Origin of the sequence: Delftia sp. 11MD (assembly GCF_050907895.1) — a bacterium.
Lineage (GTDB): Bacteria > Pseudomonadota > Gammaproteobacteria > Burkholderiales > Burkholderiaceae_C > Comamonas > Comamonas tsuruhatensis.
Genome location: NZ_CP194333.1, coordinates 2565546 through 2623216, shown reverse-complemented (window position 1 = coordinate 2623216; position 57671 = coordinate 2565546). Strand labels below are relative to the sequence as shown.

Genomic DNA, 57671 nt, shown 5'->3' with positions numbered 1-57671 from the left:
CGCGGCAAGGACGATGCCAAAAAACCCGCGTGGCTGCTGATCAAGGAGCATGACGGGCTGGAACGCTCCGCCGGCGAATTCAGCGTGGTCGAGGACATGCCCGACAGCGTGGCCGGCCTTCCCCTGGAACCTGCAGCAGCGGCAACGACAGAAACAGCAACAGCGCCAGCGCCAGCACGAAAGCAGCACGCCGGCACCGCGACCATGCCGCAGGAGATCGCCCCCCAGCTGGCGACCTTGGTGGACCGCCCGCCCACGGAGGCCGGGCAATGGATCTTCGAGAGCAAGTTCGACGGCTACCGCCTGCTGGCCCGCATCGACAGCGGTACCGTGCGGCTTGTCACGCGCAACGGCAAGGACTGGACCGCCAGAATGCCTGCCCTGGCCCGCGCCTTGGCGGCCCTGCCCTTGCAAACAGGCTGGATCGACGGCGAGGTGCTGATGCTGGACAGCGACGACCGCCCCGACTTCCAGGCCCTGCAGAACGCCTTCGACGGCGAGCACACCGACCTGCTGGTCTTCTTCGCCTTCGACCTGCTGTGGCACGACGGCCAGGACCTGCGCCAGCAGCCCGTGGAACAGCGCCGCCAGCGGTTGCAGGAGCTGCTGCACAAGGCGCCGTCGGACCGCGTTCGGTTCAGCCAGGCCTTTGACGCCCCGCCCGCCGATCTGATGGCCGTCGCCTGCCGGCTGGGCCTGGAGGGCGTGATCGGCAAGCGGCGCGGCAGCGCCTACGTCTCGCGGCGCAGCATGGACTGGATCAAGCTCAAGTGCGGCCACCGTCAGGAGTTCGTGATCGCCGGCTATACCGATCCCCAGGGCTCGCGCACCGGCCTGGGGGCCCTGGTCCTCGCCGTGCATGGCGAGGACGGGCAGCTGCACGCGGCCGGCAAGGTCGGCACGGGTTTCAACGCACGCACCCTGGCCGACCTGCGCCAGCGCCTGGACGGCCTGGCCACCGGCACATCCCCGCTGGCAGACACCCGAGGCCTTGGCAGCCAGGTGCACTGGGTGCGCCCCACCCTGCTGGCCGAAGTCTCGTTCGCGCAATGGACCGCGGACGGCCGCATCCGCCACGCCGTATTCCAGGGCCTGCGCACGGACAAGCCTGCGCGCCGCATCGCAAAAGAGGAGCCACAGCACGTGCCATCGACCGCATCTTCACCCCGCACCGCAACCCGCCACAAAGCCGCCCCGCCCCGCATGGCCAAGGCGGCGCGCCTGCCCGCCACGATCGCCATCACCCATGCCGAGCGTGTCATTGACCCCTCCACCGGCATCACCAAGATGGAGCTGGCGCGCTACTACGCCACGGTGGCCCCCTTCATGATCACCCACCTCAAGGCCCGGCCCGTGGCCATGGTGCGCGCGCCGGAGGGCATCGAGGGCGAGCTGTTCTTCCAGAAACACATGGACCAGACGCCGCTGCAGGGCATTGCCGCCCTGGCGCCCGAACTCGATCCCGGCCATGCGCCGCTGATGGAGGTGGCGCGGCGTGAAGGCCTGGTGGCGGCCGCGCAGATGAACACCATCGAATGGCACACCTGGAATGTCCGCCGGGACCGCATCGACCGGCCCGACCGCATGACCTTCGACCTGGACCCCGGCGAGGGCGTGCCCTGGACGCAGGTGCAGGAAGCGGCCACCTTGCTGCATGTGCTGCTGCAGGAGCTGGAGCTGCCGGCCTTCCTCAAGACCAGCGGCGGCAAGGGCCTGCATGTGGTCGTGCCGATCAAGCGGCTGCTGGACTGGGACACGGTCAAGGCCTTCTCCCAGGCCGTGGTCCAGCACCTGGCCAGCACCGTGCCCCAGCGCTTCGTGGCCAAGAGCGGGCCACGCAACCGCGTGGGAAAAATCTTCGTGGACTACCTGCGCAACGGCTTTGGCGCCACCACGGCCTGCGCGTGGACAGCGCGTGCGCGGCCCGGCATGGGCATCTCCGTGCCCGTGGGCTGGAACGAGCTCGACAGGCTCACGGGCGGCGCGCACTGGACCATTCGCTCGGTGGACCAGCGCCTGCGCCTGGGCAACTCGCCCTGGGAGCACTACGGCACGGCGGCCACCAGCCTGGGCCGCGCCATGAAGGCGCTGGGCTTCGAGGCACCGGCCCGCGAAGAGCCGCCAACGAGGAAAGCACAACGATGACCAGGAAAGCCACATCTCCCCGCACGGCCCCGGCCGTCTCCTCGCGCAGCCTGTGGAAGGGGGCCATCAGCTTTGGCCTGGTCCACATCCCGATAGGCCTGTATGCAGCCACGGCCAGCACGGACATCGACTTCGACTGGCTGGACAAGCGCAACATGCAGCCCGTGGGCTACAAGCGCATCAACAAGGTCACAGGCAAGGAGGTGGCCTCGGCCGACATCGTCAAGGGCGTGGAATTCGAAGAAGGCCGCTACGTGGTGCTGAGCGCCGAAGAGATTGCCGCCGCCTTTCCCAAGACCACGCAGACCATAGAGATCGAGGCCTTTGTCGATGCCGACGATATCCCCTTCATCTACCTGGAGCGGCCCTACTACACCGCCCCCCTGCACCGGGGCGGGAAGGTCTACGCACTGCTGCGCGAGGCGCTGCGCAAGAGCAACAAGGTGGGCGTGGCCAAGGTCGTCATCCAGGCCAAGCAGCACCTGGCCATCCTGATCCCCTGCGGCCGGGCGCTGGTGCTGAACCTGCTGCGCTGGGGCGGCGAGATCCGTTCCTTCGAGCAGCTGGACCTGCCGCCGCTGGACGCAAGGGCCGCAGGCATCAAGGCCGCCGAAATGACCATGGCCCTGGCACTGATCAAGGACATGAGCCAGGCCTGGGACGCCGACCAGTTCCGCAACTCCTTCAGCGAGGAAATCCACCAGCTGGTGCAGGCCAAGGCCCATGCGGGCGACGTGCAAAGTGTGCAAAGGCAGCAGGACGCGCCCGCCGCACCCGCCAACGCAGCCGTGCTGGATCTGACCGCCCTGCTCAGGAGCAGCCTGGGCAAGGCAGGCAGCGGGGCCCCCGCCTCCGCGGCCAAGGAAAAAAATACCGGGGCGGTGGCAAAAGCTGCAAAAGCTGCAAAAGCGCCCGCGACCCGGACAACGCCCAAGCCCCGAAAGCCAGCGTCCAAGGCGCCTGCAAAACGTTCAACATCCAAATGAAAGGGACCATTGCCGTTTTGCATAATCTACAAATGGCATTTCATGATAAAAAATACATGCATTTTTGCCGCAAAAATGGATTCCATGATATTCATAGCAAATTCCAATGATTTACCAAAAGTAATCTTCCGAATTTCCTACACGCCGTGGATTTTTCAGGCAGCACAATGAAATTGCAGTGATGACGGCATCGCTGTTTACTTAAGGAGTATGGAAATGACGCAACAGACCAATAACCCTCAAGGCAACACGGCCAGCAACCAGCAAAACGACAAGAACAAGCAGAACCAGCAGCAGCAACAAAACAATCCGGGGCAGCAGCAGCAAAGCAATCCCAATAATCCCAACCATCAGCAACAGCAGAGCAACCCCCAGCGCAACCAGCCGGGTCAGCAGCAAAAGCAGGACAGCCACCAGCAGCGTTGAGCCGCAGGTTGCATGACCTGAAAAAAGGGTCCTCCGGGCCCTTTTTTTATTTTCCCATTGCGGCAACTGAAAAACATACCGTTGCTCCGCTTGAAATATCCGCGTCAAAAGAACATGGCGTTCATTCCCAAGGAGTGCATCATGGCCAAGAAAGCCCCAGCTGAAAAGAAATCCCCATCCCAATGCCCCGTTGGCCACGGCGGAGAACTCCAGCAGCAGGCCGAAGCCTCTCATCCTGTATTGACGACGCAGCAGGGCATACCGGTTGCGGACAACCAGAATTCATTGAAGCAAGGGCCAAAGGGACCCACGCTGCTGGAAGATTTCATATTGCGCGAGAAAATCACGCATTTCGACCATGAGCGCATTCCGGAGCGGATCGTCCATGCACGCGGCACAGGTGTCCACGGTTATTTCCAGCTGACCGATTCACTGGAGCAGTACACCACCGCCAAGGTGCTGACCGAAACCGGCAAGCAGGTGCCGGTCTTCGTGCGCTTTTCCACCGTGGCCGGCGGCGCAGGCTCGGTGGACACCCCGCGCGATGTGCGCGGCTTCGCCATCAAGTTCTATACCGAAGAGGGCAACTGGGATCTGGTCGGCAACAACATTCCGGTGTTCTTCATCCAGGACGCCATGAAATTTCCCGACATGGTCCATGCCGTGAAGATGGAGCCGGACCGGGGCTTTCCACAGGCCGCCACGGCGCACGACACGTTCTGGGACTTCATCTCCCTCATGCCCGAGTCCATGCACATGGTCATGTGGATCATGAGCGACCGCACCATCGCGCGCAGCCTACGCATGATCGAGGGCTTTGGCGTGCATAGTTTCCGGCTGGTCAATGCGCAAGGCAAAAGCACCTTCGTGAAATTTCACTGGCGGCCTGAGCTGGGCATCCAGTCCACGGTCTGGGACGAGGCCCTGAAGCTGCAGGCCGCCGACAACGACTACCACCGCCGCGACCTGTTCGAGGCCATCGAGGCGGGCGACTACCCGGCCTGGGAGCTGTGCGTGCAGCTGTTCTCGCAGGAACAGGCCGACGCCCTGCCCTATGACCATCTGGACCCCACCAAGATCATTCCGGAAGAGGAAATACCGCTGCGCAAGATCGGCCGCTTCGTGCTGGACCGCTGGCCCGACAACTTCTTTGCCGAGACCGAGCAGGTCGCCTTCTGCCCGGCCAACCTGCCCCCGGGCATCGACTTCAGCAACGATCCGCTGTTGCAGGGCCGCCTTTTCTCTTACCTGGACACCCAGCTGTCGCGACTGGGCGGGCCCAACTTCACGCAGCTGCCCATCAACGCGCCCAAATGCCCGTTTGCCCACGACCAGCGCGACGGCCATATGCAGACCCAGGTGCCCAAGGGCCGCGTGGCCTACGAGCCCTCCAGCCTGCAGGCCGACAGTCCGCGCGCCTCGGCGGCGCGCGGCTTCAGGCACTTTGCCCAGGATGACGGGGACGGCGCCAAGGGCCGCATCCGCCCCGAAAGCTTTGCCGACCACTACAGCCAGGCGCGCATGTTCTACGCCAGCCAGAGCGCGGTGGAGCAGGCCCACATCGCCAGCGCCCTGGTGTTCGAGCTGTCCAAGGTGCAGACGCCGCATGTGCGACTGGCCGTGGTGGGCCACCTGCAGGTGATAGACGCCGACCTGGCAAAGCGCGTGGCCGACGGCCTGGGCCTGCCCCAGCTGCCGCCTGCCGCCAAGCCAGCCGTGCCCCCGCAAAAGCTGCCGCCCAGCCCGGCCACGCGCATCATCGACCGCATGAAACCCACACTGCAGGGCCGCTGCGTGGCCATCCTGGTGGATGAAGGCTCCAGCGCCCGGCACATTGCCGCCTTCCACAAGGCCCTGGTGGCGCAAAAGGCCAGCGTGAAGATCATTGCGCCCAAGATCGGCGGCGCCACGCTGGACGACGGCAGCCACCTGCCTGCAGACGGCCAGTTGGCCGGATCGCCCTCGGCGCAGTTCGACGCCGTGGTGTCCATCCTCACGCCGCAGCGCGGCGAAGCCCTGGCCCGGGAAGCGGCCGCGCAGGACTGGTTCCGCGATGCCTTCGGCCACCTCAAGGCCATTGCGGCCTGCAAGGCCACGGGGCACATCCTGCAGACCGCGGGCATCACGCCGGACGAGGGCGTGTTTCCCATCGACACGCCCAAGCCCTTTGTCGAAGGCGCCAAGAAACGCTTCTGGGACCGCGAGCCCACGCTGAGGACGCTGGCCTGAGGCCGCAGGCCACCGGTTTTCGCGAATCATTGCTACCAAATGTCAACGCTTCGGCCCCGTGCAAGGGTCCGGGCATGGCGATTGCTGCAGCGGCTGCATGGCCGCTGCGGCCCGCCACCATCACAGGAGAAACCGTTCCATGATCGCTGCACCACCCACACCGCCTGCCACACCTCCCGTCGCTCCGCCGGTCAATCCGCCGCCGACCGAGCCGCTGGTGCCACCCGTGGGTGATCCTCCGCCGGCTCCGGCGCCTTCACCCTATTCCGATCCCCCCATCGCACCTCCGCCTCCGCCGCCGCAGGGGTTGCACTGACTGCAGACCTCATCCATGTCAACGACCGCATGCCCGGCTGGCGCCGCGTGCGGCGTGGCAAAGGCTTTTCCTATGTGGACCAGGACGGCAGGCCCGTGCGCGACGCCCAGGCGCTGGAGCGCATCCGCAAATTGGCCATTCCACCGGCCTATGTGGATGTATGGATCTGCCCTGACGCCCGGGGCCACCTGCAGGCCACGGGCCGCGATGCCCGCGGGCGCAAGCAATACCGCTATCACCCGCAGTGGCAGGAGCAGCGCAAGCAGGTCAAGTTCGACCGCATGCGCGAGTTCGGCCGGCATCTGCCCGCCATTCGGCGTGCCGTGGCGCGGGACCTCAGGCCGGGGCGGCCGCAGCTCGAAACCGTGGTGGCCACCATCGTCTGGCTGCTGGACTGCACGGCGCTGCGCGTTGGTAATGACGAGTATTCAGAAGCCAATGGATCCTTCGGCCTGACCACGCTCAGGAACCGCCACGCCCAGGTGCGCGCCGGCGAGCTGACGCTGAGCTTCAAGGGCAAGAGCGGCGTCGCCCAGCAGGCCCGCGTGTCCGACCGGGCCGTGGCCCGCGTCGTCAAGCGCTGCCAGGACCTGCCGGGGCAGCGGCTTTTCCAGTTCGTGGACGACGAGGGGAATGTTCACCATGTGCGCTCCGAGCACGTGAACGACTACATCCGCAGGATCTGCAGCAAGGCCGGGGCAGACGAGGCAGACGGACCGGACTTCAGTGCCAAGGACTTCCGTACCTGGCATGCCAGCGTGTACGCGCTGGAGCTGGCCATGGCCGCCGCAGCGTCACCGGCGGGCAGCCGCCATCCAGGCGCGCTCACCTTCACGGACCTCATCGCCGAGGTGGCGCGGCGCCTGGGCAATACCTGTACGGTTTGCCGCAAGTTCTACATCCATCCCCAGGTACTGGCCCTGTGCGAGCAGCCCGGACAATGCCCGCCCGCCGCGACCGCTGCACCCGCACGGCGCACGCGCGGGCTGAGCGCCAAGGAATGCCTGTTCCTGGGCCTGCTGGAGCCCCAGCCCCGGCCCCGCAGGACCCCGCCCCGCCGTGGCCAGGGCGCCAGCCGCCGGCCCGCCTGATCCGCTTGATCCTCTCTTTGCGGCGACGGCGGCGGGGACCGGACCACCCGGCAAGCACTGTGCCTGTGGACTGACACAGATGCATACATCCCAGCCCCTAAACTGCCGGATCATGAATTTTTGTCAAAACAGGCTGCGGCCAGCAGCTCTGGAGGCCATGGAATGAACCACGTGCTGATCGTCGATGACGACGCGGACTCGGCAGCCACCATGCGCGAACTGGTGGGCGTGGACCGCTTTTCGGTCGCCGTGGCCCACACCCTGCGCGATGCGCGCCGCCAGATGGCCATGCAGCCGCCCAGCCTGGTTCTGCTGGACCTGCAGCTGCCCGATGGCAACGGTATGGACCTGTTCGGCGACCGGCAAGTGCCGCAGGACTCGCAGATCGTGCTGGTGACCGGACATGCCAGCCTGGACTCCTCCATCGAAGCCCTGCGCCGAGGCGCCATGGACTATCTGGTCAAGCCCGTGGGCATAGGCCGGCTCGAGGACATTCTTTCGCGCTTTCTCATCCCCACGCCGGGCCTGTCGGGCGCGGACAGCCGCAACGGCGCAGGCCCGGCCTCCGATCAGATCACGGCACAAGACCATTGCGCACCCGCTGGCAGCTACTGCGCGCAGGAAGGACGCTTTGGCCGACTCCTGGGCCAATCGCCTCCCATGCAGCGCCTGTACCAGCAGATGGAGCGCGTGGCGGGCACCTCGGTCACGGTGTTCCTCACGGGGGAGAGCGGCACCGGCAAGGAGGTCGTGGCGCAGACCCTGCACGACTTGAGCCAACGGCGCAGCCGCCCGTTTCTTGCCGTGAACTGCGGCGCCATTTCGCCGCATCTCATCGAAAGCGAGATCTTCGGCCACGAAAAGGGCAGCTTCACGGGCGCCGACCGCCAGCACCAGGGCTTTTTCGAGCGCGCGGCCACGGGCACGCTGTTCCTGGACGAGATCACGGAAATGCCCATGGAGCTGCAGGTCAAGCTGCTGCGCGTGCTGGAGACCGGCCGCTTCATGCGCGTGGGCTCCACCCAGACGCTGCAGACCGATGTGCGCGTGATCGCCGCCACCAACCGCTGCCCCTTCGAGGCCGTGGCCAGCGGCAGGCTGCGCGAGGACCTGCTGTACCGGCTGAACGTCTTTCCCATCGAGCTGCCGCCGCTGCGCGAGCGCCTGTCCGACGTCCCGCTGCTGGCCCAGCACTTGCTGCAGGCCATCTCTCAGCGAGAGGGGCAGACCAAGCAGTTCACGGCGTCGGCCCTGAGGCAGTTGGCGCAGCACAGCTGGCCCGGCAATGTGCGCGAGCTGCGCAATGCCGTGCAGCGTGCCTACGTCATGGAGCCCGGCCCGCAGGTAGGCACCGAATGGCTGCCCCGCCCACCGGTGGCCATTGCCCAGCCCGCCCCCATGCCGGTGTCATTGCACGCATCCGTGCACACATCCGTGCCTGCACAGCTGGCCGCCAACGCCCCGCAATTGCCGCCCACTGCGCAGGCCGCGCCTGTCGCCGTGCATCCGTTCGCCGACCACGGCGCGGCAGGCGACGCCTACGACCTGCCCGATATGGAGCCGGCCACCATACAGCTGCCCATCGGCATGACCATGGCGCAGGCCGAGCGGCTGCTGATCCAGGCCACGCTCAAGCAGTGCAAGTACCAGAAGGAACGCACGGCCGCCGTGCTCGGCATCAGCCTCAAGACGCTGTACAACCGGCTCAAGGACTATGCGGGCGGCAAAAAGGACAGGACGGACCCCGAACCCGGCTGACACGTGCGCAGACGCGCACAGCACCTGCTGCCGTTGCCTTGCGGGCACGCTGCTTGCCACCCTGCAAGCACCTTTGAGCAACCAAGGACAAGCCCATGGACTCCTCTCCTGCCCGCGCCTACGGTGTCTTCAAGCCCGTGGGCCACATGGTGGTCTCTTTTCCCACGGCTGCGCAGGCCGATGACGGCATGGCGGCGCTGCAGGCGCTGAACCTGCCCGAGCAGGACGTACGGCGCTACACCGACCGGGAAATGCTGGCCCAGATCGACCAAGACCTGCGACAGGCCAGCCCCGTGGCCGCCGTGGGCCAGGAACTCAATCTGGTCAAGGCCCACCAGGCCCTGGCCGAGCGCGGCTACCACTGGCTGGTGGTACGGGTGGACAGCGACGAGGCCGCACGCAACGCCGCCGATGCCCTCAAGGCCGCCGGCGCCGAGCGCGCCCAGCTCTACGGCCGCTTCATCATCGAGGAATTGATAGAACACGCCGCCGATCTGCCCCAGGTCAGCGAGTCGCCCGACCGGGGCCTGGACGCCCAGACACCTTCAGGCCGCGAAGCCGAGCGTGCACAAATCCGCCCCGCGCCGGCCCAGGGCAACGGCACCCCGCAACCGGAGCGCTGAGTCGCTTGCGACGGGCAGGCACGCCGATTGCCATTGATATTCAACTGCAACTTTTGTCAAAGGCGATGCCATGGATTTCCTCATCTGGCTGATGGTGGGCGGGCTGATCGGCTGGATCACCAGCATGGTCACGAACACCCAGGCCCAGCAAGGCATTTTGCTCAACGTGGCAATAGGCGCCATCGGCGCCTTGCTGGGCGGCTGGCTGCTGGCGCCGCTGCTGGCGCCCTCGGCCATGGATGCGCAGGCGCAGGTGCCGGCCACATCCATGTCCATCTTCATTTCCATGGCCAGCGCCGTTGCGCTGCTGGCCATCTTCAACCTGTGCAAACCGCGCATGCGCCACTGAGGCGGCCCGGCCACGGGCCATTGACTTGCAGGAAAGGAGCCTCCATGAGCAAAGATCCCTTCCAGACCAGAAGTACCGCTGGCAGCGCCGACCTCTCCCGCCAGGGCAGCGCCGTGTGCAAGAACCCGCTGCACTCCATTGCCACGGCGCTGGCGGCGGGGCTGCTGATCGCGCGCCTCGCACGCTGACCGGGCTCGGCCCTCCTCTCTTTTTCGACTTTCCTGCTTGCTGACTGCGCGCCCCGGCGCGCAGTCCTGTTTCCAGGGCCGCGAATGCCAGCTCAGTCCAGGCTTTGCGCAAGACAATCCTGCGCCGCCATGGGCACGCGCGGCAGCACCAGAGAGACGGCCAGGCCGCCGCTGTCTCCATCGCCGTCGCCTCCCCCGCTGCCGCCCTCGGCCCACGCCACGCCACCGCCAGCCAGGCATAGCCGGCGCGCCAGGGCCAGGCCGCAGGAGGCATCTGCATCGGCGTCGCTCAACCGCACGCCGGGGCGGGATTCCTGCGGCCGCTGCGGCGCCTCGGCGCTGGCTGCGGCCACTACGCCCGCTACGCCCGCTTCGCCCGGACCCACCCCCTCCGGCCTCGGCTCGGTGTCCTGCCAGTGGGCCACGGCCTCGATGCGGATCTCCACCTGCTCGCCCTTGGCGGCCGATGCCGCAAGATGTCCGCCCACGGGATGTGCCGCCATGCGCACGCGTGCGCCATCGGGCAAGGCCTCGCGCACGGACAGGAAAATGCTGATCAGCGCCAGCTCCAGCTCGTCAGGGTCCACATACACGCCCAGGCGCGCGGCCGGCTGGCCCGGCGGGCTGGCCTCGGCGGGCTCAGCCACCTCCAGCGCCACGCGCTTTCCCAGCACCACGGCCAGCGTGCCCCGCACCCCCGGCAACCAGCGGTACAGATCCACCACCAGCGCATGCGTGCTGTGGCGCGGCCCGAAGCGCAGCAGCTGCTGCGTCAACCGGCTGGCCGTGTCCACCGAACGCAGCATGGCCTGTGCAGGCAGGCGCAGGTTCGGGTCCTCCGAACGACGCTCAATCAGATAGGCGCTGTTGCTCAGAACGCCGAGCTGGTTGTTGAACTCATGGGAGAAGCGGCCTGCCAGCCGGCCGACCACCTGCAGGCGCTCGTTCTGGATATGGGCCTCGCCGGCTTCGTTGTCCCGCTCCCCCGGTGCGCCGCCGGCCTGGCTGCGCCGGGCCGGCCTCATCGGGTCCGCCCTGCCACGCAGGGCCAGCCCCGCCAGGCCCAGGCCGGCCAGCGCAAACAACACGATCGCCGCCCAGATCACGCCCCTCAGGAGCGGGGAACACGCCGGATCCAGCGCGGAACAGGGAACCCAGCTCACCCAGGTCCAGCCCTGGGCCGTCCTGCTGAAGAAAACGCGCAGGGTGCCGCCCTGCGCATCGGGCACATCCAGCCAGCCGTGCGCCAGGCTGGAAGCCAGGCGCTCGCTGAAATCAGCGGGCAAGGCAGGCTGACCCGTTGCCGCAGCCGTGCCGGCCGGCACCGCACGGCCCGCGCTGTCCACCAGAAAGCCGGACCATCCCGCCTCCAGCAGCGGTTGGACGGCAGCCAGCGCCTGCTCGGCATTGGCAGCGCGTGGCTCCTGCCTGTCCAGCAGACGGGCCGCGGCCATGCTGGCGATGCGAACGGCCTGCTCCTGCGCCGCGTGCCCGGATTGATAGGCGCGCAACAGCAGCCAGGACGAGGCGGCCAGCACAAGCACCAGCAAGGCCAGAAGCAACAGGACCCGTCTCAGGCGCATGGACATGGATGGCCCGCGTGCGGCGCCGCGCGCCCCGCCTTGCGGGACTGCATTGAGGGTTCCCGGCGGCGGGACCGTGTGAAAACTGGTGGATTGGTACATGGCAAAGTTTGCAGAAAACCTTGCGCCCGAGCGGAAATTTTTACCGCAGGCGCCTTGAGCGGCCCTGCTGTTGCAAAGCCGATACCCGCAGCGACGGCCGAACCCCGGGCCCCTGTGCCTTCTGCGCAGCAAGTACGCAGCAGGTTTCGTGCCCAAAGTGTATCCAGACGATTCGCCACGCTGATCGGGGCATGAACGTTGCGTCCTTGTGGCCATCGCAACAAGGAGACGAGATGGGTTCCATGCACCTCAAGGCGGACATACGCCAGTCCCAGACGCTTTCCCCGCGCTTGCAGCACGCGGTGCGCATGCTGCAGATGTCCTCGCTGGACTTTGCCGCGATGGTGCGCAGCAAGATGGAGGACAACCCATTCCTGGAAGATGCCGAGCCCGCAGATGACCGCGACCTGTGGGTGGCCGACATGCACCTGGGCGCGCGCCAGGCCGTTGACGCGGAAGGCTCCGCCATGGACACGGCTGCCTGCGAAACCACGCTGGCCATGCACCTGCACGGCCAGCTCAACGTGACGGCCATGACGCCGCGCGACCTGTGCATGGCGCGCGCCATCGTGGAATCGCTGGACGACGACGGCTATCTGCGCACGGACCTGCAGGAGCTGGCCGGCCTGCTGGCGCTCAGCCCGGCGCCCGATGCGCAGGAAATGCTCATCGCCCTGCGACTGGTGCAATCGCTGGATCCGGCGGGCGTGGCCGCGCGCAGCGTGGGCGAATGCCTGTTGCTGCAATGCCCGCAGATGGCCGACGCCACGCTGCGCCAGCTGTCGCAGACCCTGCTGCAGCACCACATGGACGCGCTGGCCGCGCGCGACGTGCCGCGGCTGGCCAAGGCGCTGCAGGTGCCGGCGGCCCAGGTCGTGCAGGCCATGGATGCCATACGGCGCCTCAACCCCAGGCCTGGCTGGAGCTTCGGCTCCACGCGCGTGGACTACATCGTTCCCGACGTGATCGTGCGCAGGGGACCGAGCGGCTGGAATGTGCAACTGAACCCCGCCGTCGTGCCGCGCGTGCGACTGAACAGCGTCTACGAGCAGCTGTTCCAGCGCCACCGCTGCACGGGCCAGGCCCAGTTGGCCGACCATCTGCAGGACGCGCGCTGGACCGTGCGCAATGTGGAGCAGCGCTTTTCCACCATCCTGGACGTGGCCCGGGCCATCGTGCGAAAGCAGGAGCTGTTCCTGGAGTTCGGCGCCATGGCCATGAAGCCGCTGGTGCTGCGCGAAATTGCCGAGGAAGTGGGTGTGCACGAATCCACCGTCTCGCGCGTGACCAACAACAAGTACATGGCCACGCCCACGGGCGTGTTCGAGCTCAAGCACTTCTTCTCGCGCCCCATGCTCAGTGCCAGCGGCAGCGCCTGCTCGGCCACGGCCATCCGCGAGCTGATCGGCGACATCATCGCGGCCGAATCCGATGCCCGGCCCCTGTCCGACGTCGATATCGCACGCCAGCTGGGCGCCCAGGGCCTGGTCGTGGCCCGCCGCACCGTCACCAAGTACCGCCAGCTGCTGCGCATAGCGCCAGCCGACCGGCGCAGGCGCCACGGCTGACACGGCACCTGCCGTCGCGGCCGCGGCCTTGCTATGGCCCTTGGCGCCGCTGCCCGTGGCGGTGTGTCCTGCCAAGCCCCACTGCCGTGCAGCGGCTTGTCGCTCCCCCAGGTCCTGCCTTGTCCGACAGTTGCAGGCCGCCGTCCGGCCTAAGGTGAAGGCTCATGGATTGAAGGAGACCGCCATGGACACCCCTCCCCGCAGAGTGCACGCCCCCCTCGAACGCCAGCGCAGCGAGAACAACCACATCCGCGATGGCCGCTGGCCGCTGCGCATCGCCGCCCTCACGGCCGCCGTCGCACTGATCCTGGTGCTGATGTTCAACTTCATGGCACCCAGGGGGCGGCTGGATGCGCCCAGCGCCACCGGAACGCCAGCGACAGAACCCACCTCCTCTGCCTCGCCGGCCGCACCTGCCGCACCTGCCGCGCCGTCCATGACGCCGCCGCAGGCCGATCCGGCCACCGCACCCGCCACCACCGCGCCACGCTGAGCCCGCCTGCGCACTTGTATCAACCCTTCCCCTCAGGACAGCAGCAGCCATGAACCACCCCCTGCCCCACGCACCCAATATTCCCCAGGTGCCGACCACGCCCAACGACCCCGTGGCACCCGACGATCCCAACCGCCAGCCCGGCCGCCCGCGCGGACCCGAGCCGATAGATCCGCCCACCACGGCGCCCCCCATAGAATTGCCGCCCGCGCCCGAGCAGGAACAGACCCGCAAGGGAGAGTGACATGCCCCGAGGAGACAAATCCACCGATACCCATGAGCGAAAACGCCAGGCCCGGCACATAGTGCACAGCCACGAATCGCGCGGCGCAGGCCATGAAGAGGCCGAAAGGCGCCTGTGGGCCACCGTGGACAAGGACAGCGGCGGCGGCAGGCAATCGGGCTGCGGCCGGGGCCGGCAAGCAGCGCATTGCGCTGCCCGCAAGAGCGCCCGCAGGCGAGGCGCCGCACCTGCAGCGCAATCCGCCTCGCGATAGCTGCGCCGCCCCCGCGGCCCCGGCGCCTGGATCAACGACACAGGCCGGCCCGCGAAGTCGGCAATCCCGTGGGAGAACCCGTGAATTCAGAAGACAGTTTTGGATTCCTGCCGCAGCGCGGCGAAATGGCGGCGCGCGTGCGCGCCCACGACTGGGAGGGCACGCCCCTGGGCTCGCCGCAGAGCTGGCCGCAAAGCCTGCGCAACGCCGCCAGCCTGATGCTGGGCTCGCGCTTTCCCATCATCATCTGGTGGGGCGATGACTTCCGGCTGATCTACAACGACGCCTACATTCCCTTCCTGGGCACCAGCAAGCACCCCAAGGCGCTGGGACAGGCCGGCGCGCAATGCTGGAGCGAGATCTGGGACGACATCGGCCCCATGCTGGAGGGCGTGCTGCGCACGGGCCAGGCCACCTGGTCCACCGATGCGCGCTACTTCTTCGACCGCGAGCTGCCGCAGGAAGAGGTCTTCGTCACCTTCACCTACGGCCCCATCCTGGCCGATGACGGCATCACCGTGCAGGGCGTGTTCTGTCCCTGCACCGACACCACCGAGAAAATCGTCAGCCGGCGGCGCCTGGAGACGCTGCACCGCCTGGGCATCCGCACGCTGGACATGCGCAGTGCCAAGGACGCGGGCGAAAAGGTCTGCGCCGTGCTGGATGAAAACCCCTACGACGTGCCCTTCGCCATCATCTACGAATGCCAGGCCGCCCCGGATGCAGGCAGCGCAGACACCGCTCCCCCGGCCTTCCAGCTGCTGTGCTCCACCGGCATGGACACCGACCTGGCGGCCGACCCCGCGCCCTGGCCGCTGGCCCAGGCCGTGCAATCGGGCCAGCCGGCCAACGTGGACCTGGCGCAGTTGGGCCTGACCCTGCCTGGCGGCCCCTGGCCCGAACCCTCGCGCCTGGCGCGCATCGTGCCCGTTCGCTGGTCGGGCGACGGCCAGGCCTCGGGCGTGCTGGTGCTGGGCGTCAGCCCGCGCCGCCCGCTGGATGCGGAGTACTGCGCCTTCCTCGATATGGTGGCAAGCCACACGGGCGGCGTTGTCGCGCACGCCGTGGCCTATGAGCAGGAAGCGCGGCGCGCCCGGGCCCTGGCCGAGGTGGACCGTGCCAAGACCGTGTTCTTCTCCAACGTCAGCCACGAGCTGCGCACGCCGCTGACGCTGATCCTGGGGCCGCTGGACGACGCCCTGCGCGAGCACGGCGGCCACCTGCCGCCCGATCAGGCGCAGATGGTCCACCGCAACGCGCTGCGCCTGCAAAAGCTGGTCAACGCCCTGCTGGACTTCGCGCGCATCGAGGCCGGGCGCATGCAGGCCAGCTACGAGCCCACGGATCTGGCCCGCGCCACGGCCGAGCTGGCCAGCGTGTTCCGCTCGGCCATGGAGCAGGCGGGCCTGCGGCTGCGCGTGGACTGCCCGCCACTGCAAGGGCCGGTCTACGTGGACCAGGACATGTACGAAAAGATCGTGCTCAACCTGCTGTCCAACGCCTTCAAGTTCACCTTGCAGGGCGAGATCGCCGTGGCGCTGCACGACGCGGGCCCTGCGGTGGAGCTGTCCGTCAGCGACACCGGCTCGGGGATCGCACCCCAGCACCTGCCCCATCTTTTCCAGCGCTTTCACCGCATTCCGGGCAAGCCCGCCCGCACGCACGAGGGCACGGGCATCGGCCTGGCCCTGGTGCAGGAACTGGTGCGGCTGCATGGCGGCACCATCACGGTCACCAGCACGGAGGGCGAGGGCAGCCGCTTCACCGTGCGGCTGCCCAAGGGCAGCGCGCACCTGCCGGCCGAACAGGTGAACCCCATCGCGGCACCGTCAACCCCGCCGCCGCCGGGGCACGGCGCGGGCGCCCCGGCCGCACGCCAGCTCGTGGACGAGACGCGGCAGTGGGTGCCGGGCGAATCGCCCACGCACGCCCCGCACGGCGTGCCGGCTGGGGCCGAACCGCAAGGCCCCCGGCCGCGCATCGTCTGCGCCGACGACAACGCCGACATGCGCGGCTACATCGGCCAGTTGCTGCGTCCGCTGTACGAGGTGGAGGTGGCCGGCGACGGCCGGGCCGCGCTGGACTGCATCCGGCGCCAGCGGCCCGATCTCGTGATTGCCGACGTGATGATGCCCGTGCTCGACGGCTTCGAGTTGCTGCATGCGCTGCGCAGCGACGAGGCCACGCGCTCCATCCCCGTCATCATGCTGTCCGCGCGTGCAGGCCAGGAGGCCCAGGTCGAAGGCCTGCGCGCAGGCGCGGACGACTACCTGGTCAAGCCCTTTTCGGCGCGCGAGCTGCTGGCGCGCGTCGCCTCGCTGCTGCAGCTCGAGCGCGTGCGCGAGCAGGCCCATGCCGCCCTGCGCGCCAACGAGAAAAGGCTGCGCGCCATCATCGACCAGATGCCGGCGGGCGTGGGCGTGTCCGACATGGGCGGCACCATGGTGCTCAGCAATGCGCTCATGGACCGATTCGTCCCGCGCGCCATCCCGTCCACCCTTGCCGACCGCGTGCAGCGCTGGCGCGGCTGGGACGACAAGGGCCGGCCCATACCGCCCGAGAACTGGCCCGGCAGGCGCGCGCTGCGCGGCGAGGTGGTCATGCCGGGGCTGGAGATGCTGCACACCGACGACGAGGGCCGCGAATGGTGGATGCGCGTCAGCGCCGCTCCGCTGCGCGATGACGGCGGGCAGCTCGTGGGCACCTGCTCCGTCATCCAGGACATCACCGAACTCAAGCGCGCCGAGCAGCACCTCAGGGAGGCCGACCGGCGCAAGGACGAGTTCCTGGCAACCCTGGCCCACGAGCTGCGCAATCCGCTGGCACCCATCAGCCACGGCCTGCAAATCCTCAAGCGCACCGTCCATGGCGACGACAGCGCGCGCCGCAGCCAGGAGATGCTGGAGCGCCAGGTCAACCACATGGTGCGCATGGTGGACGACCTGCTGGAGGTCTCGCGCATCACCACGGGCAAGGTCCAGCTGCGCAAGGAGGTGGTGGACCTGAACAACGTGCTGCAAGGCGTGGCGGCGGCCAGCCATGCGGTCATGGAATCCGGCGGCCACCAGCTTCGGCTGGAGCTGCCCGCCGAGACCCTGCTGCTGCCGGCCGACCCCGTGCGGCTGGCGCAAATGGTCACCAACCTTCTCAACAATGCCGCCAAGTACACCGATCCCGGCGGCCACGTCGTGCTGGCGGCCTGGGCAGAGGGTGCGCAGGCCGTGATCTCCGTGCGTGACGACGGCATAGGCATCCCCGCCGCGCTGCTGGACAGGATCTTCGACATGTTCATGCAGGTGGACCGCGGCGGCCGCCGGGGCCAGGGGGGCCTGGGCATCGGCCTGACCCTGGTGCGCAGCCTGGTGGAGATGCACGGCGGCAGCGTGCAGGCGCTCAGCGAAGGTCCGGGCCAGGGCAGCGAATTGCGGCTGCGCCTGCCCTTGCCGGCCCATGCACCTGCCGATGCATCCGCCCATGCACCCGCCGATGTGCCCTCCCTGCCCGGACCGGCCGCAGGCGCGCAGTCCGGGGACGCGCCAGCCTTCGGCCGCATCCTGGTGGTCGATGACAACGCGGACGCGGCCGACACCCTGTCCATGCTGCTAGGGCTGCTGGGAGCCGAGGTCGAGATCGCCCGCGACGGCCCCGGCGCGCTGGCCATGCACGACGCCTTCAGGCCCGACGTCGTGCTGCTGGACATCGGCCTGCCCGGCATGGACGGCCTGGAAGTTGCGCGCCGCATCCGCGCCCGTCAGGGCCGCGACCAGGTCCTGCTGATCGCCCTCACGGGCTGGGGGCAGGAGGATGACCTGAGACGATCGCGCGAGGCCGGCATGGACCACCACCTGGTCAAGCCCGTGAGCTTCGACACGCTGGAGCGGTTGCTCAGGAGCCTGCGCACGTCTGCATGAGCACCGCCTTTGCGCGCGACAATCCCCGCTTCGCCCAGCCTGCCTGCGCGGCTCGCGCGCCTGCCGCAGAACTCACCGAGACCCATGACCGCCCTGCCCCCCATCAATGCCGAGCGCCTTTGGCGCCGTGTCCAGACCCTGTCCACCTTCACCCTGCCCGACCGGCCCTGGACCCGCCGCGCCTTCTCGCCCGAGTTCGACCAGGCCCGCGCCTGGCTGCGCGCCGAGTTCGCGGCCGCGGGCATGCAGGTGCATCTGGATGAAGGCGGCAATCTGGTCGGCCGCCTGCCGGCTGCCCAGGCCGCTGCGGGCGGCGCAGAACGCGCCCCCATCTCCACCGGCTCGCACTGCGACACTGTGATGATGGGCGGGCGCTTCGACGGCATCATCGGCGTGCTGGCCGGCATCGAGGTGGCGCACTGCCTGCATGAAAACGGCATCGCCCTGCAGCACCCGTTCGAGGTGATCGACTTCCTGTCCGAGGAGCCCAGCGACTACGGCATCTCCTGCATAGGCAGCCGCGCGCTGTCGGGCAAGCTGGACGCCGCCATGCTGGCCGCCCGCAACCCGCAAGGCGAAACCCTGGCCGAAGGCATGCGGCGCATCGGCGCGCGGCCCGAGGCGCTGCACCGCCCGCTGCGCAGCGCCGGCGGCACGGCCGCCTTCGTGGAGCTGCACATAGAGCAGGGCCCGGTGCTGGAGCAGCGCGGCCTGCCCATTGGCGTGGTGACGAACATCGTGGGCATACGCCGCGTGGGCTTCACCGTGCACGGCCAGGCCGACCACGCAGGCACCACGCCCATGGACATCCGACAGGACGCGCTGGTGGGCGCGGCGCGCATCATCGATGCGGCCAACCGCAAGGCCGCTGCGCTCAATGGCCAACCCCACTATGTGGTGGCCACCGTGGGCCGGCTCTCGCTCACGCCCAATGCCTCCAATGCCGTGCCCGGCCTGGTCGAGATGATGATGGAAGTGCGCAGCGACCACGCCGGCGTGCTGGAGCGCTTCCCCGAGGAACTGCTGGCCGAAGTCCTGCCCGGCCTGGCCGCCCTGCGCGTGCGTGCCGAGATGGCCGACGTGAGCCGCTCCCAGCCCACGGACTGCGCTGGCCTGGTCATGCAGGGCGTGGAGCAGGCCTGCGACAACCTGGGCTACGCCCACATGCGCATGCCCAGCGGCGCCGGCCATGACGCCGTCTACATGGCGCCCACCGGCCCCATGGGCATGATCTTCATCCCCTGCCTCCACGGCCGCAGCCACGCGCCCGAGGAATGGATAGAGCCGTCCCAGCTGCTGGACGGCACCCGGGTGCTGTACGAGACGGTGCGCGTGCTGGACAGGCAGTTGGCGCAGGGCTGAGCGCCTGGCCTGCGGCCAGGCACCAAGGCGGCATAAAATAGCCCGCTTCCCTCTGGAGCAGGCACAAGCTGCTCCTTGGTGGAAGCCCCTGTGGCACAGATTGCGGAAATCCGCCCAAATAGCGGGTTTCCCAATGCAAGATGGCGGAACCACCCTCCCCGATCATCGACAACCCACCGCATGGGCGGCCCGGCACTGCCGGTCCGCTGCGAGAGGGTTGCACCGCCCCATCAGACCCTGGAGTTTCTTCTTTCATGTTCCGCCAACTGATCACCTGCACCGCCGTGGCCGCCGCCATGGGCCTGAGCTTTTCCGCAGCCGCCCAAGGTGCGGCTGCCGACTATCCGAACAAGCCCGTGCGCATGATCGTGCCCTTCCCGCCCGGCGGCGGCACCGACATCCTCGCGCGCGTGGTGTCCAACAAGCTCACCGAAGTCAGCAAGTGGACCGTGGTGCCCGACAACCGCGCGGGTGCAGGCGGCACCATCGGCATCACCGAGGCCGCCAAGGCGGCGCCCACGGGCTACGACATGGTCATGGGCCAGAAGGACAACGTGGTCCTGGGCCCCTACCTCTACAAGAACCTGCCCTGGAACCCCGTCAAGGACCTGGTGCCCGTGGCCCACGTGGCCTACACGCCCATCGTGATCGCCACCAGCGTGAACTCGCCCTACAAGACCCTGGCCGACATCGTGGCCGCTGCCAAGCAGCACCCGGGCAAGGTGACCTACGGCTCGCCGGGCAATGGCACCAGCATCCACCTCTCGGGCGTGCTGCTGGAGAAAGCGGCGGGCATCCAGCTGGTGCACGTGCCCTACAAGGGCTCCAACCCGGCCCTGATGGATGCGCTGGCCGGCAACGTGGACCTGCTGGTGTCCTCCGTGCCCTCGGCCATCGGCCAGATCAAGGCCGGCAAGCTGCGCGCCATCGCCGTGACCTCGGCCAAGCGCTCGTCCTCGCTGCCCGACACGCCCACGCTGGCCGAATCGGGCCTCAAGGGCTTTGACGTGAGCACCTGGTACGGCCTGTTCATGCCCAAGGGCACGCCCACGGCCATCGTGACCAAGGTCAACGCCGAAGTGAACAAGCTGCTGGCCATGCCCGAAGTGCGCGACGCCATCCAGACCCAGGGCGCCGAGCCCCAGTCCATGACCGTGGCCGACTTCGACAAGATGTTCCAGGCCGACTTCAGGCAGTCCAAGCAGATCGTCGAGTCCTCGGGCGCCAAGATCGAGTGACGCCGCGTCTCCTTGATGCAGATCAGACTGATCTGCATCAAGGGGCGATGTGACAGTCCCGTGAATACTTCTCCGGAAATCATCGAATTCCTGGAGAACGCCATGGCATTGCTGGTCTGGGTCCCCGAGCTGGACACCGGAATTGCAGAGATCGACAGGCAGCACCGCCGCATCGTCGACTACATCAACAAGCTCTACGAGCTGCGCTCCTCGCCCGACCGCGAGGCCCTGGGCGATGTCATCGGCGAGATGATCGACTACACCGTCTCGCACTTCGTGTTCGAGGAAAGCCTGATCGAGAGCGCCGGCTACATGTTCGCCGGCCCGCACAAGAAAGTGCACGAGCTGTTCACGCGCCGCGTGATCGAGATGCAGACCCGCTTCGATGCCGGCGAGGACGTGGCCGCCGAGCTGCACGGCATGCTCTCGCGCTGGCTGTTCAACCACATCCGCAACGAAGACACCGGCTACGTGGACTCGGCCAAGGCCTATCTGCGCATGGCGCGCGAGTCCAGTCCTGCCGCCGAGAAGGAAAGGCTCAAGAACGAAGTGCTGCAGGAGCTGGAACTGCAGCGCAAGAAAAAGGGCTGGCTGGCACGGCTGCTCAATCGCTGATCGCCCTCTCCCCCTGCAGCGCACCAATAAAAACGGCTCCCGAGGGAGCCGTTGACGTTTCACCCGGCGAAGGGCCGAGCGGCCCGGTGATTACTCGCGCACCACCAGCACCGGCACGCGCACGGCGCCCAGCACGCGCTGGGTCACGCTGCCCAGCATCAGCTTTTCCAGGCCACGGCGGCCTTGCGAGCCCATGATGATCAGGTCGGCGCCCGTGCTCTCGAGCACACGCACGATGCCTTCGTGCACCGCATGGCCTTCGCCCACCACGGTGGTGGCGGTGATGCCGGCCTCGTCGGTGATCTTCTTGACGGCGTCCAGCGTGGTGTTGGCCTCGGCCGTGGCCGCGCTCAGGTACTGCGACTGGCCGTAGGCGAAGTCGGCGCCCACGCCCGTGAACGGATAGGGGTCCACCACGTAGACCGCCGTCAGCGTGCTGCCAAAGGCCTTGGCCAGCTCCACGCCCTTGTGAACCGCCAGCATCGAACTGTTGGAGCCGTCCACGGGAACCAGGATGTGCTTGAACATGCGTTTTCTCCTTTGTGCTTGGCCGCCGTCAACAATCGGAGGCGGCCGGGTCGATGAACCAAAGTGTGCGCCCATCATGCGCCAGCGTCTTGAGCTGCATCAATCCTTGCGGCGACGCGTCAGCTCCGAGCCCTGGAAACCCTGGCGGCGATAGGTCAGCACCAGGGTATCGCGCACGCCGCCCGGCTGCTCGGGCTGGATGGGCGTGGTCTCGTGGATCATGCGGGCATCGTCCAGCAGCATCACCGACCAGGGCTCGGTCAGCGTGAAGCGCTGGCCGCTGGGGCCCGTGGCCTCGAAGATGCGTGTCTCGCCGCCCTTCACGCCCTCGCGCCCGACCAGGATCACGGCCACCAGGTCCACGCCGTCGCGGTGCGCGCCTTCGGGGGTGGGCCGGCCAATGCCGTCCGTGGTGTCGATGCGGAACTGGTGGGACTCGATGAACCAGCGCTCGTGCTGCACATCATCGCCCTGGGCGCAGAACACCTGGTCGGACAGGCCCGCCAGCGCCAGCAGCAGCCGGCTCCAGGTGGCGCTTTGCGCCGTGGCATCGCGCATGGGCTCGAACATGCGCAGCATGCCGCCATGCAGGGCGTTGTATTCCACCGGCTGCCAGTGCGCGCGGTGCTCCACCTGCTGCAGCCCGTCCTGCCCGGCGATGAAGCAGGAATGGCGGCGGCGCCGGTAGCGCCCGCCGTCCTTCAGAAAGGCATCGGGCGGCAGCTGGGCCCAGTCGGCATCGAGCGCATGCAGCTCGGTCAATGACACGCCTGCCCAGGCCGCGAATTCATCGGGGCGCAGCACCGCATAGCCTGCGTCGCGCAGCGACTGCGCTGCATTCTGGGGAGCGATATAGGGAGGGGGAAACGTGATGTGCGCCATAACCTGCCAAGCTTACTCCTCGCCCGTGCCCGTCCGGGCGAGGCGGCCTGCAAATTTGCGCAATGCTGTGGCGACAGGCGCGCATCAATGCGGGCGCAGCCTCGGCGGCGCCCGGGGCCTCACGCCGGCCCTCACACCAGCGGCAACCCCACATAGTTCTCCGCCAGCGAGGTCGAGCCTGCCCGGGAGTTGACGATGTAGTCCAGCTCCGCCTCCTGCACCTTGGTGTCGAAGCCGCCCGCGTCGGGGAAGCGGTGCATGAGCGAGGTCATCCACCACGAAAAGCGCTCGGCCTTCCAGACGCGGCGCAGGCATTGCTCGGAGTAGCCGTCGATGCCTTCGGGCGCCTTGTCGCGGTAGTACTGCGCGAAGGCGCTGGACAGGTAGCCCACGTCCGAGGCGGCCAGGTTCAGGCCCTTGGCGCCCGTGGGCGGCACGATGTGGGCCGCGTCGCCGGCCAGGAACAGGCGGCCGAAGCGCATGGGCTCGGTCACGAAGCTGCGCAGCGGGGCAATGCTCTTTTCCAGCGAGGGGCCGGTCACCAGGCGCTCGCGGGCCTCGGGGTCCAGGCGCAGGCGCAGTTCGTTCCAGAAGGCCTCGTCGCTCCAGTCCTCGACCTTTTCGGTCAGCGGCACCTGCAGGTAGTAGCGGCTGCGCGTGGCGCTGCGCTGGCTGCACAGTGCGAAGCCGCGCTCGGTCTGGGCGTAGATCAGTTCGTGCGAGACGGGCGGCGTGTCCGACAGCAGGCCCAGCCAGCCGAAGGGATAGACCTTCTCGAAGGTGCGCACCTTGTCCTGGGGCACGCTGGCGCGGCAGATGCCGTGAAAGCCGTCGCAGCCCGCGATGAAGTCGCATTGCAGCTCATGGACCTGGCCGTCCTTTTTGTAGCGCACGACGGGGCTGTCGCCATCGAAGCCCACGGGCTGCACGTTGCTGGCCTCGTAGACGGTGGTCAGGCCCTCGGCGGCGCGCACTTCCATCAGGTCGCGCGTGACCTCGGTCTGGCCGTAGACCATGACGCGCTTGCCGCCGGTCAGGCCGTGCAGGTCGATGCGGTGGCGCTGGCCGCCGAACAGCAGCTCGATGCCGTCGTGCGGCAGGCCTTCTGCGCGCATGCGGGCATCGGCGCCGGCCTGCTCCAGCAGGTCCACGGTGACCTGTTCCAGCACGCCGGCGCGGATGCGGCCCAGCACGTAGTCGGCGCTGCGCTGCTCGATGATGACGTTGTCTATGCCCGCGCAGTACAGCAGCTGGCCGAGAAGCAGGCCGGCAGGGCCTGCGCCGATGATGGCGACTTGGGTGCGCATTGATCTGTCTCCGTTGCGTTGTTCGATGTCATGGCCGGTTCATGCCATGGCCTGCGCCCAAGATTAGTTTTGAGGCAGCGCAAAGACGAGGGGCTGCAGCACGCGTTGCGCGGTGATCGCGCAATCTGCGCGACAATCGCGCACTACCTGCATGCCCGCCCTCCCCGCCCATGAACCAGCCCTTTCCCATCGACCCCGATGACTTCATCGCCGGACTGGCCAAGGGCCTGGCCGTGCTGGAGAGCTTCGACACCGAGCGCCAGCGCCTGAACGCCACCATGGCGGCCGAGCGCTCTGGCATCACGCGCACGGCCGCGCGCCGCCATCTGCTGACCTTGACGCACCTGGGCTACCTGGAGACGGACGGAAGCCATTTCTGGCTGGCGCCCAAGGTGCTGCGGCTGTCGGGCAGCTACCTGGCCTCGGCGCGGCTGCCGCGCATCGTCCAGCCCGTGCTGTACCGGCTGGCGGCGCAGACCCAGCTGTCGTTTTCCTGCGTGGTGCGCGATGGCCACGAGGTGGTCATCGTGGCGCGCAGCGCCCTGCACGAGCGCGGCCAGCGCCTCATGGCCCACGGCCTGCACCTGGGCAGCCGCCTGCCCGCCCACGCCACCTCCACCGGCCGCGTGCTGCTGGCCGCCCTGCCTGCGGCCGAGCTCAGGCAATGGCTGGCCTCGCACGATCTGCGGCGCCTGACCGCCCACACGGTCACCGACAGCGCAGCGCTCGAAGGCGTGCTGGACGAAGTGCGCCGACAGGACTTCTGCCTGGCCCTGGAAGAGCATGAGCTGGCCGTGCAGGCCCTGGCCGTGCCGCTGCGCAACATGGAGGGCTGCACGGTGGCCGCGCTCAACATCGTGACCTCGCCCCAGCGCATGGCGCCGGCCGACATGGTGGCCGAGCTGCTGCCGCTGCTGCAGGAGGCGGCGCGGGAGCTGCGGCCGCTGCTCTGAGGCCTGCTGACCTGCGACCTGCCGCCGTCGCTGCAGCCGCTCAGAGCGGCGCGCACACCAGCCGGCTCAGTTCGCGCAGGGCCAGCGAGGTCTTTCGGATCAGCGGCGTGGCCTTTTTCTTGGCCGACTGCGCCAGGCACAGCGTGCTCACCACATGGGGCGACTCGATGGGAATGCCCACCAGCTCGGCATCGGTCAGGTGGCTGTGCATGGCGCTGTCGGTCAGCGCGGCGTAGCCGTAGCCGCCGCGCACCAGGTCCAGGATGGCCGGCACGCTGGACACTTCCCAGACCACGTTGAGCTTGACCTGGGACAGCGTGGCCTGGGCCTCCATCAGCTTGCGGAAGATCTGGCCGTGCTGCGGCATGATCAACGGAAACTGCGACAGCTCTTCAAAGCGCACGCTGCTGCGCCCGCCCAGCGTGCGCGTCGGGCCGATCAGGCACAGGCGCTCTTCCAGCACGGGCGTGACCTCAATGTGCGGATGCGGCTCGGGCGTATAGACCAGGCCCAGGTCCATGCGACCCGAGGTCAGCCATTCGGCAATGTTCATGGAAAAGCCCTCGACCACGGCCAGGCGGGCCTTGGGCATGTCCTTGCTGAACAGATCGATCAGCGGCAGCGTCAGGCGCCGCGCCAGGCTGGGCGGCAGGCCCACCACGATGCGGCCCACGGGCTCGTCGCGCTGGCTGCCCAGATCCTCCTTGGCCAGCGCCACGCGCTGCATGATGGCGTGGCCGTGCTCCAGCAGGCGGCGGCCGGCGTCGGTCAGGGTCACGCCGCGGCCGGTGCGGATCAGCAGGGTTTCGCGCAGCTCGGTCTCCAGCGCCCGCACCTGGCGGCTCAGTGCGGGCTGGGCCGTCTCCAGCAGCACGGCCGCCTTGCTGAAGCTGCCGGTCTCGGCCACATGCACGAACGTCTCTATCTGCTGCAAATTCATGTTCTCTCGCCTCCTCACTTATGCCATTTTGCTATAGCTGCTAGCGCCAGCCACGGCTAGGTGCTTTGCAACGAACTGACACAATGCGGCGACTGGATGATCCAGCCGCTCCCGCAAGAGAGCGTAAAAACAAGAGCAGCCTGTGCCTTGCCGGCATAGGACCAAGCCACCCAGCAAGCCCAACAGCGACTCGGAGACAAACCATGAAAGACAGCGCCTTCCGCATCAATCGCCGCCAGGCGGGCCTCGCCCTTGGCGCCCTGGCCATGGGCGCCCTGGCACCCGCGCGTGCCCAGTCGGGTGCCGCCGCCAACTGGCCCACCAAGCAGGTGCGCATCATCAACCCCTTCCCCGTGGGCGGCGGGCCGGACGGCACCTCGCGCCTGGTGGCCGACAAGCTGGCGCGCCTGTGGAACCAGCCCGTCATCGTGGAAAACCGCCCTGGCGGCAACGGCTTCATCGCCATCGAGGCCTTCAAGCGCGGCGCCACCGACGGCACGGACATCATCCAGCTGGACAACGTCCACCTGGCCGCCTATCCCCACCTGTTCAAGAAACTGCCCTACAGCATCGACAAGGACTTCGAAGTCGTCCTGCCGCTGTTTCGCACATTCTTCTTCGTCTGCGTGCCGGTCAACAGCCCCTACAAGACCGTGGCCGACCTGATTGCCGACGCCAAGGCGCGCCCCGGCAAGCTCAACTACGGCTCGTGGTCCGTGGGCAACCCGGTGCACCTGGGCTCGGCCCTGCTGGAGTCGCTGACGGGCACCAAGATGGAACACGTCATCTACAAGGAAACCAGCCAGCTGTACACCAGCGTGGCCACGGGCGAGCTGGCCTTTGCGCTGGGCTCCTCGGGCACGGCCGGCCCGCTGATGCGCTCGGGCAAGCTGCGCTTCCTGGCCGTGCTGGCGCCCCACCGCCTCAAGGGCTATGAAGACGTGCCCACCGTGGCCGAGTCCGGCGGCCCGGCCGATGCCGTGGTCACCGGCTGGAATGCCTTTGCCGTCTCCAAGTCCACGCCGCCGGCCGTGGTCGAGAAGATCCGCCAGGACACCATGAAAGTCCTGCGCGAGCCCGACATCCAGCCCAAGTTCCAGACCTTCGGCTACGAGAACTACTTTCCCACGCCCGAAGAGTTCAAGGCCTTCATCGTCGAAGAGAACAAGCGCTTTGGCGACGTGATCCGCCGCGCCAAGATCGAGCTGTAAGCCACAGGCCACAGCAGGCGCAGACGCAAAAAAGCCGCCGCGCCGCAAGGCCGGCGGCTTCTTTCATGCCGTCTTCAGCGCGACAGCCCGCGCGCCGCAATCGGCCACAGCGCGTGCACCGTGCCGCCCTGCAGCACCACCAGCTCGTCGTGCAGGTTGAATGTCGGGTCCACGTGCGAGGGCAGCAGCTGCAGCACGCTGCCCAGGGCGGGCGCCTGGGCGCCAGGCTCCACGCATACCACGCTGTGCTCGTCATTGATGGCCACGCAGCGCAGGCCCGGCGTGCCGTAGACGGCGGGCGGGCCGCATTCGGCCGAGGTGGATTTCAGGCCCGCATCGAGGATGACGCGGTCCGGCGCGGGCGTGCTCATCACCGTGGACAGCAGGAACAGGCTGCGGCGAAAGGCCAGCGCCCCGCCCCATTCGTTGGCGCCGTAGTCGCCATCCATGAAGGCATAGGAGCCCGGCTGCAGCTCGGTGTAGACGCCGCTGGCCGCATCGAACTCCACGCTGCCCGTGCCGCCGCCCGTGATGGTGTGGCACGCCAGGCCGTTGTCGCGCAGCAGCTGCGCGCAGGCCGCCGCCCGGCTCGCAGCCTCCTGGCAGGCCTGCGCACGCTCTTCGCGGCTGCGCCGGTGCTGCGCCGCTCCGTGGTAGGCCTGCAGGCCCGCGAAGTTCAGGCCCGGCAGATCACGCGCCTGCCGCGCCAGGGCCAGCACGGCATCGGGGCCCGTGACGCCGCAGCGGCCCTGACCCACGTCCACCTCCACCAGCACGTCGATCTCCACGCCCGCCTGCGACATGGCCTCGGACAGCTGCACCAGGTTGGCCGCGTTGTCCACGCACACGGCCATGCGCGCACTGCGCGCCAGCCGGGCCAGCAGCGCGTGCTTGGCCGGCCCCACGACCTCGTTGCTGATCAGGATGTCGCGCACGCCGGCCGCCACAAAGGGCAGCGCTTCGCTCACCTTCTGGCAGCAGATGCCACGCGCGCCCAGCGCCAGCTGGCGCAGCGCGATCTGGGGGCACTTGTGCGCCTTGGCATGCGGGCGCAGCGCCACGCCATGGCGGTCGGCCCAGTCCTGCATGGTGCGCAGGTTGGCATCGAAGGCCGTCAGGTCCAGCGCCAGGCTGGGTGTGTCGATGCGATCGAGCGGATCGCCGGGCCGTGCGGCAGGCTCCAGTGCCAGGCCGCTGGCGTCATCGTGCAAGGGCATGGTGCTGTGCCTCATTCCTGCGGGGGTGCGTACTGGGCGATGACCTCGGCCTCGGTCATGGTCGGCGTCTGGTTGGCGAAGTCGTAGTAGCCGGGCTTTCTGTCGATGTAGATCTGCGTGGCCAGCTCGAAGTCCTGCGACTCGAAGGCGCCGGCCGGCACGAAGTACTCGCCCGTGGCGTGCAGCCGGTAGTACAGGTGCGTACCGCATTGCCTGCAGAAGGCGCGCTCGGCCCATTCGGAGGAGGCATAGGTGCCTATGTGTTCGCCGCCCTCGAACTTCACATCGGGCCCGCAATGCACCGCCAGCATGGGGCCACCGCCCCAGCGCCGGCAGTACCCACAGTGGCAGGCCCCGATTTCCCGGGCCTGGGGAGAGACAAAGCTGACAGCGCCGCAAAGACAGTGACCGTTCATGGTGCATGGACCTTTCCGTGGGTTGCGAGTACCTGGGATTATTCACAGGTGTCGCGCATCATAGGCGATGGCGCAGCACCTGCAAACCGCGGCGCCCTACACTGCGCGCCATGCAGCTTTTTCACTTCAGCGAAGACGGAGATATCCGGCAATTCCAGCCCCGCCCGGTCCTGAAGGCGGCACCCCGCCGCCAGGGACAGGAATGGCTCAACGGCCCCCTCGTGTGGGCCATCGCCCATACGCATCAGCGGCTGTACCTGTTTCCGCGCGAATGCCCGCGCATCGTCATATGGCCGCACGAGCACAGCACCAGCGAAGACAGGGCCCAATGGCTGAACGCCCTGCCCGATGGAGCGCTGGCCGTGGCCTATGTGGAGACCGCCTGGGCCGCGCGCCTGCAAGCGGCCCGGATACACCGGTACGAGCTGCCGGCCGATACGTTTGAAAGCCTGGAGGACGCCGGCATGTACGTGAGCCGGCAGGCCGTGCAGCCCCTGCGCCGGGACCTGCTGGTCGATCTGCCGCAAGCGCTAGCGGAATGCGGCACCGAGCTGCGCATCGTCGATTCGCTGCAGCCGCTGCGCGGCGTCTGGGACAGCTCGCTGCATGCCAGCGGCATACGGCTGCGCAATGCGGCCAGCTGGGACTGAGCGCCGGACGCCACGGCGACGGCAACCATGGGCAAGCACGTAGGCAAAAACAGTCAATTGCATTCGGACGTACGCTATAGTAACGAACGGTATCAAAAGCACGGTCTGCCGTATGACAAATGGACGACTGGATACCCTCCAGGAGGATACCCAACCGAGGCTGAAATGCACGATGCCATCACCAACCCCACGCAAGCTGCGGTGACCCCGGTGGCGCCAGCCCCCCTGGAAATACCCGATTACGAACTGCTGGAAACCTTGGGATCGGGTGGCTACGGCACCGTCTACCGCGCGCGCCACCGGCGCACGGGTGCATCGGTGGCCATCAAGGTCGTCAGGCTGCAGGAAGGCGGCCGCCAGGTGGAGCGCTTCCACCGCGAGACCATGCTGTGCGCGTCCCTGCACCATCCGCACATCGTCCAGTTGCTGGACAAGGGCGAGCAAGGCGACTGCGTCTACGGCGTCTTCGAATATGTGCCCGGCGAGACCCTCAAGAGCCTGATCCGCCGCCAGGGCGTGCTGACTGCCGCCGAGGCCGGCCGCCTCATGGCCGAGGTGCTCGATGCGCTGGACTGCGCGCACGCGGCCGGCATCGTGCACCGCGACCTCAAGCCCGACAACGTGATGGTCACCTCCACGGGCGCCGTGCGGCACGCCATGGTGCTGGACTTCGGCATCGGCACCGTCATTCCGCAGTTTGCCGGCCCGCAGGTCTCGCAGCTCACCATGGGCGACGAGTGCCTGGGCACGCCCGCCTACAGCGCGCCCGAGCAGCTGCGCGGCGAGCCGCCCAGCGCACGCACCGACCTGTATGCCTGGGGACTGATGTTCCTCGAATGCCTGACGGGCACGCCCGCCGTGCAGGGCGCCTCGGTGGCCGAGATCGTGCACCGCCAGCTCAGCCCGCAGGAAGTGCAGCTGCCGCCGGCCATCTCCACCCACCCCATCGCCACCTTGCTGCGCAAGGCGCTCAAGAAGCGGCCTGCGGAGCGCAGCGACTCGGCGGCGGCCCTGCTCAGGGACCTCATGCGCGTGCGGCTGGACGATCTGGTGGGCCAGTTGCCCGCAGCCGCCCAGGTGCAGCCGTCGGACCTCACCCGCACCGTGGCCACCACGCGCGTTTTCTCGGAAGTGCGGCAGCTGACCGTGCTGTGCTGCAGCGTGTCGCTGTGGCCCGGCAGCGATGCCGACGCCATGGACAGCGCGGCACGCACCGCAGGCCAGCCCTCGCAGGCACTGAACATCGAGGACATCGAGCTGCTGCAGCGCGAGGAACTCACGCTGTTCTCCGACGTTGCCACCCGGCGCGGTGGCATGCTGGCGGGCACGCTGGGCGACCGCATGCTGGTGCTCTTCGGCTACCCGCACACCAGCGACACCGATGCCCGCCAAGCCGGCATGACGGCGCAGGAGCTGCTGACGCTCAGCCGCAGCCGCGCAGCCGCCATCGAGCAGGTCCACGGACTGCACCTCGGAATCCGAATGGGCCTGCACACCGGCATGGCCGTGGTGGTCGGCGGCGAAGCACCCTCGGGCCATGCCGTCAACGTGGCCATGCGGCTGGAGGCCATCGCCGATGCGGGCACCCTGCTGGCCAGCGAAAGCAGCCACCGCCTGCTGTCGCGTCATGCGCGCTTCGAGAAGGCCGGCAGCCTGCGCCTGCCCGGCCAGCCCACGGGCATGCAGACCTATCGCCTGGAGCTGGAGCAGCCAGCCGAGCTACTGCAGGGACCTGTGTCCGATGCAGCCTTGCAGTGCATAGGCCGCGAACCCGAACTGCAGCGCCTGCACGACGCATGGGCGCGGGCCCGCGAAGCCGGGGGCAATGCGCTGTGGATTCGCGGCGAGCCGGGCATCGGCAAATCCTGCCTGGCCGACATGCTGCTCGTCCACGCCAGGACACAGGGCGCGAACACCGTGGTGCTGCAATGCCAGCCCGAGCACCGCAACACCGCACTGACCCCTTTCCTGGGCCTGATACGGCAGCGGCTGGAGGCGGCAGATCCCCCGCAGGACCACCGCGAACAGATGCGCGAAGCCCTGCGCGCCGCAGGCTGCGATGCCGAGGCCGCCCTGCCCATTCTGTGCGCCTGGCTCTCGCTGCCCCTGGGCGACTGCGAGCCCAGCCGCATCTCTGCCGTCATGCAAAGGGCGCTGCTGCTGCAGTCCACCGCGCAATGGCTGCTGCACATGTCCGAAGCCGAGCCCCTGCTGCTGGTCGTCGAGGACGTGCACTGGGCCGACCCCACCAGTATCGAACTGCTGGAGCAACTGGTCGCGCGCCTGCCCGGGCGGCGCGTGCTGCTGGTGCTCACGGCGCGTCCGCAGTGGCAACCGCCCGAAGGCCTGCAGGCCGACTGCGTGGACGTACGGCGGCTGGAAGACGCCCAGGCCACCGAACTGGCCCGCCAGACGCTGGCACCGCGCCGGCTCAGCCCTGCCGTGATCCGCCACGTGGTGGAACGCACGGACGGCGTGCCGCTGTTCATCCAGGAAATGGCGCGCATGCTGCTGGATGCCCACCTGGTGGAGCAGGACGGCGTCTGGGACTTTCGCCATGCCGGACTGCCGGCCGCCATTCCGCTCACGCTGCGCGACTCGCTGGTCAGCCGCTTTGACCGCATCGGCCCGCTCAAGCCCCTGCTGCAGCTGGCAGCCACCATGGGCCGGCACTTCGACTTCGACCTGCTGTGCGCCTGCCTGGAACGCCCGCAGGGCGAAGTCGGCCAGGAACTGGCCGCCCTGGGCCAGGCCGGCCTGGTGATTGCCGACGAACGCGCGGGCCCGGGCGCCTACATGTTCCGCCACGCGCTGATCCGGGACACGGCCTACGAATGCATGCTGGTATCGCAGCGCCGGCTGCTGCACCGCGACGTGGCCCTGGCCCTGATGCAGCACCAGCCGCAGCGCGTTGCGGCGGAACCCGCAGGCGTGGCCCAGCACTGGGCGGACGCCGGAGACCACGCCCAGGCCGTGGCGCTTGCGGTGCGGCAGTTGCGCATCACCCAGCTGCGCTCGCTCAACGATGAAACCATTGCCTACGCGCGCCACATCGACGACTGGCTGCAACAGCTCCAGGGCGTGGCCCAGCGCGAGGCGCGTCTGGACGTCAACAGCTACGTGACCCAGGCGCTGATGAACAAGCACGGCTGGGCCCATGCCCAGGTGGTGGAACGCATCGCGCTGTCGCAGGAGCTGCTGGCCGGCCCGGGCGCCAACGCCGTGGCCGACTACAAGCAGGTGCAGCACTTGTGGATGCTGATCACCTACCACCACGTGGCCAGCAACCGCGAGGAAGTGCGCCAGCTCAGCCACCGGCTGCTGGAGCAGGCCGTGCGCCAGCAGGACACGGGCGTGCTGGTGGCCGCCCAGACCTACCTGGGACTGGCCCACTACTCCGACGGCCGATTCGAGCAGGCCGAAGAAGCGCTGACCGACGCCATCACCCGCTACGACCCCGTGGCCCATGCCCACCATGCGGCCGAGTTCGGCTTCGACACGCGTGTCTGGGCCACCTGCGGGCGCGCCCTGGTGCGCTGGTTCGCCGGCTTCGACCAGGCCGCGCTGGCCGATGCGGCCGACGCCGTGCGCCTGGCGCACGAGGTCTCGCACATTCCATCCCTGAGCATGGCCCTGCTCTACCAGGCCCTGGTCCACCAGGCACGTGGCGACAAGGAAAGCGCCTTGGCCACCACGGGCGAACTGCTGGACATCACGGCCCGCTACGGCCTGCCTGCGTTCTCGGGCTATGCGGACATCATCCGCTGCTGGGCGCTGGGTGACGGCGCAGGCAGCGCCAGCGCCGAGGGCATTGAACGCGCCAGCGGCACGGCGCAGCTGCTCTGGGACATGGGCTGCCGCTACTGCCAGACCTACTACCGCTCCTTCGTCGCCGAAATGCTGGCGGCCAGCGGGCGCTGGACCGAGGCCCTGGACAAGATCGACGAGTGCCTGCGCCTGGCCGACGTGCTGGACGAGCGGCTGCACAGCAGCGAGCTGCACCTGAAGAAGGCCCGCTTCCTGCTGGCCATGGGCGCCGACCACGCGGCCGTGCAGGACAGCCTGGCCCAGGCGGCCGGGACTGCGCGCACTGCCGGCAAGTACCGCACCGAAACCGAGGCACTGGCCCTGTCACAGGTCCTGGCACCCGCCGGGCCGGACGTGGCCGCGCGCCTGAGTGAGCTGGCCGCATTGCGGCCTGAACTGTCCGTGCACCTGTCCGGGCCCCTGCCCGGCCAAGCGCATTTTTCTTGAACCGAGGATGAAGTCACATGACCACCCAGCTGCAGAATACTGAACCGTTGCTCGCATTCCGCCTTGCCTACCTGCGGGCCATCGCCCGCTCCTGGCAGGATGACGCCTACCGCCGTGACCTGCTGGGGCAGCGCGACATCCAGCCCATGCTGCACCGCGACTTCAACCTGCCGACCCAGTGGCCCCAGGTCGATGTGTCGCTGCGCCTGAGCGACGACCCCACCCAGCGCGCCGAATGGAAGCCCGTGCTGACGGCCGGCTGGATCGGTCCCGACGATGAATTCGTCATCGTCCTGCCCCAGGCGCCCCAGACCCATGCCTCCGAGGCCCTGGCCGCCTACTACCAGCTGTTCCCCAACTTCATGGGCGTGAGCACCTCGTTCGAGGAACCGAACAACGGCATGCTCAGGGCTGCCCTGCCCACGGGCCTGGGCATCCCCGGCGGCGGCCCCGACTCGCTGCTGGCCTTCGGCGGCGTGGTGCTGCGCGCCATCGCCCTGGCCTGGCAGTCGCCCGAGTTCCACGCGGAGCTGACGCGCGACGACGGCAAGGACAAGGCCCCCGTGCTGAGCCAATGGCTGGGCTACAACAACCCGTTCAACTTCCAGGTCCGCTTCGAGACCGAACAGGCCTTCACCTGGGACGCCGCGCGCGGCGAATGGAACCTGCAGCGCGCAGACGGCACGGCCATCAAGAACGGCATCGTGCTGAACTACCCGGTGGCACCCGCCGAGCAGGACCTGTGGGCCATCGCCCTCACCTCCTACAACAACACCGGTGACGCCTATCCCTTCACCTGCTGATACGGCACCGGCGCAGCTGCAAGGGGCCACGGCCACCTTGCTGCTGACGCTGGCGGCACGTGCCCGCGCTGCAGGTGCGGCAGCTCCCCCGGAGCTGCACGACCTGCCGCCCTTTGCCGACCCCGAGGCGTGCCGCATCGCGGCGGCGCTGCCCCAGGCCAGCGAGGCGCACGCCGCCGACCCCGCCTTTGTGCGCAGCGTGGTGCTGCGCACGCAGCTGTTCGACCGGCTCACCACGCAATTCCTGAGCGCGCATCCGTCCGGCCTGTGCATTGCGCTGGGCGCGGGCCTGTGCACGCGGCGCAGCCGCCTGGCGGCCCTGGCCGGCACCGCACGCTGGCTGAACGTGGACCTGCCCGACGCCATTGCGCTGCGCGATCAATACATGGACGGCGACGAAACCCGCCTTGCCTGCTCCATCCTCGACACCTCCTGGCTGGACGCCGCCGCCCTGCCCGGCAGCCAGCCCGTTCTGGTGCTGCTCGAAGGCGTCTGCCCCTACCTTCCCCAGGCGCCGCTGGAGGCCATGCTGCAGCAGCTGGCCCAGCGTTTTACCGCGCCCGGCAGCCCGCCGTGCACCGTGGTGCTCGACCATGTGCACCCGGCCCTTGCACGGCTGCCCATGCAGGTGGGCGGCATGCGGCTGCCCGTCGTCTCCGGCTTTGCGGACGGCGCCCAGATGGAGCGCATCCACCCCGCCATCCGCATCAGCCTGCAGGAGCACCTGTATGCCCGGTTCTCGCAGCAGCACCAGCTGTTCGAGACCGCCTTCCACGCCACCACCGGCCAGCACCCGTATGCCGTCGTCCGCCTTGAACTGGGAGCCCCGTCCCTTGCCTGAGCCTGCGGCCCCGGACCTGTTTGCCGACGCCTTCCGCTGGCACGAGAAATTCCTGTCCCCCGTGCAGCAGGGCGACCGCCTTTTGCTGACCAGCGAACGCGACACCCTGGCCCTGGGCTCCGCCGCCGTGCTGGCGCTCAACGCCCCGCTGCAGGCCGGCACCAGCCTCATGCAGCACTGCGCCACAGCGCCCGATGCGCCGCTTGCGCAGATGCTGCACGCCCTGGGCGCCCTGCTGCGCCAGGGCCTGGTCCAGCCGGTGCTGCACAGCGACTTGAACGGCCACGGTTATCTGCAACCGGATTTCTCGGCCCCGCCCGTGCGCCTGCAGGCATCGGAGCAGATCGACATCGTCCTGCTGACTGCAGCGCTGGACAGCACAGCCACCTGCCACTGGGCTGCGGCCGTGGCCACGCAGTCACCCGCCCCCGCCCCGCTCACCATCGTTTTCTGCGACGACTACCTGGACCCGCGCCTGGGCGCCATCGACGCCGGCCAGCGTGCCGCAGGCCGGCCCTGGCTGCTGGTCCGGCCCGCGGGCGAGCAGGCCATGGCCGGGCCCTTGTTCACGCCCCATGCCGGCACCGCATCGGCCTGCTGGCATTGCCTGGCGCACCGCTGGCAACGCAACCATCCCGCACGCGCCGCGCAAGGCGGCCCGCCGCACGACAGCGGCCGCTGCCCGCCCGTGCGCGCCGGCGCCGACCTCATCGCCACGCGGCTGCAGGCCCTGCTGCCCACGGTGCAGCGCCTGCTGGCGCACACCGATGCAGCGCAAACCGTGTGGACGCTGGAGCCCCCCCAGGCCCACCCCGTGGCCGCCCGCCCGCAATGCCCGCACTGCGGCACACCGGGGCTGATGGCACTGCGCCAACGCGAACCCATTGCGCCAGTTCCCGGCACGCATGCCGCGCGCGCCGACGGCGGCTGGCGCAGCGTGCCGGCCGAGACCACGGTGCAGCGCCTGTCCCGGCACGTCAGCCCGCTGACCGGCGTGATTGCCCGGGTCACGCCGCTGACGGCCGAGACCGACGAAGCGCTCACCGTCTACCGCAGCGAAATCTTCAGAACGCCCGCGCCTGGCAGCGGCTTCCTGGCAGCCCCCCCGACACAGCTGTGCCTGGGCAAGGGCCTGTCGGCCATGCAGGCCCGCGCCAGCGCCATGTGCGAAGCCGTGGAGCGCTACGCCGCCTTCCACCAGGGCGATGAAGCCGTGGTCGTCGCCCCCGCCGCGCAGCTGGATGCGCCCTGCATTCCTCCCACAGCGCTGGCCCGCTTCAGCGACCGGCAGACCGCCCGCTTTGCCGCCGACAGGCCGCCGCATGCCGTGGCCCCCGGCGCCGGCCAGGGCGAACCTCTGTGGTGGGCGCCCGCCTGGTCCCTGACCGCCGATGCGCGCCGCTACCTGCCGCTGGGCTTTTGCCTGGCCCATGCGCCCGCGCAAAGCCAGCACCACGTGGGCTGGACCTCCAACGGCTGCGCGGCCGGCAACACGCGGGAAGAAGCAATCCTCCAAGGCTTCATGGAACTGGTGGAGCGCGACGCCGCCGCCATCTGGTGGTACGGCCAGATCCGCAGGCCCGCCATCGCGCTGGACGGCATCGCCGCAGCCACGCGCCAGCGCCTGGCGCGCAGCTGCGGCCCGCAATGGTCGTACTGGCTGCTGGACATCACCCATGACTTCGGCATACCGGTCGTGGTCTGCGTGGGCCGCCACGCGGATACCGGCCATTTGGCCGTGGGCTTTGGCTGCAGCCTGGACCGCGCCCTGGCCTGCGAACGCGCCCTCACCGAAATCAGCCAGCTGATCGCGGCGGGCAAGGGCTTTGCCGTGCCGCAGCAGGTGCAGGCCTTTCTGCATCCGCTGGACGGCACCGATGCGCCGCCGCAACAGCCTGCGCAGCAGGCGGACACCGCGCCGCCGGACATTGCCCGGGCCATTGCGCACTGCGTGGACATCGCACGGGGCCTGGGCCTGGAAACCATCGTCTACGACCACTCGCGCCCCGACATCCCTCTGTACACCGTCAAGGTCGTGGTTCCGGGCCTGTGCCATATCTGGCCGGAACTGGGCAATCCACGGCTGCGCGACGTGCCCGTGGCCCTGGGCTGGCGCAGCCGTCCGCTGCAGGAATCCGAGTTCAATCCGCAGGCGCTGTACGTTTGACAAACTGAAACGCGCAGCGGGCATGTACTCTCTCGGCTTGGCAACAGGCTGCCGGCTCCGGGCCAATGCGCCCCCAGCCCACCCCCTGTTCACACAAGCCCCAAGGAGAATTCGAGGCGATGGCCCTCTTTCGTAACCAACTCGACGGCAGCATCGTCGTGCTGCGGCCCCTGCATACCTTCGGCCGCCACCCTTCGGTCTGCCAGACCGTCATGAAGGCGCCCGACGTCTCCCAGGTCCACGCCCTGTTCCGCTGGAACCGGCAGACCTGGGAAATCGTGGACCAGAGCCGCAACGGCACCATGCTCAACGGCGTGCGCCTGGTCGCCGGCCGCTGGACCGTACTGACCGTGGGCGCCAGGCTCAGCATGGGCGAAGGCGCAGAAGCGGCCTGGACCGTGCAAGACCTGGGACCGCCCGTCACCTGCCTGAGCCCCGGCCCGGGCCTGCCCCAGGACGCCCCCCTGGCCCTGAACCCGCGCGGCACCCTGCTGCCCGACGCCCAGGAGCCCGAAGCCAACGTCTTCTTCGAAGACGGCCGCTGGCTGCTGGAGTCCGGCGACGGCACCGAGCCCCTGGTGGACGGCGCCATGGTCCACACCTCCGCAGGCAGCTGGGAATTCGTGCAATGCGACGACCTGGAATCCACGCGGGAAAGCAGCTTCGACCCGCATGCGCCCAAGCCGCCGGACGTGTCCTTTCGCTTCCACGTCAGCCAGAACGAGGAGCACGCCAGCCTGACCGTCATGAGCGACGGCAAGCCCATCGCGCTGGGTGAACGCATACACCACTACACCCTGGTCACCCTGGCCCGCGTGCGCCAGCAGGACGCCCACAAGGGCCTGGCCCCCGCAAGCCAGGGCTGGATAGAGCTCGACGCGCTCTCGCGCATGCTGGGCGTGGATTCGTCGTACGTGAACATCCAGATCTTCCGCGCCAAGCACCAGATCCTCAGCGCCCTGCCCGAATGCGCGGCCTTGCCGGCCCTGGTGGAGCGGCGGCGCGGCAGCCTGCGCTTCGGGGACTTTGCGTTCGAGATCGAGGGCGGGGCGCGCAGCGCCTGAACGGCGAACTGCAACGGAGAACGGCAGGCACACGGCGCATCGCTCGCCGTATGTAATCAGCTGTAATTTTCTTGTTGTGCACACGTCAATAAAGTGGGAACCGGTTCCTGCCGCCTGCGGCAAGGACCTCTCACCCTCCTCCCGGACCGGGTTGCCCAAGTCCACTGGCGCACCTGGAAACCGCAAATGAGCATGGACATGCGACGTGTACTGTTGATCCCCGCCAGCGCGCGGCCCGTTGACCCTGGCCTGGCCAGCCTTTCCATGGACGCACAGGTCTGGGAAAACGGCTATCCCCTGGTCGTCGGCAAGGCCCGCCACGGCCTGCTGCAGGACTTCTGGCGGCACTACTACGGCGAATCCGCCGCCATGTTCGTGGCCTCGGACCAGCTGCTGGAACTGCATAACGACATCATGGCCGCCATCCCCGCCTGCGTGGGCGAGATGCCGGTGCTGCGTTTTCTCAACGACCTCGGAAGAATGTGCCTGCAGGCGCATGGGGACGGCAGCGGGCTGCAGGTCATCGGCGACTGACGAAACGGATGACTCCTGGGGTTGCCGCGCATCCCTGTCGCGGCATTGGGGCGCATGCACAATGGCATGCGCCTTTTTTCGTGCCCGCCCGACCATGAGCAACGCCCCGGATAGCCCCCCTCTTGCCCTGACCGGCAGCTGCCTGTGCGGCGCCATCGCCTATGCACTGCGCTCCACGCCCCAGGCCGTCTCGCACTGCCACTGCCGCATCTGCCAGAAGGCCCACGGTGCCGCATTCGCCACCTACGGCAGCGTGCCGGCAAAGGACCTTGTCTTCACCCGGGGCCAGGAGCAATTGCGCTCCTTTGCCTCATCGCCCGGCATCACGCGCTGCTTTTGCCAGCAATGCGGCTCATCGCTGTCATGGCACAGCCAGCATTACGAAGAAGGCGCATGGATCTCCGTCGCACTGGCCACGCTGGATTCGGAGTTTGTCGTGGGCAGGCAGCGGCATGTGAACCGGGGGGCGGGGATGGCGTGGGTGGATGGTGGGACAAGGTGATCGGGCGGATGGGGTCGGCCAAAAGCGGCCGGATGCCAAGGCCTGCCCGGCCGGTCGACCGGTGGACGACTTGTCCAGTGGCGGCCCTGGGGCGGCACCTATGATGCAGGGCGCGCCAGACGAGCCTGTGCTGGTGGTCTTCTCGGACAAGCAGAACCAGGGCAATCCGGACCGGCCCTTCCAGTACTTATGAACGACAACCCAAGCCAGGCACTCGCAGACCAGCTGCAGAGTTCCACAAAAAACGTCGATGTGTTCTTGGCGCTGCAAGCGCTGTCCTGCGCTGCCCCCGCAGTGGCTTTCGAGGCCATCACGACATTCATGAGGTCCGCGCCGGCAAATCAGCTGCCCCTGGCCCGAAATGCACTGCTGGAGCTGGCGGACCGCGCTCCCGCGCTCCTGGTGAGCGCGACGCTGGACGAAGACGCAAAGGTGGCTGACGCGGCCAGGCAGGCCTTGTTGATCCGTCCCTCCAATGAGGCACTGCCCCTGTACCTGCGCATGGCCAAGTCCAAGAGCGTTGACGAAGCCTGCTCGGGCTGCATGTACCTGGGCCGTATCTCCTCGCCACAGGCCCGGGCGCCTTTGTTCAAGGCCTTGGGCCACCGCAGCGCAGCGGTGCGCGAGTATGCGGCGACATCCATTCACAGCCACGCCGACGAACACTGGATCGCCGACCTGCTGGAGGCCATCCGCACGCTGCGGCGTGAGGAGACCGACAAAAAGAAAGACTTTGGCGAGGTGATCAACACGCTGTGCAGCGCGGTGGTCCAGAAATCCACACACGCCTGCCTGGACCTGCTGATGGAAGGACTCCACGATGCGGACGCCAGAGTCCGCGGGACCTGCATCAGCGCACTGGGGCGCCTGGGCGATACGGCAGCCGTGGTCCCGCTGATCGAGACGCTTGAACACCCGCGCCGCGGGATGCCGCGGGAGCTGAGGACGGCACTGGTCAAGGTGCTTGGCGAGTTGGGCGACACGCGTGCGATCGCGCCACTGCTGCGTGCCGGAGTGACCGTTGCAGCACCGGCGCTGGGCCCGCTGAAGGCGCAGGAAGCCGTGCCTGAACTGATGGCCGCGCTGGAACAGGCAAGGACACCGCGCGATGCCGACGAGCTGGCCGAGGTGTTGGCCCAGCTGCAAGGGCCCGGCGAGTCGCAGTGGCCCCGCGCAGGGTTGCGCACGGCGTCGCTGCAGGTACGCCGAGCCGCCGCGCTGCAGCTGGCGCGCACCGCGCCCCAGGAAGCGGCCCAGCATCTGCGCGCCATGCTGCCCCAGCTGTGCGGCGGCGACGCCGTGGGCGTGGCCGAAGCGCTGGCCTTGATGGGCTCAGCAGAGGGTTTCGAAGGCTTCGCGAAGGCATTGGTGGATGACCCCCACCACTGGAATGCCAGCGCCGTGGCGTACGCCTGCCAGAATCTTCGCGGCCCCCAGGTGCAGGCCCTGCTCCTGGGGCTGATGCCCGGCATCCGCAACGAATACGTCCACCACGTCTGCAAAGCGCTGGCAGCGCAAGGGGCTGACGTATTGCCTGCGCTGATCGCTGCAGCCCAGGCAGCCGGCGACAGCGTGCGACACCGCTACGTGATGGCGCTTGCCGAGTTCCGCGACCCCCAGGGGGCCGGTTTGCTGGCGCCTCTGATGGTCCGCCGCAACCCGTTGCGGGACGCCGCCATGCTGTCGCTGTCAGCCACGCCCAGCGCCGAGGCCAGCGCGGCGCTGGCTGCGGCATTGCTGCAAGCCGAATCGCCGGCTGATGCCCGGCTGATCACCGAAACGCTGGCGAAGGCAGCCACGCGCGAGGCGATTCCCGACCTGATACGGGCGCTGCAGGCCGACCTCGCCACCGAAGAGATATTGGAAGCCTTGGGCCGTCTGGGCAGTCTGGGCGACCGGACGGTTGTGCCTGCACTGATCGATCAACTGAGCAGCCCCAACGCGCGCCGCCGCCAGGCAGCGGCCATGGCGCTGGGGCAGATCGCAGACCCTGCGGCGGGGGCACCGCTTGTCCGCCTGCTGCTGAAAGAATTTCATCTGGAGGTGGCGCAGGCCGCAATGCAAGCCTGGCTGGCCATGGGCGCGCAAGATGGTGGCGCACTCGATGGGCTGGGCGCGCCGGGCACGCGCGCATTCCTGTTGGCCAGTGCCAGACAGCTGCGCAGGGAACGCTGACACGCACATCCCCGCACGGATTGCGGTGCGCCCGGTCAGGATCTGCCATCGCTGTAGAGCCGGTATTCGGTGCGGCTGCTTGAGGCTGAGAGCTGCCCGGCCCCTTGACGAAGATTCACCGTGCCTTCAGGCAAAATCCAGACGATCGGGAAAGCTTGGCGTCAGGTCTGCCGGGAAGCCCAACTTGAAGAATGGAACAGTATCAATGGCACTGACGAAGAAGGGCGAGTTCTGGTACGGGACAACGTCCGGCGACACCCAAGCCGAGCTGCGCAGCTACAGCGTTGCGAATCGCCATGAGGCCGTCCGGTTTGCCTCGTCCAAATGCGATTGCGGGTGCCGGACTTTTGCGCTGCAGACGGATGAAGAAGCCGGCGTGGCCATCCGCACCTGCACCGACTGCGGGCAGGAACACCTGATGGGCGACAGCGCGGAACATGTTGAAGAGGCCGCCCCCGAGGCACACGAGTGCGTGTGCGAGAACGAGACGTTCGAACTGATGTCCGGCGTCTCCGTGTACGAAGGCACACACGACGTGCGCTGGTACTACATCGCTTGCCGCTGCGTGGAGTGCAATCTGGTTGGGGTCTTCGCAGACTGGAAGTGTGAAGCGGGTGATGCAGCGGCCTTCCTCGCCAAGGTATGAGCGCGCGGGATCAAGACGCGCTGCTCAAAGATCTGGTCAAGCGGGTTTGCCGGGTGCATGCAGGCGATAGCGCAAAAAGCGAGTCCCCTCGATATCCAGTGCGCCATCTGGCCGAAATCCCAGCTTGAGAATCCCTTTTATTCTGGTTCTTGAAGGTGGCAGCAAAATTGTGATGGAGCTCAGCCCCAAGCCAGTGAATGCACGTTTCACTATCTCTTGATAGATGGCTTTGCCACTTCCCCAGAATTTGGGGTGAAGCACCAAAGCGAGGTCGGCATCACCTTCCTCGTACTGCAAACCGCCCCAGCCGGCAAATTGCTGGTCAATTTCAAACGCCCATGGCCCATAGCCGTATTGCTGCCACTGGGCATCCTTTTGCCGAGCCCATTCATTTGCTTTCGCCAGGTCGAAATTCGCACTTCCAAGCGGCATTTGTCGCAGCACATCTGGATTGTTATTCAGCGAAACAATGTGAGCCGGATCAACTTCAGTGAGCCGCTTAAATTTCAAATTCATGCCTGTATCTGGTTGTCTATCCATCAAATTCAAAGCCTACCAAAACGGTGGTTGCCGACCGTCTATCTGAGCGTCAACCAAGGGGCAGCAGTCCACAGTGCGGGGTTGCTGCCGCTGCAAGCCAAGGCTTCACTTTCTGATCGGCGGTGCGCAACCACTGCTCGACGCTCGGCAACGCACCGTCACCAGACCCGCTGCCAGCAGCGAAAGCAACGCCAGCGCCCAGGGGCCGAGCGCGGGTATGGCCTGCGGGGCCAGCAGCACGGGCAGGCCGGGGTCGGTGATCTGGTTGGGCACGGAATCGCTGTCACCCACGCCGCCATCGGCCAGGGTGAAGGTCACGCTCAGGCCGTCGGGCGCAAACTGCGCGCCGGGCAGCGCATACCAGTGCGGCTGCGCGCAGGCAGCGCCGGTGCAGCCCAGCCCGTCGGGGCTGGGGCCGTATTTGTAATAAACGGCCCCCTGCGGCACTGGTGTGGTGAAGTGCACGGTCACCTGTGCATCTGCATTGCCAGCGACACGCCCCAGCACCAGGCCCAGCGGCGCGTGCACCGCACGCACATGGGACGGCAAGGGCGCGGGCAAGGTGGAGGCAAAGGCGGCGCTGCTGATCTCCCAGCCTTTCGCGCCATCCACCTCCACCGCCCCCAGATTGCCGTTGCCGCCCGCACCCTGCCACGGTGCGCTGCACTGCTGCGCTGCGCCGCCATATTCACCGCTGCACTGCCATTTGTGTTGGCCGCCGGCGGATAGCACGGTCCCTGGCGTACCCGTGGCGCACAGATTCGCGCTGGGCTTGAAGGCCACAGCGCCGTTGGCCGCTGAGCCGCAGGTCGCATCGACCGGGTCGTGGGTGAACGTGGCCGAAACGCTGCGCGGACTGGTCACGTTGGTGAGCTGGCATGCTCCCGTGCCCGCGCAATCGCCCGACCAACTGGTGAAGTGATAGCCCGTACCAGGCGTGGCAATGCAGCCTGCGTCCTGGCCGTGGGTGACGGGGTTGGGTGTGCAGGTGACTGTGCCGTTGGTGGTGACGGGGGTGATGCTGATGGGGTATGTGTTCAGCGCGAAGGTGGCACCCACGCTGCGCGGGCTGGTCACGTTGGTGAGCTGGCATGCTCCCGTGCCCGTGCAATCGCCTGACCAACTGGTGAAGTGATAGCCCGTATCGGGCGTAGCGGTGCAGCTTGCGTCCTGGCCGTGGGTGACGGGGTTGGGCGCGCAGGTGACCGTGCCGTTGGCCGGGGCGGGGGTGATGCCGATGGAATAGGTGTTGAGCGCGAAGGTGGCACCCACGCTGCGCGGGCTGGTCACGTTGGTGAGCTGGCATGCACCCGCCCCCGCGCAATCGCCTGACCAACTGGTGAAGTGATAGCCCGTATCGGGCGTAGCGGTGCAGCTTGCGTCCTGGCCGTGGGTCACGGGGTTGGGCGTGCAGGTGACCGTGCCGTTGGTGGTGGCGGGGGCGATGCTGATGGAATAGGTGTTCAGCGCGAAGGTGGCACCCACGCTGCGCGGGCTGGTCACGTTGGTGAGCTGGCATGCCCCCGTGCCCGTGCAATCGCCTGACCAACTGGTGAAGTGATAGCCCGCATTGGGCGTGGCGGTGCAGCTTGCGTCCTGGCCGTGGGTGACGGGGTTGGGCGTGCAGGTGACCGTGCCGTTGACGGCGGCGGGGGTGGCGATGGAGTGGGTGTTGGGCGTGAAGGTGGCCGAGACGGTGCGCGACGCGGTCACGCTGGTGAACTGGCATGCCCCCGTGCCCGTGCAATCGCCCGACCAACTGGTGAAGTGGTAGCCCGCATCGGGCGTGGCGGTGCAGCTTGCATCCTGGCCGTGGGTGACGGGGTTGGGCGTGCAGGTGACTGTGCCGTTGGCCGGGGCGGGGACGATGCCGATGGAATAGGTGTTGAGTACAAATGTGGCACCCACGCTGCGCGGGCTGGTCACGTTGTAGAGAATGCACGCGCTGGCAGTGCCCGCGCAATCGCCCGACCAATGGGTGAAGTGGTAGCCCATCGCGGGCGAGGCGACGCAGATGGTGTCTTGCCCATGGGGCACGGGGTTGGCCGTGCAGTTCACGCTGCCGCCGGTGACGGCAGGGGTGGCGATGGCGTAGGTAATCGGCGCGAAGGTGGCTCCCACGCTGTGCGCGCTGGTCACGTTGGTGAACTGGCATGCACCCGTGCCCGCGCAATCGCCCGTCCAGCCGGTGAACTGAAAGCCCGTTTGCGGCGTGGCAGTGCAGCCAGCGGCCTGGCCGTGGGGCACGGGGTTGGGCGTGCAAGACATGCTCCCGCCCGTGGTGGCAGTGGTAGTGATGGCGTAGGTGATGAGCGTCGTGTTGGCAGAGACGGTGGTAGCCCCGAGCACCACGGGCTGGCAAGCCCCCGTGCCGCTGCAGGCGCCGCCCCAGCCGCTGAAGGGGCGGGCGACAGGGTCGTGCACCGTGGCCGTGCAGGTGGCGCTGGAGCCATGGGTCACGGGGTTCGGGGTGCACTGTGCGCTGGCAATGCCCGCATCCGTGTTGACTGTCACCATGTACTGGCGCGGTGCCAGGCAAGCGGCCGTGGTGCCGCCGCTGATGCCCGAGCAATTCCAGCGGAAGGCATCGGACGCGGCAGACTGGTTGGTGGCCGAACCGGCGCTGCACAAGAGGGTTGGCAAGGTGAGCGAAGGCGCAGTGCTGCCACACGCGCCATTGGTGGGCGGCGGGGCGAAGGTGGCGCTGATGGTGCAATTGCCGGTAATGGTCGCAGTGGTGTAGGTGTTGCCCGCAAGCGATCCGCCGCAGCCGCTGACCTGCACCGTATAGCCCGGTGGCGTGGTGAGCGTGAAGCTGGCCTGCTGCCCCGCCGCTACATCGCGCCCCGCCTCGATGCTGCCGCCGCCCGTGGCCTGGGAGGTAACGAGGTAGGCGCGAGGCACGGAGCATTGCGGCGAAGGGTTGCCGCCGTAGCTGCTCTGGCACACCCAGGAGAAGGAGTAGGTTTCACCCATCACGCCGCTGGTCGTGCCCACGCTGCACAGCAAGGCGTCTGGCGGATAACGGCGAGGCGTGGTGCTGCTGGCACTGCCGCACACGCCATCGAGCTGCACGGAGCCGGCCTCGACCGTCATGCCGATGGAGGTCTGCGGCTCGGCCACCCAGGCCGGGTTGTGGCTCGCGCCTGAATACCAGGTCAGCCCGTCGTTGGTGGCCGTGGTGATCTGGCGGCGGATCATGGTCTGGCCGATGCTGCGCACCACCACCCAGGCAAAGTCGCCCGCCGCCACGATGCGGTCGCCCGTGAACACGCGCATGCCCGGCGTGGCCGCGTCGGCGGTGAAGGGGGCACAGGCCGTCATGTCCACGAACGGCGTGGCGGCGCTGGCGTCGGTTGCGCACACTTGCAGCTCGAACTGGTCGATCTGGGTGAGATTCATCTTCACCTGCGTGATGCGCAGCGACTGGCTGCCAATCGGGATGCGGTTGGCCACCCACAGTTTGGTGTGGTAGCTGGAGTTGTGCTGGATGAGCCACGGGTCATTGGCGGCTGCCAGGTTGTCGAATACCGTGACTGCACCAGCAGACACTGAAGCCGCCGCCGTCAGCAACAGCATGGCAATTCGAAGGGCAAGGGTTTTCATGGCGATGGGGTGGGTGGGTGAAGCGGTGTTCCACCCAGCCGCGATCGGCCATGAAAAATGCTTTCAGCGCTTGTGTATCAAGCGCTGAAAGCCATGTTGATGCAAGCGTGTGGCACGGGTGGATGCGCACTGCCGGCCATCTTGCGGGCGCGCAGCCCTGGCGGCTTGACTGTGCGTTCGTACCGCGCTTGACTGGACGTTTCGCAAGCCTCACCCCCTCCAAAAAAAGGGGCGTTCCCCTCCCCGCCCGCGCTATCATCCGCCCCGGCCCCCTGTCCCGGGGCTGATGCTTCAAAACATCCGTCGTATAGCGGCACAGCCTCTCCGAAAGCGAGGCTTGGTACACCGAATCCATCAGTCAACGCAGATGCGATGGCCTGTGGATTCGACCCGCAATGGAGCACGGAACAATGAACGCCGTTTCTCTCGCCTGCGCACCGTCTTTTGGCGCAGCCCCTCCCTCATGCCAGGCCTTTGTGCTTGGCCAACTGCGGAGGGACATGGCATGAACCCCGCCCAGCCCTCCCCCACCACGGACAGCCACAGCACCCGGCAGCTGTCCAACGCCCTCACCCAGGTGGACCATCTCGTGCAGCAAGGCTGTGCAGAAATCTCCGCCATCGCCCAGCTCGCCCTGGCATGGCTGGAGACCCCCAAGGGCCATCGCCACCTGGACGTGGTGGCCCGTGCCCTGCAAAGCATCCGCGACAGCGCCGACACGCTGGCCGACTACGCCGGTACCGAGGCCCAGACCATGGGCTGCGGATCTGCCATGGCGCGCACTTCATGGCCCGGCCTGTGTTGATGGTCCGGCCACGGGCTGCGGCGGTCATCCAGGCTCAGGCGCCCTGCGGCAGATAGCTTGGCCGGGCCGCCGTCATGCCGCGCTTGACCTGCTGGGTGAGCTCGTCGGCCAGCACTTCATCGAGCCCGGCCTCCAGTCCGTCCAGCGCGCGGCTGACGATGTCCTCGGGGCTGGACTTCGGTGCGTCAAGCCCGCGTGTGAGGTCGGTATCGACATAGGCCATGTGCAGGCCCAGCACCTGTGTCTTCTGCCCTGCAAGCTCGCTGCGCAGGGCGTTAGTGAGCGACCAGGCGGCCGACTTGCTGGCCGAGTAGGCGGCCAGTTCGCCGCCATTGACCCAAGAGGCCACCGACAGCACATTGAGCAAGGCCCCGCCGCCGTTGGCCTTGAGAACCGGCGCAAAGGCCTGGCTCATGCGCAGCACGGCGAAGAAGTTGGTCTCGAAGATGCGCCTGGCGACCTCTTCGCTGTCGGGCGCCAGAAAGCCGCCGGGCTGCGCGATGCCGGCGTTGTTGATCACCAGCGTGACGTCCGACGCCTGCGCTGCGGCGGCGGCCACGTCCTGCGGGCGGTTCACGTCCAGCTGCAGGGCATGCACGCCGGGCTGGGTGACGGTGGCGGGGTCGCGCGCGCCGGCGTAGACCTTGCGGGCGCCACGGGCAAGCAGCTCGCGTGCGAAGGCCAGGCCGATGCCGCGATTGGCACCGGTGACGAGGACAACAGCGTTTTCAATTTTCATGGAGCACTCCAGGGGTGGGGGGAAACAGATTCAACGGATCTTGATGACGACCTTGCCCTTTGCGTGGCCGGCTTCGGCATAGGCAAGGGCCTCGTTGGTGGATTCGAATGCGAAGACCTTGTCCACGACCGGGCGGATGGCGCCCGCCTCGATGAGGCGGGTGATCTCGCGCAGCTGGCCGCCGTCGGCCTTCATGAAGACAAAGGAGTAGTCGATGCCACGGCTTCGCGCCCGGCGCCTGATGCCGGAGCTGAGCAGCCGCATCACCAGCCGCACGAATGCGGGCGCCGCGATGTTTCTGCCAAACGCGGGATCGGGCGGGCCGGAGATGGAGACCAGCTTCGCGCCGCCCTTGAGCACGCGCAGGGATTTGCCAAGCGCCTTGCCGTCCTGGCTGTTGAGCACCACGTCGTAGTCGTGCAGGACGTCCTCGAAGTCCTGCGTGCGGTAGTCGATGACGACATCCGCGCCCAGGCCCCTGACCAGTTCGAAGTTGGCAGCGCTTGTGGTGGTGGCAACGGTGGCGCCCAGGTGCCTGGCCAGCTGGATGGCGAACGTGCCCACGCCCCCGGAGCCGGCCTGGATGAAGACCCTTTGCCCCTTCGTCAGCTTCGCTGTCTCCACCAGTGCCTGCCAGGCCGTCAGGCCCACCAGGGGGATGGAGGCGGCCTCTTCCATCGTGAGCCCCTTGGGTTTTGGCGCCAGCGACGACTCCTTGACCGGCACGAACTCCGCGAACGTGCCGATCCGGAAATCGTCCGTGCGTGCATAGACCTCGTCACCGGGCTTGAACTGCCGCACGCGCGGGCCGGCCTTGACCACCACGCCGGCCACGTCGTGGCCCAGGATCAGGGGCAGGCGATAGGGCAGGATGAGCTTGAATTGCCCATCCTTGATCTTGGAGTCCAGCTGGTTCACGCCTGCGGCATGGACCTGGACCAGGACTTCGTCGTCACGCAGCTGCGGCTCGGGTACGTCTGCCAGCTGCAAGGCGCGGTTCGCTCCATAGCTTTCCAGAACAAATGCCTTCATGGTCTTCCTTTATATGATGATCATCATATGTAACGGCAAAAAAAATCCTGGCACATGCACTGGGCATGCGCCATCACTGGTTGGCTGGCGCCAGGTGCTTGAGTGCTGCCTCGCGCAGGCTGTCGGACAGGGCCGGATCATCCACCGCCCGAGCCAGCAGCAGGCTGCCGACCATGGTGGACAAGGTGACGAGAGCGCGCTCGTGGGCACCGGGCTGTCCCCAGTCCGGTGATTGGCGGGCGATGAGATCGACCATTTCCTTGATGTGGCCCGTGGCCACGCGGCGCACCTCCGGCGCCTGGCGCGAGGTCTCGGAACCCAGGGCCGCCAGGGGGCAGCCCAACTCGGCGCGCTGGACATGTTCCTTGGAAAGATAGGCGGCCAGCATGGCCTGCAGCGCCATGCCGGGCGGCGCCTTGGCCACCACGTCGGCGACGGCGGCACAGGACTCCGCGCAGGCCTTGCCCGCCGCTTCCGCCAGCATGGCATCGCGCGAGGCGAAGTGGGCGTAGAAGGCGCCATGCGTCAGGCCCGCCTCCTTCATGATGTCCGCCACCCCGGTGCCGCCATAGCCGCTGCGGCGGATGGCACGCGCCGCCACGGAGACGATGCGCTCATGCGTGGCCTCCTTGGCGGAAGCCCGGGCGCTGGAATTTGTGTTTCGCATGATGATCATCATACATTGTTTGCGCCATGCACGCGCCGCAGATGGGACATCCGCCCGCAGCCATTGCATGGACAATCCCGGCATGTCTGCTGCTGCTTCACACCACAATCCATCCCGCCCCGTGCTCATTGCCGGCGGCGGCATCGGTGGCATGGCCACTGCCCTCACGCTGCACCAGATCGGCGTGCCCTGCATCGTGTTCGAGTCGGTGGCGCAGCTGCAGCCGCTGGGCGTGGGCATCAACCTGCAGCCGAACGCGGTGCGGGAGCTGCATGACCTGGGTTTCGGCAACGATGTGCTGGACACCATCGGCCTGCAGGCCCGGGAATGGGCGCTGGTCGGGCGCAACGGCAACGAGGTGTATGCCGAGCCGCGCGGGCTGCAGGCCGGCTACCGCTGGCCGCAGTACGCGGTGCACCGCGGGCAGCTGCAGATGATGCTGTTCAACGCCGTCAGGCAGCGCCTGGGCGACGACGCCGTGCAGCTGGGCCGGCGCGTGGTGGGCTACCGGCAGGATGCCGAGGGCGTGACCGCCCTCATCGACACCCGCGATGGCCAGCGGCTGGAGGTGCAGGGCTCGCTGCTGGTGGCGGCCGATGGCCTGCACTCGGCCGTGCGCGCGCAGATGTACCCCACGCAGCCGCCCATACAGTGGGGCGGCGCCATCATGTGGCGCGGCACCACGCCCGGGGTGCCGGTGCGCACCGGCGCGTCCTTCGTGGGCGTGGGCTCGCTGCGCCATCGCGTGGTGCTGTACCCCATCACGCCGCCGGACCCCGTCACGGGCCTGGCCACCATCAACTGGATCGCCGAGATCACGGTGGACAACCAGGGCGGCTGGCGGCAGGGCGACTGGAACCGGCGCGTGGCGCTGGAGGAATTCATCCACCACTTCGACGGCTGGGACTACGGCTGGCTGGACGTGCCGGCCATGCTGCGCGGCGCCACGGATGTCTTCGAGTACCCCATGATCGACCGCGACCCCGTGCCCACCTGGGTGGACGGCCGCGTGGCCTTGCTGGGCGATGCGGCGCATGTGATGTACCCGGTGGGCTCCAATGGCGCCAGCCAGGCCATCGTGGACGCGCGCGTGCTGGGTGCGCAGTTCCTTGCCCACGGCGTGGGCCCGCAGGCGCTGCGCGCCTATGACGACAAGCTGTGCAAGGACCTCTCGGCGCTGGTGCTGCGCAACCGGGGGGCCGGCCCCTTCGGCCTGCTGGGGCTGGTGGACGAGCGCTGCGGCGGCGTCTTCGACCATATCGACGAGGTGCTGCCACGCGAGGAGCGCGAGGGCTTCATGGCCCGATACAAGGCCGCTGCCGGCTTTGCGATCGAGACGCTCAACGCCGCGCCCCCCACCATTGCGCCGGGGCAGCGCGTGGCCGGGGCCTGAGCCCTTGTGCGGCGGCAAGGGCCGCGAGTCGCCATAATCGGCCCTTGCCCCTGGCAGCCATCCCCAGATTTACATCACAGACCCAGCAGGAAGACCCCATGCCGATCCAATCCATTCTGAAATCCACCGTGGTGGCACTGGCGATCGTGGGCAGCGGTTCGCTCTTTGCGCAGGGCGCGCCCCTGAACACAGCGGCGTTCGACGCCCTGATTGCGCAAGGCCCCGTCGCCGACGCCGCGACCATCGCATCGAGCACCTGGGCCAGCAAGATCAAGCAGGCCGGCACGCTGCGCCTGGGCAGCACCCAGACCTCCAATCTGTTTTCCCTGCTCAACGAGAAGGACGGCAAGATCCGCGGCTTCGACGCAGGCCTGGCCCAGCTGCTCACGCGCTACATCCTGGGCGATGCCTCCAAGTACCAGTTCGCGCAGGTCACCTCGTCCACGCGCGAGCAGGTGCTGATCAACAACCAGGCGGACATGGTGATTGCCACCTACTCCATCACCCCTGCCCGTGCCGAGAAGATCTCGTTTGCCGGCCCCTACTACACCTCGCAGGCCGGGGTGCTGGTCAAGGCAAGCAACAAGACCGTGCAGTCGTACAGCGATCTGGGCGGCAAGAAGGTCGCCACGCAGGCCGGCTCCACGGGGCCTGCCATCCTGGCGCAGCACGCGCCCAAGGCGGTCGTGCAGGAGTTCCAGACGCACCAGGAAGCGCTGGACTCCCTGCGCCAGGGCCGCGTGGACGCCTATGTGACCGACTACACCCTGCTGCTCAACACCCTGAGCCTGGGCACCGGCGACGCGCGGCTGGCGGGTGCGCCCTTCGGCACGCAGGATTCCTATGGCATCGGCCTGCCCAAGGGCTCGGACGGCGTGGCCTTCATCAACGCCTTCCTGAAGAAAATCGAAGCCGACGGCACCTGGGCCAAGCTGTGGACCATCTCCATCGGCCAGCGCACCGGCAGCACGGCCGTTCCCACGCCGCCCGCCCTGCCCTGAGCGATGGGTGACGTCTCCCGGCTCCTCGCCGACCACGGGCCTGCCTTCTGGCAGGCCCTCTTGCTGACCTGGAAGCTCACCGCGTTCTCGTTCCTGCCCGGCTTCCTGCTGGGCGTGGTCGTCACGGTGCTCCGGTTGCTTCCGCTGCCGCCGCTGCGCTTCGTGCTGACGGGCTACGTCGAGATCTTCCGCAACATCCCCAGCGTGGCGCTGCTGATCTTCATCGTGTTCGCGCTGCCCGATCTCAACGTCGTGATCGACTATGAGCCCAGCGTGGTCCTGGCCCTGGCGCTGGTGTGTTCCGCGTTCACGGCGGACTATCTGCGCGCGGGCATCAACACCATTGCCGGCAGCCAGATCGAGGCCGCGCTCAGCCTGGGCATGCGGCCCATGCAAATCATCACCTCGGTGGTCTTGCCGCAGGCGCTGCGCTCGGTGGTGCAGCCGATGACGTCGCTGCTCATTGCGCTGATGCTGTCCACCTCGCTGGCATCCCAGGTGCCGCTGGCGGGCCGGGAACTCACGGCGCTCGTGTCCAAGATCGCCAACGACTCCGCTGCCGGCATGGCCGCCTTCGCCGTGGCCGCCGCGATGTACGTGGCCACCGGATTGGTCATTGCCTGGGTGGGCGCCATCCTGGAAAAGAAGCTGCGGATACTGCGATGAGCCGTTCTCTGGAAGACATTCTGTTTGGCGCACCCAGCCCGCAGGCCCGGCGGGTCACGCAGGTGGCCAGCCTGATCGCGGCGGCCCTGCTGCTGGCGCTGGCCGCGGGCATCGCGCTGCGCTTTCATTCGGCAGGCCAGCTCGAGGCCCGGTTCTGGGAATTCTTCGCCTGGCCCACCACCTGGGCCTTTCTGGCCAAGGGCCTGCTCGGCACGCTGGCATCGTCGGCCATGGCCGCCGTGATTGCGCTGGCCCTGGGGCTGGTGCTGCTGGCGGGGCGCCTGGCGCGGCCCCGGCTCGTGCGCTGGCCCAGCGTCGCCGTCATCGAATTCCTGCGCGGCACGCCCACGCTGCTGCTGATCTATGTGTGCTTTCTGGTGCTGCCCGCCGCCGGCATCAAGCTGAGCACCTACTGGATGCTGACCCTGCCCATAGGCCTGAGCACCGCCGCCGTGGTGGCCGAGGTCTACCGCGCGGGCGTGCTTGCCGTGCCACGCGGCCAGACCGATGCCGCGCGAAGCCTGGGACTGACCGAGGTACAGGTCTTCCGGTTCGTCGTCTTCCCCCAGGCGGTGCGCTTCATCGTGCCGGCGCTGGTCGCGCAACTGGTCATCGTGGTCAAGGACACCACCTTCGGCTACATCGTCACCTATGGCGAGCTCATGCAGAACGCCAAGGTGCTCATTGCCAACTACCACGCGCTGGTGCCCGTGTACCTGGTGGTGGCGGTGCTCTACTGCCTTGTGAACTACGCGATATCAAGGGCGAGCAGGCGGCTGAACCGGCCCGTGCACTGAGGCCCGCCAGTGCCTGCCCTCAGGGAAGGCTCAGATCCATGCCGAGCATCCTGGCAAGGCCGAAGGTGAAGGCCAGCACGCACAGCAGCAGCAGCGTGAAGACGGCAGCGATCTTGCCGCCCGCAATGAGCAGCTCGCGCCTGTCCGCCCCCTTCTTCTTGCCTTGGTCGTAATGCCACTTGATGGCGAAGAACATGGCCGTGCCGAACACGAGCGCCTTGAACGTGACGAAGACTACGGGGATCCAATCGATCATTTTGAGAACTTCCAGCCAATGACTTGGCACTGTCCACGGTGGGGAGCCCCCTCCCGGACATGAGAGGCAGAGCGTCAGCGACGGCCATGCAAGCACGGTGCTGCCACACCTTGTGGCGCATACTACCCAAAAGCAATTTCCATACATGGACCCCAACATCGCTGCTGAAAACCATGCAAGATGACTCTTTGCCAAGCTGGCTGCCGCGCCTGGCCGTGCAGCGCGGCCCCCGTTTTCTGCAGATTGCGGATGCCTTGCAGGCAGCGGTGGCGGACGGATCGCTGAAACCGGGTGACCGCCTGCCTCCGCAGCGCCTGCTGGCAGCGCAGCTGGATGTGGACCTGACGACCATCACCCGCGCCTACGACGAGGCCCGGCGGCGCCACCTGCTGGAGGGACGCGGCGCGCGAGGCACCTATGTCGCGGCGCCGAAGGTCGAATGGAGCTCGGTGCTCGACCTGAGCATGAACACCCCGCCGCCGCCCGAGGGCGTGGACTTCGACGACATGCTCAAACAGGGCTTGTCACAGGTATTGATGAGGGCCGATGCCCAGCTGCTGATGACCTACCACCTGGGCGGGGGCAGCGACTCCGACCGCAAGGCCGCAGCCCAATGGCTGGAGCCGATGTTTGGGAGTCTGGATGACCGGCAGATCGTTGTCTGCCCCGGGGCGCAGGCGGCGATCGCCGCCCTGATTCTTGCGCTGACCGCGCCGGGCGACGTGATCCTGGCGGAGCCCGCCAGCTATCCCGGCCTGCGTGCCGCAGCGGCCCAGTTCGGCCGGCGCATCCTGGCGGTGCAGGCGGACAGGCAGGGGATGGTGCCGGAGATGCTGGAGCAGGCCTGCCGCGAGCACAGGCCGGCGCTGCTCTACCTCAATCCGACACTGCAGAACCCGACCGCCATCACCATGTCGGAAGGCCGGCGCAAGCAGCTGGCCAGCGTGGCCAGGCGCTGCCAGGTGCGCATCGTCGAGGACGACCCCTACTGGCTGCTGGCCGACGCCCCGCCGCCGCCCATTGCCGCATTCGCCCCGCAGCAGGTGTACTACATCTCGACCCTGTCCAAATGCCTGACGCCCGGCCTGCGCGTGGCCTTCGTGCTCATGCGCGACCCGCATGAACGCCAGCGCTTCCTGGTGGCGCTCAGGTCCTTTGCGCTGATGGCCACCCCCGTGACGGCCGCGCTGGCCACGCAGTGGATCCTCGATGGTTCGGCCGGGCAATTGATGGACGGCGTGCGCAAGGAGGCGCGCCTGCGCCACCGGATGGCCAGGGACATCCTGGCGGGGCGGTACAGCGGCGCCGGGGACGGCCTGCATGTATGGCTGGAGCTGCCGGGGTACTGGACTAGCGCCCAGCTGGCACGTGCCGCCGACAGCGAGGGCATCGCCGTCACGCCCGCGCAGGCATTCGCCACCGGCAGCGAATCCGTGAATGCCATCCGCATCTCCCTGGGCAGCATCAAGGACCGTGGACGCCTGCACGCCGGTCTTCAACGGCTGTCCCATCTGCTTGCACGGCTGCCGGAGTCGTTCAGCGCTGCCGTGGTGTAGCCGCGCCGGTCGTGGGAGCGCGGCTTGCGGCCGCAGCCGCAATCGCAATCGCGAGCGCAGCCACGACCAGCACTGCCGCGACTGCGAACGTGATCCGCATCGCGTGGGCAATGGCCCCGGGATGCGCCGCGGCGATGTCGGCCGTCCCTGACGCGAACGCGAACACCATCCCCATCACGGATGCGCCGGTGACGAGCCCGAGGTTGCGCGACAGCCCGAGCATGCCCGACATCACGCCACGCTGGTCCGCAGCGACATCGGCCATGACGGCCGTGTTGTTGGCGGCCTGGAACAGCTGGTAGCCAGGGGTCAGGACGGCGATGGCGGCAACGTAGCCCGCAACACCGAACATCGCCGCAAGCACGGACAGGGCGAATGCGCCCGCCGCCATGGCGATGAGTCCGGCGATGACCATGGGGGCAGCGCCCAGGCGATCGACGACACGGCCGGCCGGGACACCGCTCAGGATGGCGATGAACGGGCCCACCGACATCACGAGCCCGACCGTGGTTTCGTCAAGCCCGAGCCCGCGAGACAGATAGAACGGCCCGACCACCAGCGTCGCCATCATCACCGTCGAGACGAGCGCATTCATGGCCAGGCTCGCGCTGAAGCCCGGATCGCGGAACCGCTCCAATCGGATCAATGGCGATGCGGCTGCCGCCTGGGCCCTCGCGAAGAGCACGACGCCGAAGGCCGCGGCCGACAGCAAAGCCCCGTTGAGCGAACCGAAGCTTGCGCGCCCCAGCGTCATGGCGAGTGCATAGGCCACAAGCGTCAGAGCGAGCAGCAAGGTGCCCAGGTGGTCGAAGCGCGCCCGATCCGCCTGCGCCCCTTGGCGATGCACGGGCAGGTATCGATGCGCGAGAAGGAATGTCAGGACGCCCAGCGGCAGGTTGATGAGGAAGATGGCCCGCCAGCCGGGTCCGGCGATCAGATATCCGCCGAGTGCTGGACCGAGGGTGGTGCCCATCGCGGACATCGTTCCGAGCAGGCCCATCGCGCTACCGGTCCTCGCCTTCGGAACCGTCTCGGCGACCAGCGCCATGGAGAGGGCCATCATGATGGCCGCGCCCAGGCCCTGCACCGCCCGGGCGGCAATCAGCAGCCAGAGATTGGGAGCCAGGCCGCAAAGGACCGAGGCCAGCGTGAACAGGACGATGCCGGCCAGCAGCAGCCGTCGGCGGCCCAGGACATCGCCAAGCCGGCCGGCGCTGACGGTCAGGGCGGTGATGGCCAGCAGATAGGCCAGGACGATCCACTGGACCTGCTGGAAGGACGCGTTGAACGCCTGCGCGAAGGTGGGCAATCCCACGTTGGCGATGCTGGTGCCCAGCGAGGACAGCAGCATGGACAGCGAAAGGCTGGCCAGCACCCACCGGACCGGCGGCCCCTGTTGCGCACCGCCGGCCCCTGCCCCACCTGCTCCGGCACCGATCGGTTTCGACGTGGACTTCATCTTTGGCGACTCCCATATTCAAGTTCTCAGGAGCCTAGTGCCGTGCCTGGCATGGCGGAAGGCGCACTGCTCTCACTTTATTCATGCGTTTCACGCCATGTCACTACCCGCTGTGCTACGGTCAACCCATGCCGAAGCCCGATCTCAACCTGCTTGTCACCCTGGATGTGCTCCTTGCGGAGGGAAACGTTGCGCGCGCGGCCCAGCGGTTGCGGCTGAGCCCGTCGGCAATGAGCCGGGCGCTGGCGCGGCTGCGTGAGACCACCGGCGATCCGCTGCTGGTCAGGGCCGGGCGGGGTCTCGTTCCCACACCGCGAGCGCTTGAGCTGCGCGATCAGGTCAGCCAGCTGGTGCAGGACACGGAAGCTGTTCTGCGCCCTGCCGGGCAGCCCGACCTCGGACAACTGGTGCGCACGTTCACACTGCGCACCAGCGAAGGCTTCGTGGAGAATTTCGGACCGGACCTCATTGCCCGCGTGGGCCAGCAAGCGCCCGGCGTACGGCTTTGCTTCGTGCAAAAGACCAACAAGGACAGCGGCCCGCTTCGCGACGGGACGGTCGACCTGGAAACCGGCGTTGTCGCA

The 57671-nt window shown here is 67.9% G+C and carries 49 protein-coding genes (2 of these 49 cut by a window edge); 34 read left to right on the top strand and 15 right to left on the bottom strand.

Features of this window, described 5'->3' with window-relative positions:
• Positions 1-2145 carry the 3' portion of a DNA ligase D gene (ligD, locus tag ACRSCF_RS11830; protein ID WP_244388070.1) on the top strand. 522 nt of this gene lie to the left of the window's left edge, so only the last 2145 of its 2667 coding nucleotides appear in the window; its start codon lies beyond the left edge, outside the window; the stop codon is at positions 2143-2145.
• On the top strand, positions 2142-3131 hold the full coding sequence (locus ACRSCF_RS11825; protein WP_244388069.1) for a Ku protein: 990 nt from the start codon (positions 2142-2144) through the stop codon (positions 3129-3131). The genes ligD and ACRSCF_RS11825 overlap by 4 nt, the downstream gene beginning before the upstream one ends.
• Positions 3132-3332: 201 nt before the next feature.
• Here ACRSCF_RS11825 and ACRSCF_RS11820 read toward each other — a convergent pair whose 3' ends face one another.
• Positions 3333-3791, bottom strand: a complete 459-nt coding sequence (locus tag ACRSCF_RS11820; RefSeq protein WP_193584794.1) for a hypothetical protein — start codon at positions 3789-3791, stop codon at positions 3333-3335.
• Here ACRSCF_RS11820 and ACRSCF_RS11815 point away from each other — a divergent pair.
• From ACRSCF_RS11815 to ACRSCF_RS11790, 6 genes are all read left to right on the top strand, one after another.
• A complete protein-coding gene (locus ACRSCF_RS11815) occupies positions 3699-5786 on the top strand; it encodes a catalase (protein WP_244388068.1) in 2088 nt (695 codons plus the stop codon). The two genes, ACRSCF_RS11820 and ACRSCF_RS11815, sit on opposite strands and share 93 nt — an antisense overlap.
• 345 nt (positions 5787-6131) lie before the next feature.
• Complete coding sequence (locus ACRSCF_RS11810) at positions 6132-7193, top strand: DNA topoisomerase IB (RefSeq protein ID WP_244388067.1); 1062 nt, start codon at positions 6132-6134, stop codon at positions 7191-7193.
• 162 nt (positions 7194-7355) lie between these two features.
• Positions 7356-8951 carry a sigma-54-dependent transcriptional regulator gene (locus ACRSCF_RS11805; RefSeq protein ID WP_017404825.1) on the top strand — a complete coding sequence of 532 codons (1596 nt, stop codon included), beginning with the start codon at positions 7356-7358 and terminating at the stop codon, positions 8949-8951.
• A gap of 95 nt (positions 8952-9046) precedes the next feature.
• Positions 9047-9574 carry a hypothetical protein gene (locus ACRSCF_RS11800; RefSeq protein WP_016451494.1) on the top strand — a complete coding sequence of 176 codons (528 nt, stop codon included), beginning with the start codon at positions 9047-9049 and terminating at the stop codon, positions 9572-9574.
• A 70-nt stretch (positions 9575-9644) separates the two neighbouring features.
• Entirely contained in the window at positions 9645-9923 is a 279-nt protein-coding gene (locus ACRSCF_RS11795; RefSeq protein ID WP_016446350.1) for a GlsB/YeaQ/YmgE family stress response membrane protein, read from the top strand.
• Positions 9924-9967: 44 nt separating this feature from the next.
• Positions 9968-10111, top strand: coding sequence for a hypothetical protein (locus ACRSCF_RS11790; RefSeq protein ID WP_432675819.1), 144 nt, complete (start codon positions 9968-9970; stop codon positions 10109-10111).
• Between the two features lie 92 nt (positions 10112-10203).
• Here ACRSCF_RS11790 and ACRSCF_RS11785 read toward each other — a convergent pair whose 3' ends face one another.
• A complete protein-coding gene (locus ACRSCF_RS11785) occupies positions 10204-11796 on the bottom strand; it encodes a hypothetical protein (RefSeq protein WP_244388066.1) in 1593 nt (530 codons plus the stop codon).
• A 233-nt stretch (positions 11797-12029) separates the two neighbouring features.
• Here ACRSCF_RS11785 and rpoN point away from each other — a divergent pair, with 233 nt between their 5' ends.
• The 7 genes from rpoN to ACRSCF_RS11750 all read left to right on the top strand — a co-directional run bounded on the left by rpoN (position 12030) and on the right by ACRSCF_RS11750 (position 21480).
• Positions 12030-13364, top strand: coding sequence for an RNA polymerase factor sigma-54 (gene rpoN / locus ACRSCF_RS11780; protein ID WP_126312568.1), 1335 nt, complete (start codon positions 12030-12032; stop codon positions 13362-13364).
• 184 nt (positions 13365-13548) lie between these two features.
• Complete coding sequence (locus ACRSCF_RS11775; RefSeq protein ID WP_047216897.1) at positions 13549-13857, top strand: hypothetical protein; 309 nt, start codon at positions 13549-13551, stop codon at positions 13855-13857.
• 49 nt (positions 13858-13906) lie between these two features.
• On the top strand, positions 13907-14101 hold the full coding sequence (locus ACRSCF_RS11770) for a hypothetical protein (RefSeq protein WP_016446355.1): 195 nt from the start codon (positions 13907-13909) through the stop codon (positions 14099-14101).
• A 333-nt stretch (positions 14102-14434) separates the two neighbouring features.
• On the top strand, positions 14435-18265 hold the full coding sequence (locus ACRSCF_RS11765) for an ATP-binding protein (protein ID WP_432675816.1): 3831 nt from the start codon (positions 14435-14437) through the stop codon (positions 18263-18265).
• 84 nt (positions 18266-18349) lie between these two features.
• A complete protein-coding gene (locus ACRSCF_RS11760) occupies positions 18350-19627 on the top strand; it encodes a Zn-dependent hydrolase (protein WP_133074084.1) in 1278 nt (425 codons plus the stop codon).
• 254 nt (positions 19628-19881) lie between these two features.
• Positions 19882-20865 carry a Bug family tripartite tricarboxylate transporter substrate binding protein gene (locus tag ACRSCF_RS11755; RefSeq protein WP_034366137.1) on the top strand — a complete coding sequence of 328 codons (984 nt, stop codon included), beginning with the start codon at positions 19882-19884 and terminating at the stop codon, positions 20863-20865.
• A gap of 60 nt (positions 20866-20925) precedes the next feature.
• On the top strand, positions 20926-21480 hold the full coding sequence (locus tag ACRSCF_RS11750) for a bacteriohemerythrin (protein WP_223275325.1): 555 nt from the start codon (positions 20926-20928) through the stop codon (positions 21478-21480).
• Between the two features lie 90 nt (positions 21481-21570).
• Here ACRSCF_RS11750 and ACRSCF_RS11745 read toward each other — a convergent pair whose 3' ends face one another.
• From ACRSCF_RS11745 to pobA, 3 genes are all read right to left on the bottom strand, one after another.
• Positions 21571-22008 carry a universal stress protein gene (locus ACRSCF_RS11745; protein WP_012206159.1) on the bottom strand — a complete coding sequence of 146 codons (438 nt, stop codon included), beginning with the start codon at positions 22006-22008 and terminating at the stop codon, positions 21571-21573.
• Positions 22009-22107: 99 nt separating this feature from the next.
• A complete protein-coding gene (locus ACRSCF_RS11740) occupies positions 22108-22890 on the bottom strand; it encodes a 2OG-Fe dioxygenase family protein (RefSeq protein ID WP_016451485.1) in 783 nt (260 codons plus the stop codon).
• A 131-nt stretch (positions 22891-23021) separates the two neighbouring features.
• Complete coding sequence (gene pobA / locus ACRSCF_RS11735) at positions 23022-24197, bottom strand: 4-hydroxybenzoate 3-monooxygenase (RefSeq protein WP_244388064.1); 1176 nt, start codon at positions 24195-24197, stop codon at positions 23022-23024.
• Positions 24198-24367: 170 nt separating this feature from the next.
• On the opposite strand from pobA, the gene ACRSCF_RS11730 reads away from it, so the two are divergent.
• A complete protein-coding gene (locus ACRSCF_RS11730) occupies positions 24368-25150 on the top strand; it encodes an IclR family transcriptional regulator domain-containing protein (protein ID WP_034366134.1) in 783 nt (260 codons plus the stop codon).
• A 40-nt stretch (positions 25151-25190) separates the two neighbouring features.
• Here the strand turns inward: ACRSCF_RS11730 and ACRSCF_RS11725 are convergent, their stop codons facing one another.
• Positions 25191-26090 carry a LysR family transcriptional regulator gene (locus ACRSCF_RS11725; RefSeq protein WP_034366132.1) on the bottom strand — a complete coding sequence of 300 codons (900 nt, stop codon included), beginning with the start codon at positions 26088-26090 and terminating at the stop codon, positions 25191-25193.
• A 203-nt stretch (positions 26091-26293) separates the two neighbouring features.
• Here ACRSCF_RS11725 and ACRSCF_RS11720 point away from each other — a divergent pair, with 203 nt between their 5' ends.
• Entirely contained in the window at positions 26294-27301 is a 1008-nt protein-coding gene (locus tag ACRSCF_RS11720) for a Bug family tripartite tricarboxylate transporter substrate binding protein (RefSeq protein ID WP_046238589.1), read from the top strand.
• A gap of 74 nt (positions 27302-27375) precedes the next feature.
• Here ACRSCF_RS11720 and ACRSCF_RS11715 read toward each other — a convergent pair whose 3' ends face one another.
• Positions 27376-28518 carry a DSD1 family PLP-dependent enzyme gene (locus ACRSCF_RS11715; protein ID WP_034366180.1) on the bottom strand — a complete coding sequence of 381 codons (1143 nt, stop codon included), beginning with the start codon at positions 28516-28518 and terminating at the stop codon, positions 27376-27378.
• 11 nt (positions 28519-28529) lie between these two features.
• Positions 28530-28934, bottom strand: coding sequence for a GFA family protein (locus ACRSCF_RS11710; RefSeq protein ID WP_016446370.1), 405 nt, complete (start codon positions 28932-28934; stop codon positions 28530-28532).
• A 110-nt stretch (positions 28935-29044) separates the two neighbouring features.
• On the opposite strand from ACRSCF_RS11710, the gene ACRSCF_RS11705 reads away from it, so the two are divergent.
• The 10 genes from ACRSCF_RS11705 (at position 29045) to ACRSCF_RS11660 (ending at position 42570) form a co-directional block, all read left to right on the top strand.
• Positions 29045-29584, top strand: a complete 540-nt coding sequence (locus ACRSCF_RS11705) for a DUF6886 family protein (RefSeq protein ID WP_034366130.1) — start codon at positions 29045-29047, stop codon at positions 29582-29584.
• A gap of 165 nt (positions 29585-29749) precedes the next feature.
• Complete coding sequence (locus ACRSCF_RS11700) at positions 29750-33838, top strand: TOMM system kinase/cyclase fusion protein (protein WP_244388063.1); 4089 nt, start codon at positions 29750-29752, stop codon at positions 33836-33838.
• 17 nt (positions 33839-33855) lie between these two features.
• Entirely contained in the window at positions 33856-34641 is a 786-nt protein-coding gene (locus ACRSCF_RS11695; RefSeq protein ID WP_016446373.1) for a BMA_0021/BMA_0022 family TOMM bacteriocin, read from the top strand.
• On the top strand, positions 34616-35482 hold the full coding sequence (locus ACRSCF_RS11690) for a class I SAM-dependent methyltransferase (RefSeq protein ID WP_244388062.1): 867 nt from the start codon (positions 34616-34618) through the stop codon (positions 35480-35482). The genes ACRSCF_RS11695 and ACRSCF_RS11690 overlap by 26 nt, the downstream gene beginning before the upstream one ends.
• Positions 35439-37649 (top strand): TOMM precursor leader peptide-binding protein, encoded by a 2211-nt coding sequence (locus tag ACRSCF_RS11685; protein WP_324623135.1) that lies wholly within the window; start codon positions 35439-35441, stop codon positions 37647-37649. Before ACRSCF_RS11690 ends, ACRSCF_RS11685 begins: the two co-directional genes overlap by 44 nt.
• Positions 37650-37768: 119 nt before the next feature.
• Positions 37769-38713 (top strand): FHA domain-containing protein, encoded by a 945-nt coding sequence (locus tag ACRSCF_RS11680; protein WP_016446376.1) that lies wholly within the window; start codon positions 37769-37771, stop codon positions 38711-38713.
• Positions 38714-38911: 198 nt separating this feature from the next.
• Positions 38912-39247, top strand: coding sequence for a hypothetical protein (locus tag ACRSCF_RS11675; protein ID WP_223275358.1), 336 nt, complete (start codon positions 38912-38914; stop codon positions 39245-39247).
• A 94-nt stretch (positions 39248-39341) separates the two neighbouring features.
• On the top strand, positions 39342-39749 hold the full coding sequence (locus ACRSCF_RS11670; protein ID WP_016446377.1) for a GFA family protein: 408 nt from the start codon (positions 39342-39344) through the stop codon (positions 39747-39749).
• 189 nt (positions 39750-39938) lie between these two features.
• Complete coding sequence (locus ACRSCF_RS11665; RefSeq protein WP_034366124.1) at positions 39939-41924, top strand: HEAT repeat domain-containing protein; 1986 nt, start codon at positions 39939-39941, stop codon at positions 41922-41924.
• A gap of 205 nt (positions 41925-42129) precedes the next feature.
• Positions 42130-42570, top strand: coding sequence for a hypothetical protein (locus ACRSCF_RS11660; protein ID WP_034366122.1), 441 nt, complete (start codon positions 42130-42132; stop codon positions 42568-42570).
• Between the two features lie 36 nt (positions 42571-42606).
• Here the strand turns inward: ACRSCF_RS11660 and ACRSCF_RS11655 are convergent, their stop codons facing one another.
• Positions 42607-43086, bottom strand: coding sequence for a GNAT family N-acetyltransferase (locus ACRSCF_RS11655; RefSeq protein ID WP_074931903.1), 480 nt, complete (start codon positions 43084-43086; stop codon positions 42607-42609).
• Between the two features lie 129 nt (positions 43087-43215).
• Positions 43216-46689 carry an IPTL-CTERM sorting domain-containing protein gene (locus ACRSCF_RS11650; protein ID WP_244388060.1) on the bottom strand — a complete coding sequence of 1158 codons (3474 nt, stop codon included), beginning with the start codon at positions 46687-46689 and terminating at the stop codon, positions 43216-43218.
• Between the two features lie 532 nt (positions 46690-47221).
• On the opposite strand from ACRSCF_RS11650, the gene ACRSCF_RS11645 reads away from it, so the two are divergent.
• Positions 47222-47521 carry a hypothetical protein gene (locus ACRSCF_RS11645; RefSeq protein ID WP_016446382.1) on the top strand — a complete coding sequence of 100 codons (300 nt, stop codon included), beginning with the start codon at positions 47222-47224 and terminating at the stop codon, positions 47519-47521.
• A gap of 34 nt (positions 47522-47555) precedes the next feature.
• On the opposite strand, the gene ACRSCF_RS11640 is transcribed toward ACRSCF_RS11645, so the two are convergent.
• The 3 genes from ACRSCF_RS11640 to ACRSCF_RS11630 form a co-directional block, all read right to left on the bottom strand.
• Positions 47556-48260: an SDR family oxidoreductase gene (locus ACRSCF_RS11640; protein ID WP_016446383.1), complete on the bottom strand. Its 705-nt coding sequence runs from the start codon at positions 48258-48260 to the stop codon at positions 47556-47558.
• A gap of 30 nt (positions 48261-48290) precedes the next feature.
• Positions 48291-49292, bottom strand: a complete 1002-nt coding sequence (locus ACRSCF_RS11635; RefSeq protein WP_034366730.1) for an NADP-dependent oxidoreductase — start codon at positions 49290-49292, stop codon at positions 48291-48293.
• Positions 49293-49365: 73 nt separating this feature from the next.
• Positions 49366-49971, bottom strand: a complete 606-nt coding sequence (locus ACRSCF_RS11630) for a TetR/AcrR family transcriptional regulator (RefSeq protein WP_034366735.1) — start codon at positions 49969-49971, stop codon at positions 49366-49368.
• A gap of 70 nt (positions 49972-50041) precedes the next feature.
• Between ACRSCF_RS11630 and ACRSCF_RS11625 the strand changes: the two genes are divergently transcribed.
• The 4 genes from ACRSCF_RS11625 to ACRSCF_RS11610 all read left to right on the top strand — a co-directional run bounded on the left by ACRSCF_RS11625 (position 50042) and on the right by ACRSCF_RS11610 (position 53816).
• On the top strand, positions 50042-51352 hold the full coding sequence (locus ACRSCF_RS11625; RefSeq protein WP_244388059.1) for a flavin-dependent oxidoreductase: 1311 nt from the start codon (positions 50042-50044) through the stop codon (positions 51350-51352).
• 98 nt (positions 51353-51450) lie between these two features.
• Entirely contained in the window at positions 51451-52353 is a 903-nt protein-coding gene (locus ACRSCF_RS11620) for a glutamate ABC transporter substrate-binding protein (protein ID WP_016446387.1), read from the top strand.
• A 3-nt stretch (positions 52354-52356) separates the two neighbouring features.
• The gene (locus ACRSCF_RS11615) at positions 52357-53019 is read left to right on the top strand and encodes an amino acid ABC transporter permease (RefSeq protein WP_244388058.1); all 663 of its coding nucleotides are present in this window, start codon (positions 52357-52359) and stop codon (positions 53017-53019) included.
• Positions 53016-53816 carry an amino acid ABC transporter permease gene (locus ACRSCF_RS11610; protein ID WP_017404316.1) on the top strand — a complete coding sequence of 267 codons (801 nt, stop codon included), beginning with the start codon at positions 53016-53018 and terminating at the stop codon, positions 53814-53816. The genes ACRSCF_RS11615 and ACRSCF_RS11610 overlap by 4 nt, the downstream gene beginning before the upstream one ends.
• Positions 53817-53835: 19 nt before the next feature.
• Here the strand turns inward: ACRSCF_RS11610 and ACRSCF_RS11605 are convergent, their stop codons facing one another.
• Positions 53836-54072 (bottom strand): hypothetical protein, encoded by a 237-nt coding sequence (locus ACRSCF_RS11605; RefSeq protein WP_016446390.1) that lies wholly within the window; start codon positions 54070-54072, stop codon positions 53836-53838.
• A gap of 173 nt (positions 54073-54245) precedes the next feature.
• Between ACRSCF_RS11605 and ACRSCF_RS11600 the strand changes: the two genes are divergently transcribed.
• A complete protein-coding gene (locus tag ACRSCF_RS11600; RefSeq protein ID WP_244388057.1) occupies positions 54246-55628 on the top strand; it encodes a PLP-dependent aminotransferase family protein in 1383 nt (460 codons plus the stop codon).
• On the opposite strand, the gene ACRSCF_RS11595 is transcribed toward ACRSCF_RS11600, so the two are convergent.
• A complete protein-coding gene (locus tag ACRSCF_RS11595; RefSeq protein WP_034366738.1) occupies positions 55609-57087 on the bottom strand; it encodes an MFS transporter in 1479 nt (492 codons plus the stop codon). The two genes, ACRSCF_RS11600 and ACRSCF_RS11595, sit on opposite strands and share 20 nt — an antisense overlap.
• A 128-nt stretch (positions 57088-57215) precedes the next feature.
• Here ACRSCF_RS11595 and ACRSCF_RS11590 point away from each other — a divergent pair, with 128 nt between their 5' ends.
• Positions 57216-57671, top strand: the 5' portion of a protein-coding gene (locus ACRSCF_RS11590; protein ID WP_034366741.1) for a LysR family transcriptional regulator. 447 nt of this gene lie beyond the right edge of the window; 456 of the gene's 903 nt are visible here — the first part of the coding sequence; its start codon is at positions 57216-57218; its stop codon lies off the right edge, out of view.

Coding starts and splice junctions, on each gene's coding strand:
- ACRSCF_RS11825 (WP_244388069.1), top strand. CDS start 2,142: ATGACCAGGAAAGCCACATCTCCCCGCACGGCCCCGGCCGTCTCCTCG.
- ACRSCF_RS11815 (WP_244388068.1), top strand. CDS start 3,699: ATGGCCAAGAAAGCCCCAGCTGAAAAGAAATCCCCATCCCAATGCCCC.
- ACRSCF_RS11820 (WP_193584794.1), bottom strand. CDS start 3,791: ATGAGAGGCTTCGGCCTGCTGCTGGAGTTCTCCGCCGTGGCCAACGGG.
- ACRSCF_RS11810 (WP_244388067.1), top strand. CDS start 6,132: ATGCCCGGCTGGCGCCGCGTGCGGCGTGGCAAAGGCTTTTCCTATGTG.
- ACRSCF_RS11805 (WP_017404825.1), top strand. CDS start 7,356: ATGAACCACGTGCTGATCGTCGATGACGACGCGGACTCGGCAGCCACC.
- ACRSCF_RS11800 (WP_016451494.1), top strand. CDS start 9,047: ATGGACTCCTCTCCTGCCCGCGCCTACGGTGTCTTCAAGCCCGTGGGC.
- ACRSCF_RS11795 (WP_016446350.1), top strand. CDS start 9,645: ATGGATTTCCTCATCTGGCTGATGGTGGGCGGGCTGATCGGCTGGATC.
- ACRSCF_RS11790 (WP_432675819.1), top strand. CDS start 9,968: ATGAGCAAAGATCCCTTCCAGACCAGAAGTACCGCTGGCAGCGCCGAC.
- ACRSCF_RS11785 (WP_244388066.1), bottom strand. CDS start 11,796: ATGTACCAATCCACCAGTTTTCACACGGTCCCGCCGCCGGGAACCCTC.
- rpoN (WP_126312568.1), top strand. CDS start 12,030: ATGGGTTCCATGCACCTCAAGGCGGACATACGCCAGTCCCAGACGCTT.
- ACRSCF_RS11775 (WP_047216897.1), top strand. CDS start 13,549: ATGGACACCCCTCCCCGCAGAGTGCACGCCCCCCTCGAACGCCAGCGC.
- ACRSCF_RS11770 (WP_016446355.1), top strand. CDS start 13,907: ATGAACCACCCCCTGCCCCACGCACCCAATATTCCCCAGGTGCCGACC.
- ACRSCF_RS11760 (WP_133074084.1), top strand. CDS start 18,350: ATGACCGCCCTGCCCCCCATCAATGCCGAGCGCCTTTGGCGCCGTGTC.
- ACRSCF_RS11755 (WP_034366137.1), top strand. CDS start 19,882: ATGTTCCGCCAACTGATCACCTGCACCGCCGTGGCCGCCGCCATGGGC.
- ACRSCF_RS11745 (WP_012206159.1), bottom strand. CDS start 22,008: ATGTTCAAGCACATCCTGGTTCCCGTGGACGGCTCCAACAGTTCGATG.
- ACRSCF_RS11740 (WP_016451485.1), bottom strand. CDS start 22,890: ATGGCGCACATCACGTTTCCCCCTCCCTATATCGCTCCCCAGAATGCA.
- pobA (WP_244388064.1), bottom strand. CDS start 24,197: ATGCGCACCCAAGTCGCCATCATCGGCGCAGGCCCTGCCGGCCTGCTT.
- ACRSCF_RS11730 (WP_034366134.1), top strand. CDS start 24,368: ATGAACCAGCCCTTTCCCATCGACCCCGATGACTTCATCGCCGGACTG.
- ACRSCF_RS11725 (WP_034366132.1), bottom strand. CDS start 26,090: ATGAATTTGCAGCAGATAGAGACGTTCGTGCATGTGGCCGAGACCGGC.
- ACRSCF_RS11720 (WP_046238589.1), top strand. CDS start 26,294: ATGAAAGACAGCGCCTTCCGCATCAATCGCCGCCAGGCGGGCCTCGCC.
- ACRSCF_RS11715 (WP_034366180.1), bottom strand. CDS start 28,518: ATGCCCTTGCACGATGACGCCAGCGGCCTGGCACTGGAGCCTGCCGCA.
- ACRSCF_RS11710 (WP_016446370.1), bottom strand. CDS start 28,934: ATGAACGGTCACTGTCTTTGCGGCGCTGTCAGCTTTGTCTCTCCCCAG.
- ACRSCF_RS11705 (WP_034366130.1), top strand. CDS start 29,045: ATGCAGCTTTTTCACTTCAGCGAAGACGGAGATATCCGGCAATTCCAG.
- ACRSCF_RS11700 (WP_244388063.1), top strand. CDS start 29,750: ATGCACGATGCCATCACCAACCCCACGCAAGCTGCGGTGACCCCGGTG.
- ACRSCF_RS11695 (WP_016446373.1), top strand. CDS start 33,856: ATGACCACCCAGCTGCAGAATACTGAACCGTTGCTCGCATTCCGCCTT.
- ACRSCF_RS11685 (WP_324623135.1), top strand. CDS start 35,439: ATGCCGTCGTCCGCCTTGAACTGGGAGCCCCGTCCCTTGCCTGAGCCT.
- ACRSCF_RS11680 (WP_016446376.1), top strand. CDS start 37,769: ATGGCCCTCTTTCGTAACCAACTCGACGGCAGCATCGTCGTGCTGCGG.
- ACRSCF_RS11675 (WP_223275358.1), top strand. CDS start 38,912: ATGCGACGTGTACTGTTGATCCCCGCCAGCGCGCGGCCCGTTGACCCT.
- ACRSCF_RS11670 (WP_016446377.1), top strand. CDS start 39,342: ATGAGCAACGCCCCGGATAGCCCCCCTCTTGCCCTGACCGGCAGCTGC.
- ACRSCF_RS11665 (WP_034366124.1), top strand. CDS start 39,939: ATGAACGACAACCCAAGCCAGGCACTCGCAGACCAGCTGCAGAGTTCC.
- ACRSCF_RS11660 (WP_034366122.1), top strand. CDS start 42,130: ATGGCACTGACGAAGAAGGGCGAGTTCTGGTACGGGACAACGTCCGGC.
- ACRSCF_RS11655 (WP_074931903.1), bottom strand. CDS start 43,086: ATGAATTTGAAATTTAAGCGGCTCACTGAAGTTGATCCGGCTCACATT.
- ACRSCF_RS11650 (WP_244388060.1), bottom strand. CDS start 46,689: ATGCTGTTGCTGACGGCGGCGGCTTCAGTGTCTGCTGGTGCAGTCACG.
- ACRSCF_RS11645 (WP_016446382.1), top strand. CDS start 47,222: ATGAACCCCGCCCAGCCCTCCCCCACCACGGACAGCCACAGCACCCGG.
- ACRSCF_RS11640 (WP_016446383.1), bottom strand. CDS start 48,260: ATGAAAATTGAAAACGCTGTTGTCCTCGTCACCGGTGCCAATCGCGGC.
- ACRSCF_RS11635 (WP_034366730.1), bottom strand. CDS start 49,292: ATGAAGGCATTTGTTCTGGAAAGCTATGGAGCGAACCGCGCCTTGCAG.
- ACRSCF_RS11630 (WP_034366735.1), bottom strand. CDS start 49,971: ATGATGATCATCATGCGAAACACAAATTCCAGCGCCCGGGCTTCCGCC.
- ACRSCF_RS11625 (WP_244388059.1), top strand. CDS start 50,042: ATGTCTGCTGCTGCTTCACACCACAATCCATCCCGCCCCGTGCTCATT.
- ACRSCF_RS11620 (WP_016446387.1), top strand. CDS start 51,451: ATGCCGATCCAATCCATTCTGAAATCCACCGTGGTGGCACTGGCGATC.
- ACRSCF_RS11615 (WP_244388058.1), top strand. CDS start 52,357: ATGGGTGACGTCTCCCGGCTCCTCGCCGACCACGGGCCTGCCTTCTGG.
- ACRSCF_RS11610 (WP_017404316.1), top strand. CDS start 53,016: ATGAGCCGTTCTCTGGAAGACATTCTGTTTGGCGCACCCAGCCCGCAG.
- ACRSCF_RS11605 (WP_016446390.1), bottom strand. CDS start 54,072: ATGATCGATTGGATCCCCGTAGTCTTCGTCACGTTCAAGGCGCTCGTG.
- ACRSCF_RS11600 (WP_244388057.1), top strand. CDS start 54,246: ATGCAAGATGACTCTTTGCCAAGCTGGCTGCCGCGCCTGGCCGTGCAG.
- ACRSCF_RS11595 (WP_034366738.1), bottom strand. CDS start 57,087: ATGAAGTCCACGTCGAAACCGATCGGTGCCGGAGCAGGTGGGGCAGGG.